The organism is Marinospirillum perlucidum (assembly GCF_003336805.1).
GTDB lineage: Bacteria > Pseudomonadota > Gammaproteobacteria > Pseudomonadales > Halomonadaceae > Marinospirillum > Marinospirillum perlucidum.
Genome location: NZ_QFWJ01000012.1, coordinates 1 through 57,217, shown reverse-complemented (window position 1 = coordinate 57,217; position 57,217 = coordinate 1). Strand labels below are relative to the sequence as shown.

Annotated in this window: 51 protein-coding genes (1 of these 51 cut by a window edge); 38 read left to right on the top strand and 13 right to left on the bottom strand. The window is 54.3% G+C overall.

Features of this window, described 5'->3' with window-relative positions:
- Both DFK18_RS13135 and DFK18_RS13130 read right to left on the bottom strand, forming a co-directional pair.
- Nucleotide 1: a 1-nt sliver of an EscU/YscU/HrcU family type III secretion system export apparatus switch protein gene (locus DFK18_RS13135; RefSeq protein ID WP_114418734.1), read on the bottom strand. 290 nt of this gene lie to the left of the window's left edge; just 1 of its 291 coding nucleotides falls inside the window; only part of the start codon is in view: it crosses the left edge, with 1 base visible at nt 1; its stop codon lies beyond the left edge, outside the window.
- Between the two features lies 1 nt (nt 2).
- Nucleotides 3-1,649: a flagellar hook-length control protein FliK gene (locus DFK18_RS13130; protein WP_114418733.1), complete on the bottom strand. Its 1,647-nt coding sequence runs from the start codon at nt 1,647-1,649 to the stop codon at nt 3-5.
- Nucleotides 1,650-1,761: 112 nt separating this feature from the next.
- Here DFK18_RS13130 and ccmA point away from each other — a divergent pair, with 112 nt between their 5' ends.
- The 12 genes from ccmA (at nt 1,762) to ligA (ending at nt 15,760) form a co-directional block, all read left to right on the top strand.
- Nucleotides 1,762-2,421, top strand: a complete 660-nt coding sequence (ccmA, locus tag DFK18_RS13125) for a cytochrome c biogenesis heme-transporting ATPase CcmA (RefSeq protein ID WP_114418732.1) — start codon at nt 1,762-1,764, stop codon at nt 2,419-2,421.
- Nucleotides 2,414-3,148, top strand: a complete 735-nt coding sequence (gene ccmB, locus DFK18_RS13120; protein ID WP_114418731.1) for a heme exporter protein CcmB — start codon at nt 2,414-2,416, stop codon at nt 3,146-3,148. Before ccmA ends, ccmB begins: the two co-directional genes overlap by 8 nt.
- Before the next feature lie 71 nt (nt 3,149-3,219).
- On the top strand, nt 3,220-3,969 hold the full coding sequence (locus DFK18_RS13115; protein WP_114418730.1) for a heme ABC transporter permease: 750 nt from the start codon (nt 3,220-3,222) through the stop codon (nt 3,967-3,969).
- 3 nt (nt 3,970-3,972) lie between these two features.
- Complete coding sequence (ccmD, locus tag DFK18_RS13110; protein ID WP_114418729.1) at nt 3,973-4,164, top strand: heme exporter protein CcmD; 192 nt, start codon at nt 3,973-3,975, stop codon at nt 4,162-4,164.
- Nucleotides 4,161-4,637, top strand: a complete 477-nt coding sequence (ccmE, locus tag DFK18_RS13105; protein WP_114418728.1) for a cytochrome c maturation protein CcmE — start codon at nt 4,161-4,163, stop codon at nt 4,635-4,637. Before ccmD ends, ccmE begins: the two co-directional genes overlap by 4 nt.
- Before the next feature lie 21 nt (nt 4,638-4,658).
- On the top strand, nt 4,659-6,641 hold the full coding sequence (locus tag DFK18_RS13100; RefSeq protein ID WP_114418727.1) for a heme lyase CcmF/NrfE family subunit: 1,983 nt from the start codon (nt 4,659-4,661) through the stop codon (nt 6,639-6,641).
- A gap of 15 nt (nt 6,642-6,656) precedes the next feature.
- Entirely contained in the window at nt 6,657-7,196 is a 540-nt protein-coding gene (locus DFK18_RS13095; RefSeq protein ID WP_114418726.1) for a DsbE family thiol:disulfide interchange protein, read from the top strand.
- Nucleotides 7,178-7,690 (top strand): cytochrome c-type biogenesis protein, encoded by a 513-nt coding sequence (locus DFK18_RS13090; RefSeq protein ID WP_114418725.1) that lies wholly within the window; start codon nt 7,178-7,180, stop codon nt 7,688-7,690. Before DFK18_RS13095 ends, DFK18_RS13090 begins: the two co-directional genes overlap by 19 nt.
- Entirely contained in the window at nt 7,687-8,910 is a 1,224-nt protein-coding gene (ccmI, locus tag DFK18_RS13085; protein WP_114418724.1) for a c-type cytochrome biogenesis protein CcmI, read from the top strand. Before DFK18_RS13090 ends, ccmI begins: the two co-directional genes overlap by 4 nt.
- 29 nt (nt 8,911-8,939) lie before the next feature.
- The gene (smc, locus tag DFK18_RS13080) at nt 8,940-12,467 is read left to right on the top strand and encodes a chromosome segregation protein SMC (RefSeq protein WP_114418723.1); all 3,528 of its coding nucleotides are present in this window, start codon (nt 8,940-8,942) and stop codon (nt 12,465-12,467) included.
- Nucleotides 12,468-12,563: 96 nt separating this feature from the next.
- A complete protein-coding gene (locus DFK18_RS13075) occupies nt 12,564-13,700 on the top strand; it encodes a cell division protein ZipA (RefSeq protein WP_114418722.1) in 1,137 nt (378 codons plus the stop codon).
- A gap of 20 nt (nt 13,701-13,720) precedes the next feature.
- A complete protein-coding gene (gene ligA / locus DFK18_RS13070) occupies nt 13,721-15,760 on the top strand; it encodes an NAD-dependent DNA ligase LigA (protein WP_114418721.1) in 2,040 nt (679 codons plus the stop codon).
- Between the two features lie 44 nt (nt 15,761-15,804).
- Here ligA and DFK18_RS13065 read toward each other — a convergent pair whose 3' ends face one another.
- Entirely contained in the window at nt 15,805-16,323 is a 519-nt protein-coding gene (locus tag DFK18_RS13065; protein ID WP_114418720.1) for a DUF2628 domain-containing protein, read from the bottom strand.
- A 213-nt stretch (nt 16,324-16,536) separates the two neighbouring features.
- Between DFK18_RS13065 and DFK18_RS13060 the strand changes: the two genes are divergently transcribed.
- Together DFK18_RS13060 and DFK18_RS13055 are read left to right on the top strand one after the other, a co-directional pair.
- Nucleotides 16,537-16,788 carry a YheU family protein gene (locus tag DFK18_RS13060; RefSeq protein WP_114418719.1) on the top strand — a complete coding sequence of 84 codons (252 nt, stop codon included), beginning with the start codon at nt 16,537-16,539 and terminating at the stop codon, nt 16,786-16,788.
- Nucleotides 16,785-18,056: a valine--pyruvate transaminase gene (locus DFK18_RS13055; RefSeq protein ID WP_114418718.1), complete on the top strand. Its 1,272-nt coding sequence runs from the start codon at nt 16,785-16,787 to the stop codon at nt 18,054-18,056. Before DFK18_RS13060 ends, DFK18_RS13055 begins: the two co-directional genes overlap by 4 nt.
- Here DFK18_RS13055 and DFK18_RS13050 read toward each other — a convergent pair.
- Nucleotides 18,010-19,356, bottom strand: coding sequence for an MATE family efflux transporter (locus DFK18_RS13050; protein WP_218563963.1), 1,347 nt, complete (start codon nt 19,354-19,356; stop codon nt 18,010-18,012). The genes DFK18_RS13055 and DFK18_RS13050 overlap by 47 nt on opposite strands.
- A 122-nt stretch (nt 19,357-19,478) precedes the next feature.
- On the opposite strand from DFK18_RS13050, the gene DFK18_RS13045 reads away from it, so the two are divergent.
- Nucleotides 19,479-19,820: a hypothetical protein gene (locus tag DFK18_RS13045; RefSeq protein WP_114418717.1), complete on the top strand. Its 342-nt coding sequence runs from the start codon at nt 19,479-19,481 to the stop codon at nt 19,818-19,820.
- A gap of 28 nt (nt 19,821-19,848) precedes the next feature.
- Nucleotides 19,849-20,319 (top strand): hypothetical protein, encoded by a 471-nt coding sequence (locus DFK18_RS13040; protein ID WP_178006190.1) that lies wholly within the window; start codon nt 19,849-19,851, stop codon nt 20,317-20,319.
- A 45-nt stretch (nt 20,320-20,364) separates the two neighbouring features.
- Here DFK18_RS13040 and DFK18_RS13035 read toward each other — a convergent pair whose 3' ends face one another.
- Nucleotides 20,365-21,141: an alpha/beta fold hydrolase gene (locus DFK18_RS13035; RefSeq protein WP_114418716.1), complete on the bottom strand. Its 777-nt coding sequence runs from the start codon at nt 21,139-21,141 to the stop codon at nt 20,365-20,367.
- On the bottom strand, nt 21,119-23,161 hold the full coding sequence (gene prlC, locus DFK18_RS13030; RefSeq protein ID WP_114418715.1) for an oligopeptidase A: 2,043 nt from the start codon (nt 23,159-23,161) through the stop codon (nt 21,119-21,121). Before prlC ends, DFK18_RS13035 begins: the two co-directional genes overlap by 23 nt.
- 199 nt (nt 23,162-23,360) lie before the next feature.
- On the opposite strand from prlC, the gene DFK18_RS13025 reads away from it, so the two are divergent.
- Nucleotides 23,361-23,903, top strand: coding sequence for a gamma carbonic anhydrase family protein (locus DFK18_RS13025; protein ID WP_114418714.1), 543 nt, complete (start codon nt 23,361-23,363; stop codon nt 23,901-23,903).
- 1 nt (nt 23,904) lies between these two features.
- Complete coding sequence (locus tag DFK18_RS13020) at nt 23,905-24,522, top strand: YjaG family protein (RefSeq protein WP_114418713.1); 618 nt, start codon at nt 23,905-23,907, stop codon at nt 24,520-24,522.
- 22 nt (nt 24,523-24,544) lie between these two features.
- On the opposite strand, the gene rsd is transcribed toward DFK18_RS13020, so the two are convergent.
- A complete protein-coding gene (rsd, locus tag DFK18_RS13015) occupies nt 24,545-25,012 on the bottom strand; it encodes a sigma D regulator (RefSeq protein WP_114418712.1) in 468 nt (155 codons plus the stop codon).
- A 400-nt stretch (nt 25,013-25,412) separates the two neighbouring features.
- On the opposite strand from rsd, the gene DFK18_RS13010 reads away from it, so the two are divergent.
- Nucleotides 25,413-25,826: a flagellar basal body-associated FliL family protein gene (locus DFK18_RS13010; protein WP_114418711.1), complete on the top strand. Its 414-nt coding sequence runs from the start codon at nt 25,413-25,415 to the stop codon at nt 25,824-25,826.
- On the opposite strand, the gene DFK18_RS13005 is transcribed toward DFK18_RS13010, so the two are convergent.
- The 3 genes from DFK18_RS13005 to nadC are packed head-to-tail and all read right to left on the bottom strand — an operon-like array spanning nt 25,810 to nt 28,152.
- Entirely contained in the window at nt 25,810-26,631 is an 822-nt protein-coding gene (locus DFK18_RS13005) for a hypothetical protein (protein WP_114418710.1), read from the bottom strand. The genes DFK18_RS13010 and DFK18_RS13005 overlap by 17 nt on opposite strands.
- Nucleotides 26,632-26,674: 43 nt before the next feature.
- Complete coding sequence (locus tag DFK18_RS13000; protein WP_114418709.1) at nt 26,675-27,307, bottom strand: class II aldolase/adducin family protein; 633 nt, start codon at nt 27,305-27,307, stop codon at nt 26,675-26,677.
- The gene (nadC, locus tag DFK18_RS12995; protein WP_114418708.1) at nt 27,304-28,152 is read right to left on the bottom strand and encodes a carboxylating nicotinate-nucleotide diphosphorylase; all 849 of its coding nucleotides are present in this window, start codon (nt 28,150-28,152) and stop codon (nt 27,304-27,306) included. The genes DFK18_RS13000 and nadC overlap by 4 nt, the downstream gene beginning before the upstream one ends.
- 103 nt (nt 28,153-28,255) lie before the next feature.
- Between nadC and ampD the strand changes: the two genes are divergently transcribed.
- The 10 genes from ampD to DFK18_RS12945 all read left to right on the top strand — a co-directional run bounded on the left by ampD (nt 28,256) and on the right by DFK18_RS12945 (nt 39,934).
- Complete coding sequence (gene ampD, locus DFK18_RS12990; RefSeq protein WP_114418707.1) at nt 28,256-28,792, top strand: 1,6-anhydro-N-acetylmuramyl-L-alanine amidase AmpD; 537 nt, start codon at nt 28,256-28,258, stop codon at nt 28,790-28,792.
- A 1-nt stretch (nt 28,793) separates the two neighbouring features.
- Nucleotides 28,794-29,693 (top strand): regulatory signaling modulator protein AmpE, encoded by a 900-nt coding sequence (gene ampE / locus DFK18_RS12985; protein WP_114418706.1) that lies wholly within the window; start codon nt 28,794-28,796, stop codon nt 29,691-29,693.
- Nucleotides 29,694-30,053: 360 nt separating this feature from the next.
- Nucleotides 30,054-32,726 (top strand): pyruvate dehydrogenase (acetyl-transferring), homodimeric type, encoded by a 2,673-nt coding sequence (aceE, locus tag DFK18_RS12980; protein WP_114418705.1) that lies wholly within the window; start codon nt 30,054-30,056, stop codon nt 32,724-32,726.
- A gap of 66 nt (nt 32,727-32,792) precedes the next feature.
- Nucleotides 32,793-34,436, top strand: coding sequence for a dihydrolipoyllysine-residue acetyltransferase (gene aceF, locus DFK18_RS12975; RefSeq protein ID WP_114418704.1), 1,644 nt, complete (start codon nt 32,793-32,795; stop codon nt 34,434-34,436).
- A gap of 232 nt (nt 34,437-34,668) precedes the next feature.
- On the top strand, nt 34,669-36,705 hold the full coding sequence (locus tag DFK18_RS12970; protein ID WP_114418703.1) for a methyl-accepting chemotaxis protein: 2,037 nt from the start codon (nt 34,669-34,671) through the stop codon (nt 36,703-36,705).
- 135 nt (nt 36,706-36,840) lie between these two features.
- Entirely contained in the window at nt 36,841-37,497 is a 657-nt protein-coding gene (adk, locus tag DFK18_RS12965; protein ID WP_114418702.1) for an adenylate kinase, read from the top strand.
- Between the two features lie 108 nt (nt 37,498-37,605).
- On the top strand, nt 37,606-38,295 hold the full coding sequence (tsaB, locus tag DFK18_RS12960) for a tRNA (adenosine(37)-N6)-threonylcarbamoyltransferase complex dimerization subunit type 1 TsaB (RefSeq protein ID WP_114418701.1): 690 nt from the start codon (nt 37,606-37,608) through the stop codon (nt 38,293-38,295).
- A 28-nt stretch (nt 38,296-38,323) separates the two neighbouring features.
- Nucleotides 38,324-38,785, top strand: a complete 462-nt coding sequence (locus tag DFK18_RS12955; protein WP_114418700.1) for a methyltransferase family protein — start codon at nt 38,324-38,326, stop codon at nt 38,783-38,785.
- 103 nt (nt 38,786-38,888) lie between these two features.
- Nucleotides 38,889-39,167, top strand: coding sequence for a hypothetical protein (locus DFK18_RS12950; RefSeq protein ID WP_114418699.1), 279 nt, complete (start codon nt 38,889-38,891; stop codon nt 39,165-39,167).
- Entirely contained in the window at nt 39,167-39,934 is a 768-nt protein-coding gene (locus tag DFK18_RS12945) for a class I SAM-dependent methyltransferase (RefSeq protein WP_114418698.1), read from the top strand. The genes DFK18_RS12950 and DFK18_RS12945 overlap by 1 nt, the downstream gene beginning before the upstream one ends.
- On the opposite strand, the gene plsB is transcribed toward DFK18_RS12945, so the two are convergent.
- A complete protein-coding gene (plsB, locus tag DFK18_RS12940) occupies nt 39,909-42,323 on the bottom strand; it encodes a glycerol-3-phosphate 1-O-acyltransferase PlsB (RefSeq protein WP_114418697.1) in 2,415 nt (804 codons plus the stop codon). The two genes, DFK18_RS12945 and plsB, sit on opposite strands and share 26 nt — an antisense overlap.
- Nucleotides 42,324-42,438: 115 nt before the next feature.
- Between plsB and DFK18_RS12935 the strand changes: the two genes are divergently transcribed.
- Nucleotides 42,439-43,494: a phospholipase D-like domain-containing protein gene (locus DFK18_RS12935; protein WP_245944395.1), complete on the top strand. Its 1,056-nt coding sequence runs from the start codon at nt 42,439-42,441 to the stop codon at nt 43,492-43,494.
- 3 nt (nt 43,495-43,497) lie between these two features.
- On the opposite strand, the gene DFK18_RS12930 is transcribed toward DFK18_RS12935, so the two are convergent.
- Nucleotides 43,498-44,127 carry a YecA/YgfB family protein gene (locus DFK18_RS12930; protein ID WP_114418695.1) on the bottom strand — a complete coding sequence of 210 codons (630 nt, stop codon included), beginning with the start codon at nt 44,125-44,127 and terminating at the stop codon, nt 43,498-43,500.
- Between the two features lie 100 nt (nt 44,128-44,227).
- On the opposite strand from DFK18_RS12930, the gene DFK18_RS12925 reads away from it, so the two are divergent.
- The 3 genes from DFK18_RS12925 (at nt 44,228) to DFK18_RS12915 (ending at nt 47,627) form a co-directional block, all read left to right on the top strand.
- The gene (locus tag DFK18_RS12925) at nt 44,228-44,725 is read left to right on the top strand and encodes a SprT family zinc-dependent metalloprotease (RefSeq protein ID WP_114418694.1); all 498 of its coding nucleotides are present in this window, start codon (nt 44,228-44,230) and stop codon (nt 44,723-44,725) included.
- Nucleotides 44,726-44,874: 149 nt separating this feature from the next.
- Complete coding sequence (gene acs, locus DFK18_RS12920) at nt 44,875-46,824, top strand: acetate--CoA ligase (protein ID WP_114418693.1); 1,950 nt, start codon at nt 44,875-44,877, stop codon at nt 46,822-46,824.
- Nucleotides 46,825-46,964: 140 nt separating this feature from the next.
- Entirely contained in the window at nt 46,965-47,627 is a 663-nt protein-coding gene (locus tag DFK18_RS12915; protein ID WP_114418692.1) for a LuxR C-terminal-related transcriptional regulator, read from the top strand.
- Nucleotides 47,628-47,681: 54 nt separating this feature from the next.
- Here the strand turns inward: DFK18_RS12915 and DFK18_RS12910 are convergent, their stop codons facing one another.
- Nucleotides 47,682-51,641 carry a hybrid sensor histidine kinase/response regulator gene (locus tag DFK18_RS12910; RefSeq protein WP_114418691.1) on the bottom strand — a complete coding sequence of 1,320 codons (3,960 nt, stop codon included), beginning with the start codon at nt 51,639-51,641 and terminating at the stop codon, nt 47,682-47,684.
- A 297-nt stretch (nt 51,642-51,938) separates the two neighbouring features.
- On the opposite strand from DFK18_RS12910, the gene DFK18_RS12905 reads away from it, so the two are divergent.
- From DFK18_RS12905 to DFK18_RS12885, 5 genes are all read left to right on the top strand, one after another.
- The gene (locus DFK18_RS12905; RefSeq protein ID WP_114418690.1) at nt 51,939-52,199 is read left to right on the top strand and encodes a DUF4212 domain-containing protein; all 261 of its coding nucleotides are present in this window, start codon (nt 51,939-51,941) and stop codon (nt 52,197-52,199) included.
- Nucleotides 52,200-52,205: 6 nt separating this feature from the next.
- Nucleotides 52,206-54,002: a sodium:solute symporter family protein gene (locus DFK18_RS12900; RefSeq protein ID WP_114418689.1), complete on the top strand. Its 1,797-nt coding sequence runs from the start codon at nt 52,206-52,208 to the stop codon at nt 54,000-54,002.
- A gap of 94 nt (nt 54,003-54,096) precedes the next feature.
- Nucleotides 54,097-54,615, top strand: coding sequence for a hypothetical protein (locus tag DFK18_RS12895; protein ID WP_114418688.1), 519 nt, complete (start codon nt 54,097-54,099; stop codon nt 54,613-54,615).
- Nucleotides 54,616-54,766: 151 nt separating this feature from the next.
- The gene (locus DFK18_RS12890) at nt 54,767-56,599 is read left to right on the top strand and encodes a DUF294 nucleotidyltransferase-like domain-containing protein (RefSeq protein ID WP_114418687.1); all 1,833 of its coding nucleotides are present in this window, start codon (nt 54,767-54,769) and stop codon (nt 56,597-56,599) included.
- A gap of 25 nt (nt 56,600-56,624) precedes the next feature.
- Nucleotides 56,625-57,107, top strand: a complete 483-nt coding sequence (locus tag DFK18_RS12885; protein ID WP_114418686.1) for a 3'-5' exonuclease — start codon at nt 56,625-56,627, stop codon at nt 57,105-57,107.
- The last annotated feature ends 110 nt before the right edge of the window (nt 57,108-57,217 follow it).

Sequence of the window (57,217 nt, the reverse complement as noted above, 5' to 3'; positions counted from 1 at the left end):
TGCTATATCTCCGTATCGATAATCTGTTGAGGGTGGCGATTGCTGACTAATTGAGGCGGGCGGCCCTGGTGGCAGTCTACCCGCTCAACCTCGGCACCCAGGCGCCTTAACCGGGCTTCCAGAACACCGACTTCCTTCTGCATGGGTGCCCAGGCTTCAGCCGTTTCTACCCAGATATCTGCTTTCAAATTCTTGTCTTTAAGCTTTAGCAGCGTATGTACTCGGCCCCAGTGTTGCAGGTCAAAACTCAGCTGGACCTCCCAACTGCGGGTGCGGCGTCCGGCTTCTTCAGCTTGGGCTTCGGCATCCTTTTCTTCGATCCAGCGGCGTATTTCCATCTGCGCCTGGAACCAATCCCCGCGGACACTATAGGGCAGATCCATCTGGATCACCTGGGCTGGCTGGCCGCGCTCATGACTGGTCTGGGTTGCCTGGAGGCTGTTCTGCTGGAGCACTTGAATACGAGCCTGGGCTGCCTGTACTTGCTGGGCGACCTGCTGCAAGACCTGTTGGTTAGAGGTTGCCTGCCCGCCACCGGCCTGACCGCGTAACTGGGCGCTGGCCTGTTGCAGTAGCAGTTTGAGATCTCCTTGGGCTCCAGTTTGCAGCCCACGAACCACATTGGCTTCCAGCAAGAGTCCGCTAAAAGGAATAAAAGCCTGGAGTTGTTGGGCGCTGGGTGGTTTGCTGCCCTGGGGAATCAGATTTAACAGACTGGAGATATGCTCCTTGAGACTGGCTGCTGGCGAGCTGGGTGGCGCGGTGCTGGAGGTGGTTGCGGTCTGAGCCTGAGTGGCAGGTGTCTGCACTGAAGGGGTTGGCGTCTGCCCGGGCAGCTGGCGAACCAATTGGGTCAACTGCTGCAAGGGTTGCTGTAGAGGCGCCTGGCGTGGTAGAGCCTGGCGTAGCTGGGCGCCTGCAGCCTGTAAGAGTGTTTGCACGCTGGCAGTCTGACTGCTATTGCTTTGAATGGTTGTAGCTGAAGGTAGTGGATTGTTTAAAATACCAAGCAGTTGCAAGGCTTCGTTGGTCAAAGGCCGTAATTGCAGTTGTTGTGTGTTTCCCGCAGGATTGCCCGTGGTTTGAATCTGTACCTGCTGGCCGCTGGGTAAAGACTGTTGGCTAGTGACCTGTAGGACTTGACCGCCAGCCAGTTGCAGTTGGATCTGGTAGCTACCTGAGCCTGCAGGGCCCTGGCCGGGATTCAATGCCTGGCTGCTGATTACCTGGCCAACTTGAATGGAGCCACCACTACTGGGTAGTGACTGACCGGATGCCAGGCGTGCAGGCAGGGTAGGGAGCTGGTTAAGCAGTTGATTGAGCTGCTGGGCCGCCTTGGCCTGGCCGGGTACCTGGGGAAGCAGGCGTACATCCACCAGCCCGTCTTGACGCCCGGTGATCTGCAGCGCCTGGCCCTGGGCCAATGGGCGGTCGCTCCGCAGGGTGACTTGCTCCCCATTGCTGAGTTGAACCTGAACCCTGTAGCCCTGGCCTTCTCGGGCCGGTTCACTGGCGACTACCTGGCCGCTACGAGTCTGCCCGGCTTCCACACGGACCGAACCCTCAGTGGGCAGAGCACGTAGCTGGGTGCCGGAAGAACTGCTGCCGCTATCGGAGCGGTTTGAAGTCGTTACTTGCAGACCCTGCATGGTCTTTTCCTCTTGCTGCGAGCCGGTGGCTTGTCTGGCAGATTTATCAGGATCATAGTAAAGTGTGCAGCTAATTTGAACTGTACATTTTTAGTAAGGCCTTGCCATCCCGATGTCTGAGTCTGCCTCCAAACCGCCCCTGTTAACTGTCAGGCAGCTTGACTGTGAACGTGATGAGCGTCAGCTCTTTTCTTCCCTGGATCTGGATATTTACCCCGGTGATCTGCTGCAGCTGGAAGGCCCCAATGGGGCCGGCAAAACCAGCCTCTTGCGAGTCCTGGCCGGTCTGCTTCCAGCTAGTAGTGGTGAGGTTTTTTGGCAGGGTGAACCGGTCAAGCAAGTCAGTGATGACTACTACCGCTCACTGGTTTTTATCGGCCATTTGGCTGGCATCAAACCGGAACTGACCCCCCTGGAAAACCTGCGCTGGTATGCCGCTCTGGAGGGATTTACCCAGGAAGAAGATCTGGAGAAGGCCCTTGTCGGTGTGGGTCTGTCCGGCTTTGAGGATCAGCCCTGTCACCAGTTATCCGCCGGGCAGAAACGACGTGTGGCTCTGGCGCGACTGCTCTTTACCCAGCGCCCCTTATGGTTGCTGGATGAACCCTTTACCGCCTTGGATAAGGAAGGCGTGGCCGCGATGGAAGCCTTGTTAGTGGCTCATGTCGCCGATGGAGGAGCTATTATTCTGACCAGTCACCATGCTTTGGAAAACCTGCCGGGTTTGAAAAAGCTGCGCCTGGGCAAGCTGGCGGGAGACAATCATGAATAAAACGGCTGCGACCTTTTGTCGCCTAAAGGCAAAAAAGTCGAACTTACCCAGTCAAGGCAGTGTCTTTTTAGCAGCCCTGGCCCGAGAAGGTCGGCTGCAGGTGCGTAGACGGGGTGATTTGCTTAACCCTCTGGTATTTTTTGCCCTGGTCGTGGTGCTTTTTCCTTTGGGGATATCGCCGACAGAAGAAATACTGGCGCCGGTAGCACCAGGAGTGCTTTGGGTAGCCGCGCTGCTGGCCGTCCTCATGTCACTGGATGCCCTTTTTCGCCCTGATTTGATGGATGGCTCTCTGGAGCAGCAGCAGTTAAGTGGTTATTCCCTGGCAGCCCTGGCCATGGCCAAGTTGGCGGTTCACTGGCTGTTAACCAGCTTGCCTTTGATACTGCTGTCCCCTTTTCTGGGCATTATGCTGTATCTGCCCTGGGAAGCTCAGGGGGTTCTTTTGCTTTCGCTACTGCTGGGTAGCCTGGCCTTGAGTCTGGTCGGGGGGATAGGGGCCGCCCTAACTGCCGGCCTGGGTAAATCGGGGGTTTTGATGACGCTGTTGGTACTGCCCTTCTATATACCCGTATTGATTTTTGGTACCGGTGCCATGCAAACAGCCATCAGTGGGGGCAATGCCTTACCCCATTTGGCCTTGCTGGGGGCTTTGGCTGCTCTGGCTTTAACCCTGGCTCCCTGGGCAATCGCTGCAGGTTTGAGAATTACCCTCTCGGGTGAATAGACGATCCGATAATTGCAAGAGGTTGAGGATGCCCGTTTATCCTGAGCCTGAGTTAGATTGAGGTGTTTAACGTGTGGAAATGGTTAACAACCCTGTATCACCGCTTGGCTTCGCCTAAGTGGTTTTACCAGATTAGTGGTCTCTGGCTGCCCTGGTTTGCAGTGGTATCGCTGCTTTTTATCGGGGCCGGGTTAATCTGGGGACTGGCGTATGCGCCCATGGATTACCAGCAGGGCAATAGCTTTCGGATTATCTATGTGCACGTACCTGCCGCCTTCCTGGCCCAGTCCATCTACGTGATGATGGCACTGGCCGGTGTTGTCCTCCTGGTCTGGAAGATCAAGATGGCGGATGTGGTGGCCCAATCCTTGGCCCCGGTGGGGGCCAGCATGACCTTTATTGCCCTGGTGACTGGTGCCATCTGGGGGGTGCCCACCTGGGGAACCTGGTGGATGTGGGATGCCCGTCTGACTTCCATGCTGATCCTCTTCTTTCTCTACCTGGGCGTCATTGCCCTGCGAGAGGCCCTCAAGCCCCAGGATACAGCGGCCAAGGCCTGTGCTCTGATGGCCATCGTGGGGGTGATCAACATTCCCATTATCAAATACTCGGTTGACTGGTGGTATACCCTGCACCAGCCAGCTACCTTCACCCTGACCGAAAAACCGGCCATGCCAGCTTCCATGTGGGTACCTCTGCTGCTGATGGTGATCGGTTTTTATGCGTTTCTGGGCTGGTCGCTACTCTTGCGGGCCCGGGCCGAAGTCTTGAGGCGTGAGCACAAATCCGGTTGGGTTAAAGATTTATTGCAACGGAAGTGAACCATGTATTTCGATAGCTTGTCCGAGTTCATCAATATGGGGGGGCAGGGGCTCTATGTCTGGAGTTCCTTTGCTCTCAGTTTGCTGTTGATGGCCTTCAATATTCTTCTGCCCTGGTTGAAGTTGAAGGCAACCCGCAAACAACTGGCACGTCAGCTGCGGCGTGAGGTCAATCAACAAGGTGAACAGGCATGACACCAAAAAGAAAGAAAAAACTCTGGATACTGGGCCTGATGCTGGCAGGGGTTTCCGTCACGGTAGGGCTGACTCTCTTTGCTCTGAGTAGCAATATCAACCTTTTCTTTACTCCCACCCAAATTCAGGCCGGTGAGGCTCCCGAGAACCGTCAGATCCGGGCCGGCGGCATGGTCGTTGAGGGCAGTGTCAAACGGGACCCGGATAGTCTGCGGGTCCGCTTTGCCGTAACCGATAGCAATGCCCAGGTGTGGATCAATTACGACAAGATCCTGCCGGATCTTTTCCGCGAGGGTCAGGGTATTGTTGCTGTCGGTGAACTCAATGCAGACCGGGAGCTGATCGCCAGTGAAGTCCTGGCCAAGCATGACGAAAACTACATGCCTCCTGAAGTAGCCGAGGCCCTGGAAGCGGCTGGCAAACTCCCTTCAGGCTCACAAGAAAGCAGCGAAGCAACTGAAGCAACCTACTAATCAACCCGGGTGTTTTATTTGATGGATATTCTCTATTTGCCGGAACTGGGGCATTTTGCGCTGATTCTGGCTTTGGTGATGGCCTCTGTACAAGCAATTTTTCCTCTGGCCGGCAGTTTGACCCGGCAGCCCCTCTGGCTGGCTTATGCCCAGCCAGCGGCCTGGGCCCAGTTTGTTTTCCTGGGAATCAGCTTTCTTCTCCTGGCATCCAGTTTCCTGCTGGATGATTTCAGTGTCGTCTATGTGGCCAACAACTCCAACTCGGCTCTGCCCTGGTTTTACAAACTGAGTGCGGTTTGGGGTGCTCATGAAGGTTCGCTGCTCTTGTGGTTGCTGCTGCTGGCCGGCTGGACCTTTGCCGTGAGTCTGTCCAAGGGCCTGCCTGCTGATGTTCTGGGCCGGGCCCTGTCGGTGTTGGGCTTTGTCAGTGTCGGTATGCTGCTTTTCGTGATCCTGACGTCCAACCCCTTTGATCGCTACTTGCCTCGTATCCCGACCGATGGCGCAGACTTGAATCCACTGCTTCAGGATCCGGGTCTGGCTTTCCATCCGCCGCTTCTTTACATGGGTTATGTGGGTTTTGCCGTTACCTTTGCCTTTGCCCTGGCAGCGCTCTGGAGCGGCAAGCTGGATACCGCCTGGGCACGCTGGAGCCGCCCCTGGACTTCAGTCGCCTGGGCCTTTTTGACCGCTGGTATTGCCCTGGGCTCCTGGTGGGCTTATTACGAGCTGGGCTGGGGTGGCTGGTGGTTCTGGGACCCGGTGGAAAATGCCTCCCTCTTGCCCTGGTTGCTGGGCACCGCCCTGATGCATTCTCTGGCAGTTACGGAAAAACGCGGCCTCTTCAAAAGCTGGACGCTGTTGTTGGCCATTGCCACCTTCTCGACCAGTCTGCTCGGTTTCTTCCTGGTTCGCTCGGGGGTTCTCAACTCGGTGCACGCTTTTGCCAATGATCCTGACCGGGGCCTCTTCTTGCTGTTGCTCCTGGGGCTGACCATCGGTCTGTCACTGCTGATCTATGCGCTGCGGGTTCCTAACCTCAAAGCCAAGGCTGCCTATTCTCTCTTGTCGCGCGATGTCTTTCTGCTGGCCAATAATGTTCTGCTGGTGGTGGCGACCCTGACGGTCTTGCTGGGTACCATCTATCCCCTGCTGATGGATGCGCTCAACCAGGGCAAGATTTCCGTGGGGCCTCCCTATTTCAACGCGCTCTTTGTTCCCCAGATGCTGCTGTTGGGTATCTTCATGGGACTGGGGCCGCTGAGTGATTGGAAGTCGATGCAGTGGAGCAAGTTGAAGCGCAAGATCTGGCTGGCGGGTCTGCTCAGTCTGCTGCTGGGTTTTGCCATCCTGCCCTGGATTTACGATGGAAGCTGGAGTTTGGCAGTGGCTCTGGGCTTGACTCTCTTTTTATGGATCGCCACCACCAGTATCCGCGATATTTGGGAAGCTTCCCGCGGCAAGAAGGGCTGGAAGGGAATTTCCCGCAGCCGCTGGGGCATGATGGGTGGCCATCTGGGTGCTGCCCTGATCGTTCTGGGTGTCACCATGGTGTCTAACTATGGCGAAGAAAGGGATGTACGCATGGCCGTGGGTGAGCCAGTCAGCGTCAAGGGTTATGAGTTTACCCTGGTTTCCTTGGGGCAGCGCCAAGGCCCCAACTTTACGGCAGATACTGCCGTGGTGGAAATGCGTTCCGACGAGGGCAAGCTTTTGAAAACCTTTACACCTGAAAAGCGTCTCTATCAGGTGAGAGGCATGCCCATGACCCAGGTTTCCATTGATTGGGGGCCGCTGCGCGATGTTTATGTAGCCATGGGTGAATCCCTGGATGACCAGGCCTATGCCATGCGTATTCACTACAAGCCTTTTGTCCGCTGGATCTGGTGGGGCGGCTTTATTGCAGCCTTTTCGGCACTCCTGGCGGTGACTGACCGACGCTATCGTATTCGTGTCCCCGAGACGGCCCCAGCGGAGGCTGGAACCTCCCGGCAACAGGGATAACTGGAGATCATCAAGATGAAGCGCTTTTTGCTTTTTTTACCCCTGATTATTTTTATTATTCTGGGTGTTTTTCTTTACAAGGGCTTGAGTCTGGACCCGGCAGCGAGAGATTCGGCACTTTTGGGCAAGCCCCTGCCCGAGTTCACCCTGCCGCGCCTGGATAACCCGGAACTTCAGGTGACCCGCGATGATTTGCTGGGTGAGGTCTTCCTGCTGAATATCTGGGGTAGCTGGTGTCCGACCTGTTACGAAGAACATGATGACATCCAGCGCCTGGCTGCTGCCGGTATCCCCGTAATCGGTCTGAATTACAAGGATGAACGTGACAAGGCGTTTACCTACCTGCAGGAACAGGGCAACCCCTACCAGTTGAACCTGTTCGAGCCGGAAGGGGTGAGAGCCCTGGCTTTTGACCTGGGTGTTTATGGCGCGCCGGAAACCTTCCTGGTGGATCAGGAAGGTATCGTGCGTTACCACCTGGCGGGTGAAATTACCCCGGAACTGGTTAACCAAGTTATTCTGCCGGAGGTGGAAAAATGGCAAGACGCCTACTGATACTTTTGCTGCTGCTCAGTCTGGTGCCGGTATCCCAGGCAGCCATAGAGCTCTATGATTTCAGCAGCGAGGAACAAAGAGCCAGATTTCACGAGCTGGGTGGCATTCTTCGCTGCCCTAAGTGCCAGAATCAAAGCATTATCGATTCCGATTCGGCCAGTGCCGGGGATATGCGCGAAGAGCTCTTCCAGCTATTGCAGCAGGGCTATAGCGATGAAGAGGTACTGGAATACCTGAAAGCCCGCTTTGGCGAATATATCGTTTATCGACCACCGGTAAGGGACGATACCCTGGTCCTCTGGTTTCTGCCCCCTGCCATGATTCTGGTGGGTTTGCTGGTGCTGGTTTTCCTGGCCCGTTCGCGAAAGAAACAGATAGCAGGTCAGGACAGGGAATCTCTGTCCGAACGCCAATTAAGACTTAAGCAGATTCTTGAACTGGACAAGGAATCTCCTGCTTCCTCTTCAAAAACCGATTCTAAGGATGACTCATGACCGGAATGTGGTTTGGATTTGTACTGCTGGCGCTACTGGCTTGCCTGTTTCTGGTCTGGCCACTGGTTCGTCGCCACAGCCTGACACTTCGTCTGGAAGCGCAGCAGCATGCACGTCAACTGGCTAATATCGATATCTACAAGCAAAAGCTGGCGCAGCTGGAAAAGGATTATCAGGACGGTCTGGTGGACGAGGAAGACTACCCGGCCAGCAAAAAGGAAATCGAAGACCTGCTGCTGGATGATGCTGGTGATCTGAGTGGCCAGCAGTGGCAGCCGGCCACTCGCGCGCTGGCGGTCGGAGGCAGCTTTTTTGCTCTGGCTCTGTGTCTTGCCGCCTCCTGGTGGCTCTACACCCAGTTGGGTGCGGCTCCGGGCTTGCAAACCTACTATTCCCAGCAGCAGCTGATCGAGGAAGGCCAGCAGGATTTTGGCAACCTGCTAAGACGCCTGGAAGAAACCCTGGAAGAGCATCCCGATGATGTTGAGGGCTGGTCCCTGCTGGCGCGTATCTACATGGATATGGGCCGCATGGAAGATGCCGCTGCGGCTTTACAGGAACTGATACGTATCCAGGGCCCCAATCCACGTCTGCTGGCCCAGCAGGCACAGGCACTCTATTTTGCGGATGGCAACACCCTGACGGCACGAGTCCAGAGTCTGATCGATCAGGCACGACAAATTGATCCGGGTGAGCCAGCCATTCTCAGTCTTCTGGGTATGGCTGCCTACCAGCGACAGCAATGGGATGAGGCCCGCGGTTATTGGGAAGAAGCCCTAAAACGGGCGGAATCCAGTGAAGCCCGTCAGTCCCTGCGTGAAGGCATCAATGATACACGCCAGCGTCTGGGGCTTCCTCTGTTGGCAGCAAGTGGACCCAGCTTCCAGGTGCAACTGAGCCTTTCCGAAGAAGCCCAGGCACAAGTGGACCCCCAGGCCACGGTCTTTGTGTTTGCTCGTCGCCCTGAAGGTGCCGGACCTCCCTTGGCAGCAACCCGTTTGCGGGTCGCAGACCTGCCTGCAAGGGTCGAGTTGACCGATGCTTTGGCCATGTCTGCCAATAACAATCTGTCTTCAGCCGATCAGGTAGTGATCCAGGCGCGGATTTCCCTGTCGGGACAACCTCAGGCTGCAGCCGGTGACTGGCAGGGCAGTAGCCAGCCGCTGGAAGTGGCTGGTCAGCGGGAGGTTGTGGTGGAAATCAACCAGCAGCTACAATAAGCGGTTGGTCACCACTCACACGGACAGGCATGCGGCTTAAATCCATCAAACTGGCGGGGTTCAAATCCTTCGTGGACCCCACCACCGTCACCTTCAAAAGCAACATGACCGGCATAGTCGGACCCAACGGGTGCGGCAAGTCGAACGTCATTGATGCTGTACGCTGGGTGATGGGGGAATCATCGGCAAAATACCTGCGCGGTGAATCCATGACCGATGTGATTTTCAATGGCTCGCGCAACCGCAAACCGGTGGGGCAGGCCTCCATCGAACTGATTTTTGACAACTCCGAAGGCAAGCTGGGCGGGGCCTACGCCCAGTATGCCGAAATTTCTGTCAAGCGGGTGGTCACCCGTGATGCCCAATCCAGTTACCTGATGAACGGCAGTAAATGCCGCCGCCGGGATATTACTGATCTCTTTCTGGGAACCGGCCTGGGGGCGCGCAGCTATGCCATTATCGAACAGGGCATGATCTCGCGCCTGATTGAAGCCAAGCCCGAGGAGCTCAGGGTTTACCTCGAAGAAGCAGCAGGCATCTCCAAGTACAAGGAAAGACGCCGCGAAACCGAAAACCGTATTCGTCGCACCCAGGATAATCTGGAACGCTTGGAGGATGTGCGTGAAGAACTGGGCCGCCAGCTGGAGCGCCTGGGGCGACAAGCAGAAGCCGCCCGCCGTTTTCAGCAGTTGAAAGCGGCCGAGCGCCAGTACAAGTCCGAGTTGGCCGTGCTTCGCTGGCGAGAAGCCGATCAACAACTGGTCAGCATTCTGGAACAGATTTCCCAGTATGAACTCCAGCAGGAAGCCTGTCTGGTGGAATTGCGCCAGGGTGAAAGCCGCCTGGAAACCAGCCGCGAAACCCAGGCCCAGGCCAACGATCTTTTGGAAACGGCGCAGAAGGAACTGACGGCCATCAGCCTTAAAATCGCCCGCCTGGAACAGGGGCTGGAACACCGCCAGCAAAGAGAGCGCGATCTGGCACTGGAACTGGAACAGCTGGAGCAGGAAGAGCAGCAGTCGCGACAAGCCCTGCAGGCTGACCAGGAAGAAAGGCAGACCCTGCAGGAAGAACTGGAACTGCTCCTGCCGCAACTGGAAGAAAGAGAAGAAGCGGAACTTCTCGAGCAGGAAGGGCTGGACCAGCTTGAACACCAGTTGGAAGAAGCGGATGCACGCTGGGAAGCTTTTTTGAGTCGTGCTGAACAGGATCAAAGTCAGGTAACCCTGGCACGTGCCCGCATTCAGCAGCAGGAAAGCAGTCTTCAGCGATTGCGCCAGTCCCTTCACAAGCAGACCGAACAGCTGCATCAGTTGCAGGAAGACGAAGAAGGTGAAGCGGCTCTGGAAGCCCTGGCACTGGAGCGTGAAAGCCTGGAGGAACAACTGCAACAGCTGGATGCAGCAGAAGCTCAACTGACCCGGCAAAAGGAAACGGCTCAGGAAGAGCTGCAGCAGCTGCGCCCCCAGATTCACCAGAATTCCACCCGCCTACAGCAGCAGCAGGGGCGTTTGGCTTCACTCCAGGCTTTGCAGCAGGCCGAACTGGAAGGTCAGGATGCTGAGCTGGACACCTGGCTAAAAGAAAGAGAACTCAATGCCTGGCCGCGTCTGGGCGAGCAGCTGGATGTCGCTCCTGGCTGGGAAAAGGCCGTGGAAACCTGCCTGCAGACCGAGTTGGCCGCTCTGATTTCCCCGGTTCCCCTGGATGCCGATCTAACCCAACAGCTGATGGATCTGCCCTCGGGAGAATTAAAACTTTATCAACACCCTGCCGGAACCCGGACCGAAGAGGTTGTCGGGGATAGCCTTCTCGACAAGATCCAGCAACAAGACGAGTTGCCGTTATCCCTGCAACAACAGCTGGGGAGTATCCGCACCCAGGATAACTTCTCCCAGGCCTGGTCGCGCCGAAATGAATTGCAGGCCGGACAAAGCTGGATCACGCCAGCCGGTGAAAGAGTCTTTGCTGATGGTCTTCTGGTACAGGCTCGTCAGGAAAAGACAACCGGGGTTCTGGCCCGCCAGCAGGAAATTCGTGATCTTCATGAAGCCACTGAACTGCTCGAAAACGAACTGGACGAGCAACTGGAGCGGGAGACCCTGTTGACTGAGCAGCTGCAGGAAACAGAAGCGGCCCTCCAGGCGCGAGCCGGAGAGCGTAAGCCCCTGCAGGAAACCCTCAACCAGCTCTCCAGCCGTCAGGCCAGCCTCAGTGCCCGCCTGGAGCACCAGTTACAGCGCCGGGAGCAGTTGCAAGAAGAAAAGCACCAGCTACAAAGCGAAGAAGAAGAGCTGCTGGCCAGTCTGGAAGAAGAGCAGGAAAGCTGGCAGGAGGCTCTGCTGCAGGTAGAAGCCAATAGTGAGGCTCGTGAAAGCATCCAAGCCAAGCGTGAAGACCTGCGTCGCCAGCGCGAAGAGAAGCGCCATCAACTCAAGGGCCGGCAGGCAGCTTTACAGGATCTGAAAATCCGTCAACAGCAGCTGGTCACCCGTGAAGCTGCTGCCACCCAGGCTTTGCAGCGTTTGGAGCAGCAACTGCAGGGTTTTCGCAGCAAGCGTGAACAGCTGCAAAAGGATCTGGAAAACGCACGTGAGCCGGGTGATGAGCAACTGGAAGAACTTGAAGAACTGCTGGAAATTCACCAACAGCAGGATGAAAAAGTCCAGCAGCTGCGTCAGCAACAGCAGCAGGCTCAGGAAGAACAACGACTGCTGGAACAGGCTCGCAGTCACCAGGACCGCGAACTGGAGAGGCTGCGCAATCTGCTGGAGCAGGAGCGGCTGCAACAGCAGCGCCTGATGGTCAAGCGCGACAGCCATCTGGAAACCCTGGCCGAGCTGGAACTGAGTCTCAAGCAGGTGATGGAAAGCCTGCCAGAAGATGCCCTGGAATCCCGCTGGCAGCATGAACTGGAAGCCACCCAGGCTCGTATCAAGCGCCTGGGAGCAATTAATCTGGCCGCCATCGAAGAATACGACCAGCAATATGAGCGTAAGACCTACCTGGATGCCCAGTATGGTGAACTCATGACCGCGCTGGAGACGCTGGATCAGGCGATTCGTCGAATTGATCGGGAAACCCGTCAGCGCTTCAAGGCTACCTTTGAACAGGTCAACCAGGGCCTGCAGGATCTCTTTCCGCGGGTTTTTGGTGGTGGTACGGCCTGGTTACAGTTAACCGGCGATGATCTGCTGGAAACCGGGGTTGCGATTATGGCGCGCCCACCGGGTAAGAAAAATGCCACCATTCATCTGCTCTCGGGTGGTGAAAAAGCCCTCACAGCCCTGGCGCTGGTATTTTCCATCTTCGAGCTGAATCCAGCCCCCTTTTGTATGCTGGATGAGGTGGATGCGCCGCTGGATGACGCCAATGTGGGGCGCTATGCCAAGCTGGTGCGGGAAATGTCAGAGCGCATCCAGTTTATCTATATCACCCACAATAAGCAGGCCATGGAGAGCGCAGATCAACTTATGGGGGTCACCATGCAGGAACCCGGGGTGTCGCGCCTGGTCACCGTTGACCTTGACGAGGCATCTGCTATGGTCGCAAGCTAGTTTTTTGCTGTAAGGAAGGGCCGAGAATTGCTAATATAATAGAATAATTTAATTTGTAACTAAGCGTTTACATTTTTTCAGGGGCTGATTTTCTATATGGGTTTGCAAGAAGGGTTGCTACTGTTGGGTGCAGCAGTTTTCCTGCTGATATTGCTTGATGCTCTTCGTCGCAAACGTGCCGCTGCTCGCCGGGCCGAAACACAAGACGATGAAGATCCGGACGAACAGCGCAAGCGGGAAGAACTGGCGCGTGAACTGCCAGGGCTAAACGACCCGGAAGTGGCCCGGGCACGTGAGGATCTCGACCCCCTGTTTGATGATATCGACGTCTTTGATGACGATCCTATTCCTGTACTGCGCAAAAGCGTCCAGCTGGATCCCGGTGTGGCGGATCTGGATCCCGATCCTGCGGAAACCACGCCCATGTCCGTGGAAGAAGTGCGCATGCTGTTTGAGCGCGACCCTGAATTTGATGCCGAGGCCAAGCGCTCCGCCCAGGCCTATCAGCAGGAAATCGAAGAATACCAGGAAGCCCTGCCCGAGGTGGAAGAGGCGGCCAATGAGGCTCTGGATCCAGCTGATGTGGATGATTTGGTCGATATCGAACCACCTTTCACGACTGCCGCTCCCAGCCAGGCTTCATCCTCTGGCGAAGAGGACGAACTTGTCCAGGCTGCCCAGCCGACTGAAGAAGATACCTCTCCAGTGGCAACCAGTGATCCCAAAGAGGAAAGCCTGCGTTCTTCCCTGCTCGTGAACCTGGAACAACTGGCCTGGGGCAAGGCCGAAGAATTTCTGACCATCAATATCAATGCGCCGCAAAATCATGCTTTTGAAGGTCCCAAGCTGGCCTATGTGATGGATGCCATCGGTATGCAGCTGAGTTCGTCCGGTTTCTTTCATTATGTGGAAGAAAGCCAGGGTAAACCGGTATTGGGTTACTCTTTGGTGAATATGTTTAGTCCGGGTACTTTTGATAAAGACAAGATGGATGAATTCTCTTCACTGGGAATCGTGCTGGTGATGGCACTGCCCTCCACAGATCATCCCCAGCTGATTTTTAACCGCATGCTGGAAACCGCCCGGGTGTTTGAGCGTAACTGGGGGGCTGAACTCCAGGATGAACAGCGCAGTAACCTGACCCAGCAGACCATTGAACACTATCGCCAGCGGATTCAGGATTTCGAACGTAAAACCCGCCTGAAGGCCATCAAGGCTCGCAAGGAAGCCTGAACACCTGCCAAGAGTTGACCATGACTTCGCCAACAGCCTATGAGCGTCTGCAGCAGCTGCACCAACAGCTGCATGAGCACAACTATCGCTATTATGTGCTGGATGATCCCAGCATTCCTGATGCCGAGTACGATCGTCTTTTTCGCGAACTACAGCAGTTGGAAGCCGAGCACCCCGACTGGGTGACGCCTTCTTCGCCTACCCAACGCGTGGGCGCTGCACCGCTCAGTAGCTTTCCTGAAGTCACTCATGAACTGCCCATGTTGTCCCTGGGCAATGTCTTTGATGATTCCAGTCTGGAAGCTTTTGTGCGCAGAATCCAGGATAATCTGGCTGACCTGGGGCAGGCCACAGCTACTCCCGAATTCTGCTGTGAACCCAAGCTGGATGGTCTGGCGGTCAGCCTGATCTACCATCAGGGCCAGCTGGTTCAGGGGGTGACGCGTGGTGATGGTCAGACAGGCGAAGGAATTACAGAAAACCTGCGAACCGTGGGTTCCATTCCTCTGACATTGAGAGGCGAGCGCCAGGACTGGCCGGAAACCCTGGAGGTGCGTGGAGAAGTCTATATGCCACGACAGGCTTTTGAAGCCATGAACGACTGGGCTCGGGAAGAAGGTGGCAAGGTGTTTGCCAATCCTCGCAATGCGGCGGCAGGCAGCCTGCGCCAGCTGGACCCGCGGATTACCGCCCGACGACCCCTGGAATTTACCGCCTATCAGCTGGCCAGAAACTCCTCGGATCAACAGCCTTCCAGTCATTACCAGGCCATGCAGCAGCTGGCCACCTGGGGCTTTAAAATCAGCCCCCAGCTTCAGCGGGTTCAGGGTTTCACTGAACTGAAAAACTACTGCGATCAGTTGGCGGATCAGCGCGACGAACTGCCTTATGACATTGATGGTGCGGTGATCAAGCTGAATGATCTGCGCCTTCAGGCCGAACTGGGATTTCGTGCCCGCGAGCCGCGCTGGGCAACGGCCTACAAGTATCCGGCCCAGGAGGAGATTACCCGCCTGGTGGATGTCGAATTTCAGGTAGGGCGGACCGGAGCCGTTACCCCGGTTGCCCGCCTGGAGCCTGTTCAGGTGGCGGGAGTGACCGTATCCAACGCCACCCTGCATAACATGGATGAAGTTGAGCGTCTGGACGTGCGTGTCGGTGACCGGGTGATCGTTCGGCGTGCCGGGGATGTTATTCCCCAGATCGTCAAGGCGGTCCTGGATGATCGACCCGAACAGACGGCCGCTATTCGAATGCCCGAACACTGCCCTGTCTGCGCGTCTCATGTGGAAAGAGCCGAGGGCGAAGCGGTTTATCGTTGTACTGGGGGGCTCTATTGTCCGGCCCAGCGCAAGGAAGCTCTCAAACACTTTGCAAGCCGCAAGGCCCTGGATATTGAGGGTCTGGGTGAGAAGCTGCTGGATCAACTGGTCGAACGGGAACTGGTGAAAACTCCGGCTGATCTCTATCGCTTAACCGCGGATGAGCTGGCCGAATTGGACAGAATGGCTGCCAAATCAGCGAACAACCTGGTCGAAGCGCTCAACAAGAGCAAGCAAACCAGCCTGCCGCGGTTTATCTATGCCCTGGGTATTCGCGAGGTTGGTGAGGCTACGGCCAAGGGACTGGCGCAGTATTTTGGTAGTTTGCAGGCCCTGATGCAGGCCAGTGAAGAGCAGTTGCTGGAGGTGGATGATGTCGGCCCGATAGTGGCCCAGCATCTGCATGCTTTTTTCCAGGAAGAACATAACCAGACCAGTATTCAGGATTTACTTGATCAGGGTATTCACTGGCCAGAAACCCAGACCCGCCGCGAAGATTTGCCTCTGGCCGGGCAAACCTGGGTGCTGACGGGTAGTCTGGAAAGCTTTACCCGCGATCAGGCCAAAGAACGCTTGGAGGCCCTGGGCGCCAAGGTCAGTGGCAGTGTTTCCAAAAAGACCAGTTGTCTGGTCGCTGGCGCAGCTGCAGGCTCCAAGCTGACCAAGGCAGAATCCCTGGGGATTACGGTAATCAGTGAAGAGGAATTGATTGCTGAGCTGACTCGGCTAGAAGAATAAAAAAGGCAGGCCCGGGGCCTGCCTGTAGCGGTTATTGATAGATTTTAATAACCGGAATAAGCGGAGCCACCCATCAGGGCACCGCCGGTCATGATGACAGTAAACAGGATGCTGATGATAGCCAGACTATAGAGGATGGCACCGACCCAAATTACCCAGGTGTGATAACCGCCAAAAGAATGCATGGCATTGATTCTCTGTTCTTCAGTGCCCTGAAGAGTATTTTTCAGATCGTTATAACGCTTGAGGATAAAATAGCTTGAGCTGCCACCCAGAACAATCATGGCAATAATAAAACCAAAGGGAATCAGGCTCACGATTGCGCCAAAAACAAAGGCACCCAGGGCGGGTAGATAGGCTTTGCGGTAGAGTAAGAAGGCCCAGCCAAAAAAGAAGGCCCACCAGCTCCAGTGCCAGCGGAAACCAAAGGCTCCAGCCTGCTGCATTTTTTCCAAGCCACTCTGGTAAAAATGAATTTTCTCGGGTTTTTGAATATAAGCTTCCAGCAACTTAGCTTCATCCAGCGTATCCGTTTGCTTTGCATCTGCTGCAATATCAGTCATGCTATTTTCCTCTAAAATAGATTGAAGGCGGGATTCTTTCCCCCTACTTTTTTTAACTGATTTTCAGTTATTTGTCAGCAAGTATCCGATAACAGGATGTTTTTTTATTGACAGGAATTTATTTTCCAGTGTTTTTTGGCCGGGTTATGCATTCTTTATAACAAAACCTCCTGTTAAACTGATTTTTTTATTTTGAAAAGAAGTCTTGTCGCCATGCATCAACGATTTGTGGAAATTCCTCCCAGTCTTTTGGAAAAAACAACCCTGGAAGCTCTACTGGAAACCTTCGTGACTCGCCAGGGGTATGATACGACCAGTGAAGCTTCCACCCTCCAGTGGGTTGAAGAATTGCAACAGCAACTGGGACGGGGTGAATTGGTGATACTCCACGACGTGGAAACCGAAACCACCGAAGTGATGACCCTGACTGCAGCACGTTCATTTTTGGGAGGCCTGGAAGAATGAAAATGACCCGATTTGCAGATAAGTTCTCGGATCAGGCTGGTATTAATACCCTGATGGATGATTTGGGCAAGGCCATGGCCGGTGATCAACCCATGATCATGATGGGGGGTGGGAATCCCGGTCATTTTTCCCCGGTACAGGAAAGGCTGCGCCAGGAATTGCTGAAGCTGGCAGAAGACCCCCAGGCTTTTTCCCGCCTGATAGGCAACTATGATGCCCCCCAGGGGGAAGCCGGTTTTATTCGTGCCCTGGTAGAGCTGCTCAATGACACCTATGGCTGGTCCCTGACCGAGAAGAATATTGCCCTGACCAATGGCAGTCAGGCGGCTTTTTTCATGTTGTTCAACCTTTTTGCCGGTCAGACCAGCGAGGGTGAACAACGCCAGATTCTTCTGCCCCTGGCCCCCGAGTACCTGGGCTATGCCGATGCCGGGGTGGGGCCGGATACTTTTCGCAGCCTGAAACCCAAAATTGACTATCTGGATGAACATCGCTTCAAGTACCGGGTGGACTTCGATCAGCTGGAGGTGGATGAAAGCGTGGGGGCACTTTGTGTATCCCGGCCGACTAACCCCACGGGCAATCTGCTGACTGATGAAGAAATTGACCGTCTGCATGCCCTGGCCAAAGAAAAGGATATTCCCCTGATTATCGATGGTGCCTACGGCAGCCCTTTCCCTGAGCTGGTGTATACCCCAATCAATCCCATCTGGGATGAGCAGGTGATTCTTTGTCTCAGTCTGTCCAAACTGGGCTTGCCTGCTGCACGTACGGGGATTGTTATTGCCGCGCCGGAGATCATTCGCACCCTGAGCGGTACCAATGCCATCCTCAATCTGGCAACCGGCAGCTTTGGTCCCCAGTTAATGGAGCCTCTGGTGCGCTCGGGAGAATTGATCTCCATGAGTCGTGATCTGGTTCGGCCCTGGTATGAGGCCAAGATGCATAAGGCGGTGGAAACTCTGGATACCGCCCTGGGCGATCGTTGTCCCTGGTATCTTCACCAGCCGGAAGGGGCTATGTTCCTGTGGCTGTGGTTTCCTGATTTGCCCATTAGCAGCCAGACACTCTATGAACGCCTCAAGGCACGAGGGGTGCTGGTGGTTTCCGGTCATCATTTCTTTCCCGGTATGCCTGAAGAAGAGCCCTGGCAGCACCGGCAAGAGTGCATCCGGGTGACCTACTCCCAGGATGATGAGCAGGTTGCCCGGGGGCTGGAGATTATTGCTGAGGAAGTTGTTCAAGCCTATGCTGGCGCAGTCTCCTGAGGCCCTGGCGGTAAACCAGCCAGGCCAGGGTGCCGGCCAGCAGGTTACCCACCAGAGCTCCTGTTAGCAGACCGGACATCTCACCCAGTTGGGCACCCAGCCAAAGGCAGGGCAGATAGCAGATAAACAGTCTGGCAATGGAGGTGGCCAGGCCGCGCATCGGCATTCCCAGGGCATTGTTAGCTGAGACCATCAGCATGCAAACGCCTAGGGCTGCGTAGCTGACCGGCAGTTTGAAAAGGTATTCCTCCACGCGGGTGGCGACCAGTGCCTCTTCAGTGATCAAACCCACCAAGGGCTGACTGAGCAGCAACCAGATCAAGGCCACGCCCAGCTGCCAGAAGATGACAAAGCCTGCAGCCATTTTCAGCAGTCGCTCCACTGAATCCCAGTCTCTGGCCCCGGCAAAGCGCCCCAATAAGGGGGGCAGAGACATGGTCAGGGCCAGTACCACTACGATAGAGAAGAATTCCAGGCGGGTGCCCAGCCCCCAGGCGGCCACGGCAGAATTACCAAACCCCGCCACCAGACTGGTCGCAAGGATAGCCGAAGCTGCTGGCATTAATTGGCTGAGCATGGCGGGTAAGGCTGTACCAAAAAGGCGCTGGAGTTCTCGTCCGATCGCCAGCCCTTGCAGGCTCTGGTTAATCCAGCCCTGGCGCCAGATGCGTGGATAGGTGAGCAGGCAACTGATGCCAAAGGCCACAGCCGTGGCCCAGGCCGCTCCGGGCAGGCCCCAGCCAAAGGTAAAAATAAACAGGGGGTCCAGCAGCATATTGATCAGGCTGACCACCAGCATCATTAGTCCGGGGAACTTGGTGTCGCCATTGGCCCGATGTTGACTGTAACCCAGATAGGCAACCGCACCCAGCCAGGCACTCAGCAGCCACACTGACCAGTAGTCCCTGATCAGGTCACGCAGGGCTTCTTCAGCCCCCAGAAAATTCAGAATCACAGGGCGCAGCCACCAGAGAAGAATGACCAGTAAAGCCAGTAGAGCGGAGCCGGTCAGAAGAATCAGGCGGCCCTGCTGCTTGGCCTTGCCGGTTTCACCCCCACCGAGAGTTCTGGAAATCAGGGCTGTAGTGGCTATGCCCAACCCCACCTGAAAGCCGATAATCAATTGCTGAACCGGCAGAGTAAAGCCCAGGGCGGCCAGGGGGTCCACCCCCAGCAGGGCGATCCAGGCGGCATCCACCAGCTGATAGCTCATCAAGGCCAGCACCCCGAAGAGCATCGGCCAGGTCATCTGGTAGAGGGTTCGGGCGAATCCCTGTTGTTTGATTTCTTCAGTATTCATCAGTCAGGTCGGTATAAATGGCGGGCCAGCTTAGCAGATGCCTTGGGTAGCTGCGACCCCTTGTCCTCTGGCTCTTTGCGCAGCTTGCAGTAAACTGGAAAAAGTTATATCAGGAGTTGCTCATGAAGATTTGTCGTCTTGTCTGTTTGGTGTTACTGGCCGGCTTTGCAAGCTGGATCTTTTTTTCCTCTTCTTCCTTGCCTCCCAATAGCCTGGAAGTTGAGTTTATCAATAGCAGCGAAGTGATGATTGATCGTATCCAGCTGGATTTCGGCTATGCTCAGGGCCAATCACAAATCCAGACCTTAAGACTGGCGCCGGGGGAAGCAAGAAGACTGCTCCTCAATCATCAGCCGGGGGCTGGCTTCAATGTTCAGGTGAATTTTGCCGATGGTGTGAAACAGGATTTTTGCGCCAATCGCGGTGAGCAGGGAAGCCATCAGAAGGTTATACTGCAAAGATAACTTTTGGAACTGAATCAAGGAGAAGCGGATGCTGACCAATCTTTACTGGCTGGTGGTAGTGGCACTATTACTGGGAATTTTCTATCTGATCAGCGTACGTCTGGGCCGGGTCAGAGTGGCCCTGGTGGTAGCGCTGGTCCTGGGCGTACTCAGCCATTCTTTTTATTACTTTTATCTCGAACAGCTTCTGGTTAAGCGTTACGGTGGCTCCATGAGTCTGCAGGTTCCTGAGGGTCAATACCACCTGGGCGTTACCTGGAAAGGCGATAATCTCTGGATTCAAAATTATGATCCGGATAATAACAACTGCATCTTCCGCGAATTCTCCCGGGGCAGCATGCTGGAAGGCCAGGTTGTGATTAAAAACTGCAATCCCTTGCATTTGCTGGGCAGTGATCGCCTGGAAACCCTGATGCAAAACCAGCAAATACGCCAGGAGCAGCAGGCTCCACAGCCAGCCGGGAATTCGGCATCAACAGCAGCGCCTAGCGCTGAATAGGCGGGAGTGGTCCCGGTAGCCGGTCTGATGCCTGCCCGGCTGCTGCTACTCGGGGCATTCCAAAAACTGCAGAAGGGTCTGATTGACCTGGCGTGCCTGGGTCAAGGGTGCCATATGTCCTCCAGAAAACTCGATACTTGAGCTCCTGGGCAGGTGCTTGGCCAATTGCTTGATGACTTCATGGGCCGTGGAGCGGCTTTCTCGCCCCTGCATCAGAAGACAGGGCTGGTGGAGTCGCTCTGCCAGTTCATCCAGTGACCAGTCCAGCGTCATCAGCGCATGAAAATCCGCCATCACCTTGTGGACTCCCAGGGTGAAGGCTGCGCGTACTTCTGCAGGTAGCTGGCTGAAATGACCCGGTTGGTTCCAGTAATCGATAAAGCCTTCGGCGGCTCTGTCATCCTGCCCACGATCCAGGTGAGCGTTCAATTCTTCCACCAGCTGCAGAACCTCCTGTTTTTCCCGACCTTCAGGCAGCAGTGAGAAGGCAACCGGCTCGAAAAGAGCCAGGCTTTGAAACTGCTCGGGAAAGCTGTAGGCCAGTTGCAAAGCATTGACGGCACCATAGGAATGCCCGATCAAGTGCCAGGGGGTTTCCTGCCAGTCTTCGGGCAGCTGTTTAATGATGGCAGCCATCTCTTCTTCCAGGCTGACCTGGCGCGGTGTCCAGATTATCTGCATGGCCGCGCCATAACCGAGAAGATCGGGAGTATGGCTACGGCCTTCAGGCAGTTGGCTGGTCAGGGCCTGCCATTGCCTGCCACTAGACAGGGACGAGTGGAGCAGCAGGTAGCGGGTTTCACTCACCGGCTTCAATTCCATTGTGTCTCAAGAGGGCATCAACCTGGGGTTCACGGCCACGGAAGTTGATGAACAGGGTCATGGCGTCATCCGACCCGCCTTTCTCCAGAATTTCCTCACGGAAACGGCGTCCTGTCTCCGGATTGAAAATCCCTTCTTCCTCAAAAGCACTGAAGGCATCGGCTGAAAGCACCTCGGCCCATTTGTAGCTGTAGTAGCCCGCAGCATAGCCACCGGCAAAAATGTGGGCAAAACCATTCTGGAAGCGGTTGAAATCGGCTGTGGGTACAACGCTGACCTGGCTGCGCACCTCATCCAGCAATGCCTGGATTTCATCGGCAGAAGGCTTTTCCTTTTCCAGATGCAGGCGGAAATCAAACAGGGAGAATTCCAGCTGGCGCAGCATTCCCATGGCGGACTGGAAGTTTTTCGCCGCCAGCATCTTTTCAAACAACGCCTGCGGCAGGGCTTCCCCGGTTTGATAATGGCCGGTCATCAGATCCAGACCTTCTCTTTCCCAGCAGAAGTTTTCCATAAATTGGCTGGGCAGTTCGACAGCATCCCAGGCGACTCCGTTGATACCGGCTACCTCGGGCACTTCGACCTGGGTCAGCATGTGATGCAGACCATGGCCAAATTCATGGAAGAGGGTGGTGACTTCATTATGGGTCAGCAGGCTGGGCTGATTATCCACAGGGGGAGTGAAGTTGCAGGTCAGAAAGGCCACGGGCAATTGCGGCTGCTGGCCTGCTTGCAGGCGGCGATTACGGCAATCAGCCATCCAGGCACCACCCCGCTTGCCTTCACGAGCGTAGAGGTCCAGATAAAAACCGGCCAGGGGCTGTCCCTGACGAGTCACCCGGTAATAGCGTGCATCCGGATGCCAGGTGGTTACTTCGGGATCAGCCTCAAAACTGACATCAAACAGCTTGCCAGCTACGGTGAAAAGGCCGTCCAGCACCCGGTCGACCGGGAACCAGGGGCGTAATTCTTCCTGACTGATGGCATAGCGTTGCTGACGCATTTTTTCCGAAAAGTAGTTGATGTCCCAGGGCTCTAATTTATCCACACCCTCCTCAGCGGCAAAAGCCTGGAGTTCCTGAAAATCCTTTTGTGCCTGGGGATAGGCTTTGTGGGCCAGGTCTTTGAGGAAATCCATGACCGCTTGTGGGGAAGGGGCCATCTTGCGCGCCACGGACAGGTGAGCATAGGAAGAAAAGCCCAGCAGTTGCGCCTTTTCCTGTCGCAAGGCCAGAATTTCTTCCATCAGCGGAGCGTTGTCCCAGTGACCGGCATCAGGGCCCTGGTCGGAAGCGCGAGTCACAAAGGCGGTGTAGATTTCCCGGCGGAGTTCACGGTTGTCGGCGTAGGCCATCACCGGCTGAAAGCTGGGGAAGTTGAGAGTGAACAACCAGCCTTCCTGATCCTTTGCCTTGGCTTCGGCAGCGGCGGAATCCTTTGCGGTCTGGGGCAGGCCTGCCAGCTCTGCCTCGTCGGTAACCAGCTTGCTCCAGTTTTGGGTGGCATCCAGCAGGTTGTTGGAAAACTGATTGGATAGCTCTGACAGGCGCTTTTGTATCTCGGCAAAGCGTTCCTGATCTTCTTTGGGCAGTTCTATCCCGCTGAGACGAAAATCCCTGAGGCTGTTTTCCAGCATTTTTTTCTGGGCCTGGGTCAGCGGCTCACGGGTTTGTTCATCCAACTGCTTGTAGAGCTGATAGAGACCCGGATGCTGGCTGAACCAGGTGGAAAACTCAGACAGCTTGGGCAAACACTTTTCATAGGCTGCGCGCAGTTCCGGGCTGTTCTTGACTGAATTCAGGTGGGATACCGGGGACCAGGCTCTTTCCAGTTGATCTCCGGCTTCTTCCAGAGGGCCCAGGCTGTTTTTCCAGGAGACATCTGAAAGAGCGAGAACCTGTTCAACCGCTTCGCGGTTTTTCTGCAGGAGCTGGTCCAGGGCCGGCTCCACCTGGTCGGGGGTGATCTCATCAAAAGCGGGAAGGTCGGTGATGTTCACTAGGGGATTACTGGCGCTCATGAAAACTCCTGGTCAGGCAGACAGGTTTTCCGGGTTATAAAGGCCTGTCTGCAGTCATAATTACTCACTATTCTATCAGAAGATATGCGGTGCTCCTGGCAGGGTTTCAAGCCACTGGGTAGAATGCTGGCAAGCTGGATTACCCGAATTACTGATTCCGAGGGTGATCAACAATGAATCGTAAGGGGAAGGTTGTTTTATGACCATTAGAAAATATCAGGGCTATACGCCTCAACTGGGTGCCAGGGTTTTTGTTGACCCCACGGCTGTCGTTCTGGGGGATGTCGAGCTGGGTGATGATGTTTCCGTCTGGCCTCAGGCGGTGATTCGCGGTGACATGCACCGGATTCGTATCGGCCGCGGTACCAGTGTGCAGGATGGCAGTGTGCTGCATATTACGCATGCCAGTGATTTTAATCCCGGCGGCTATCCACTCATTATTGGTGAAGAGGTCACCATCGGCCATAAGGCGGTTTTGCATGGCTGTACTCTTGGCAATCGTATTCTGGTCGGTATGAGCGCCACCATCATGGATGGCGTCACGGTGGAAGACGAAGTGATCATTGCCGCCGGAGCCCTGGTGACCCCCGGCAAGACGCTGAAATCCGGTTATGTCTATGCAGGTAGCCCGGCCCGCCAGGTGCGCGAAATCTCTGGCAAGGAAAGACGTTTTTTCAGCTACTCGGCTGCCAATTATGTGGCTCTGAAGGATAAGCATCTGGCTGAAGGCTGGGAGGCTTGATATGGCAGGTAAGAAACCGCCTTCTTTCAATCAGCGGCTGAGGCGTTTGCAGCCTTGGCAACAGCTGGCTTTTGTCGCGGCTCTGGCACAAAGGGCAGCTCCCAATTACCTGTTGTTTTGCGAGGCGACGGGGTTCGGTGATCCTCGGGAATATCAGAAACTTCTGGGGCTCTTGTGGGAGAGCCTTCTGGCCAAGGATGCCCGGATTAACTGGGCGGTTCATCAGGAGAAGCTGGCCGAACTGGAACCCGAGCCGGATGATTTTGATGTTTACGGGGTCTATCCGGCACTGGATGCCATGATGGCTCTGGAGCTGGCGATTGATCAGGCCCTCAAGCATGACGAGGACAATGCCATCAGGGCCAGCAAGCTATCCCGCTCCAGTGTGCGCCAGTATCTATTGTTGCTGGCTCCCGAGGATGTTGACGAAGAAGCCCAGTCCCAATGGATTCGCGAGCAAGAGCTGATGGCAGATGAAAATGATTTTCAGGATGAGCTGCTGAGCCAGGTTTCAGCACAATTTCAGCCTCATCCTGAGGTCTTGAGAGGCATCAGGCAGTTGGCTCGAAACGAAGGTGTCAGCAACCTGGGGATCAGCCTGGACGAAGACCGGGAATGATGGGGCCAGAAGGCCTGAAGTATCAGGCCTTTTCGGGTTGCTGAGGGGCATGGATGGCATGCAGCTTGGCAATCAGCAGGTCTTCCTGCTCAAAGCGTTCAGCCAGCAGTTCTCCGGTATGATTGAGAGTTTTTTCCAGACTCGACAGTGACAGAGGAATCAGCTGATCTTCATCCAGCATCAGTTGCTGGGTGGATTCATGCAGCCAGGGCAGGGTGATCTCCAGGTGTTTGAGGGCATCCTGGTCCTGAAAGGCTTCGGCTTCATGCATCAGCTGTTCAAAGATTTCAAAATGGCCCGCGCTCAGATAATCGACCAACCGCTCACGAAATTCCTCAATTTTGGCGCTGGTAATCCGCCCCTGATCATGTAATCCCTGATTCAGGCGGTTATAGCTCACCAGAAGTGCACGCCTTTCACCCAGCCAGCGATCAATCAACTGATGCACTCCGCCCCAGCGTTCCTGGGCATTCTTGCAGGACTCCAGCATGGCGTTACTCCTGATGTTGTTATGTAATGGGCAGCGTTAGGACAGCTCTGATTAACGGCTGCGCTTGCTAATACTGCGTTGGAACTGGCCTCAAAATGCTCATTTACTTGGGGTAAATTCCGCTTTTTCGTTCAATTCCGCTGGCGACCTACACGGAAGTAGGAAGTGCTGGAATTCATCAGGAATGAATTCAGCCCTAACTGGCGCTCGTCACGTTAATCAGATGTTTCCTAGTTTTACGTATTTATGAAGTTCTGTGCAAGCCTCCCGGATCAGTGAATGGCAAAAATATGACGGATCTGAATAAGATCAATAAGAGGTCGAGGGTTGGACTAGCCTAGCGCGCAGGAAATCAATAAACTTGGGTCAGAGATATCATCCAGTTCTTAGGGAGAACACCATGCGTTTAACCCCGGTCTATGTGTTACTGCTGGCCTGCCTGGCTTGGCTGCCTGTCCAGTCTTTTGCTGAAGATGCTGAAGGCGGCGAAGGCGGTGTTTACTATTTCGAGCTGAGTCCGGGTTTTGTCACCAATTATGGTGGTCCAGGGCGGCTCAAATATTTGAAAGCCGATGTCACCCTGGAAATGAGTGACCCTCGCGCTTTTCAGGCCGTCGAACAACACGAGCCCCTGATTCGTAATACCATTGTTATGAACCTGTCACGCCAGACAGAAAACAATGTGATTACTGCCAGAGGCCAGGAGCGGATCCGTAAGGAGCTGCTGGAAGTGGTCAATCGGACCCTGCGTGCGGAAGTAGGCTCCGATGTGGTTGAGGATGTTCTGATTACCGATTTTATTTATCAGAACTGATTGTTTCTTCAGTTGGATTTCCGGCTCCGGCTTCCTCTTCTTGAAGTGAGGCTGGGGCCGCAAAGATAAAGCTCAGCCTGGGGTTGGGTTGCAGACGTACTTCTTCGCTGACCACTTCGCCTGTTTTGGTCTCCACCAACCAGTATTCCCTGGCCAGAGGACCTTGGTAATCAAGTTCCGCGACTGGGGACTGGCCCACCATCTTTTTCGCTCGACGGCTCAAAAGCCAGGAACGCAGCCCCGGAAGCTGGCGCAGACAGCTGGCTAGTAACAGCTGGCGCAGAGTGCGGGATTGCAGCCATTTCCAGCTGGCCAGCGGATGGGCATGCAGGCGTAGCAGTTGGCAGCGGCTTCCCAGAGGCTTGCTGCCAGCGCCCGTTTTGAGACGCCCTATAAACTGGATGGTCAGGCTCTCTTGTGAACGGGTGTAGACCCAGCCACTGACCGGCAAGAGTTGATAATCAAGGCCGTAACCCATGCGGTGGGCCAGAAACAGATTGCTGGCACCGGCTGTAAGGGTCACCGCCTTGGCGTAAAAGCACTTGCCGTCAGGGTTTCTGGCTTCCAGAAGACCATCCTGAGTGAAACGCAAATCGGTGATATTGGTACCAGCCAGCAGTTGCCAAGCTACCTGCTGATCGGCTTCCAGCTGTTTTGCTGCACTAACCCCGGCTTGAGGAAAAACCAGCTGGCGGTCGGCTACAGCCAATCGCAGGGAAGCTTCTGTGGAAAGCTCCTGCATAAGCCGGGCGCCCTGGGTACTTCCACCGATAATCAGGTGATCGTAAACACTTGTTGCTGTCATGAGTTTATCCTTTTCGCCGGAAAGAAGCTGGGTTGTTTTCTGGCTATTGTTGCTGCACCAGCCTCGACTGTAAAGCGTAGAGACTTTCCGCAGCTTCTTCCAGATTTCGTCCCCAGCTCAAGAGGCCGTCCTGATGTCCAAGCAGTGCCACTAGTCCCTGGGGCTGGGTGATTTCCCTGGCAATTGCCCTGGCCAAAGCCGGAGTGCCATAACTCAGCGCTGCGTCTGTACAAGGGCAACCCAGAGCTGGAGCGGCCTGCCACAAGGCCGGGGAATGAATGTGAATGACTGCCTCGACCTCCTCGGCAGCCTGATAAATAACCGCATGACTGAGAGATTCTGAGGAAGGGGGCTGCCAGCCTTCAGCCACCACCTGATTGTTTTCTGTTAGGGCCTGGAGCACTCGGGGCCAGGCTTCTGCTGGCAGCTGGCCCAGTTTTCCGGTCTGGCTGGCGGATATCAGAAAAGCAGCGGGCTGGCCGTGTGCAGGCCAGCGATGACTGATGTTGCCAAAGCCCAGCCCCTGGTAGCGGCCAGGCTCCTGTCCTAACCAGCCTTGTTTGATCATCTGCCGGCGCCAGTGGTTGAGTGCTTCCAACAGGTGTGCCGGGGGCTCCTGGGAGGGTGTCAGGAGTTCATAGTGGTACTGGATAACACCTTCCTGTTCGCTGCTCATGACAGCAGTCTCATGGATAAATCCAGGCTTTGGATATCCTTGGTCAGCGTGCCCAGAGAAATAAAGTCCACGCCGGTTTCAGCCACCTGAACCAGATTTTTGCGGGTAATGCTGCCGCTGGCCTCCAGTTTGGCCTGGCCCTGGTTAAGGTTCACGGCTTCGCGCGTGCTTGCCAGGCTGAATTCATCCAGCATGATCAAGTCGCTACCGGCAGCCAGTGCCTGCTGGAGTTCATCCAGGTTTTCAACTTCCACCTCGACCGGTTTGCCCGGGGCCAGTCGGCGGGCAGCAGTCACAGCTGCCTGGATACTTCCGGCTGCAGCTATGTGATTTTCTTTAATCAAAAAGGCATCAAACAGCCCGATGCGGTGATTGTGGCAGCCACCGCAGGTAACTGCGTATTTCTGCGCCAGGCGTAAACTGGGCAGAGTCTTGCGTGTATCCAACAGGCGTACGCCGGTGTGGGCCACCAGATCTGCTAATTCCCGGCAATGGGAAGCCGTGGCGGCCAGGGTCTGAACAAAATTCAGGGCCGTGCGCTCGCCAGTCAGCAAAGCTCTGGCAGGTCCCTGCAGGCGAAAAAGGGTCTGCCCGGCCACCAGTCGCTCCCCCTCTTTGGCAAGCAGGCTAACCTGAACCCGTGAATCCAACTGGCGGAAGACCTCCCTGACCCAGGGGCCGCCACAAAAAACCCCTTCCTGGCGGGTAATGACCCGCGCCTGGCTGAAGCGATCCTCGGGGATCAGTTGAGCGGTGATATCACCCGACCCGACGTCTTCCTGCAAGGCTAGAGACACCTGATGTGCTAGGCTAGAAGCATCGGGGGCTTGGATAGAGGGCTGCATTTCCTGGCTCCATAGATTGAAAAAAAGATTCAAGGCTGTGCATTATAGGCTGACTGGCCTGACTTGGCTCTAGATCCAACAAAAAACCGGACTGTCCTGATCAATGACCCTGGATAACCACTGGCTAAAGGAAGCAAGGGCCTGTCCTTCGCCCTTCTACAATGAACGTCCGCATCAGGAGATCAGTCTTCTGGTCATTCACAATATTGCTTTGCCACCCAAAACCTATGGCGGTCGGGCAATAGAGCAGCTCTTTACCGGCTGTCTGTCACCGGAAGAACATCCCTATTTTGCTGAAATAGCCCATCTTGAGGTTTCTGCGCATCTGTTGATTACCCGAACAGGTGAGCTGGTGCAGTTTGTCGGTTTTGACCGACGCGCCTGGCATGCGGGCCAGTCAAGCTTTCAGGGGCGGGAGAATTGTAATGATTTTGCCTTGGGGATTGAAATGGAAGGCTCGGATGATCAGCCTTATACTCCCATTCAGTATTTGCAATTACAAAGGGTCACCCGGCAACTGATGCAGGCTTACCCGGCAATTACCCGGGATCGGATTTGCGGCCACTCCACCCTTGCGCCAGGCCGTAAGACGGACCCGGGTCCGGCCTTTGATTGGGATGCCTATTTAACGGAGTTATAAGATGAAATTTTTCGTGATGCTGGCAGTGCTTTTACTGAGAAGTCTGCCCGGACAGGCCTTGACCCTTCCTCTGGATCGTCTCTATGCCCGCTGGCAACTGGGTCTGGCCCGTTATCTAAAAAAGGCTCCGGGTAGTATTCCCGTTTTTCTGGCCAGCCTCCTGCCCTGGATACTGCTTCTCTGGTTACTTTTGTGGCTGCTGGAGGACTGGCTCTGGTCCTTGCCCACTTTAGCGGTCCATCTACTGGTGGTTTTTTATGCCCTGGGACGGCGAAGCGAATTGCTCTGGATCGATCGCTATATGGTGGCCTGGCGTCAGGGCGATCATCAGGCAGCCAGTTATTATGCTGAAGAAATCCTCGAGGAACCGGGTGTCGACCAGGAGCCTTGCCGCTTGCATGCCCGCTTGATTTCCCGTCTGATTTATTTCGCCTTTGATCGACTCTTTCTCGTACTTTTCTGGTACCTATTGCTGGGCCCAGTGGGGGCGCTACTGGTGCGTTTGAGTGAGCAGGCCCTGAAGACCGCTCAACGACATAATCCCGAGACAGCGCCTGCCTGTGATGAACAGGTAGAGCTCTTTCACCGGGTGCTGGAGTGGCCGGCAGCCCGCCTGATGGGGCTGACGCTGGCCCTACTCAGTCATCCCTGGCGGGGACTCAAGCAGTTTAGCCGGGATCTTTTATCCTGGAAGCTCTCTTCGGAAGCTTTTCTCGAGCGTCAGTTGGTAGCTGGTTACGGCCAGGTTGCCAGCCAGCGTTGCCTGGATATTCGGGAACAGAGACCGGAATTGATGAGTGAGGAGGCGGATCGGGAATTGTCTTTGATGAATGAATGGATCTGGCGTTCCCTGGCGATCTGGGTGGCTGCCTCCGCCCTGGGGGTTATCTTCTGGAGTTAAGTGGCGGCGACTTGAAGACTGGCGGTCAAGGCTGCTGAGGTTGTGACTGACAGGTCTCAAAAGCCTGCTTTTAAGTAACTGTTTTACATGCACTTCCCCATTTTGTCGACAAAAGGGCTTTAATTTGAATTTTTTTGTAGTAAAATTACAAAATCAGATACCCCGGCTGCACCGCCTGCAAATACTGAATTTGTTGGTGCGCTGCAGCATGAATCTTGGGTTGTTATCTGCTTTCCTTAGGGGTAAATGACAGGCCGGTGGGTCCCACCCCCTAGGATTACCGAATTTTTTCTGGTCTGACTGGCCGAGGCTGTAGTCAGGCTACATTGATATTTTCTCAATCTTAAGCGGAGATGTTCTATGAATCAGGAGGTAAAAGACCTGGATCCGGTAGAAACCCAGGAATGGCTGGAGTCCCTGGACTCGGTGCTCACTCACGAAGGCGAAGAAAGAGCCAAGTTTTTGCTGACCCAGCTGGCTGATCGCATGCGTCGCGATGGTTCCCAGCTGCCTTTCTCCATTACCACCCCGCACCGCAATACTATTCCTGTGCATCGGGAAGCGCGGATGCCCGGCGATCTGTTTATGGAACGCCGTATTCGTTCTCTGGTACGTTGGAATGCCATGGCCATGGTCATGCGTGCCAATAAGGCCAAGCCAGGCATCGGTGGTCATATTTCCAGTTTCATGTCCAGCGCCACCCTCTACGACGTGGGCTTTAACTATTTCTTCCGCGCGCCCAAGGATGATTTTGAAGGCGATCTGATTTATTTCCAGGGTCACGGTGCACCCGGTGTCTACTCGCGTGCCTTCCTGGAAGGGCGTTTGAGCGAAGACCAACTGAATAACTTCCGTGCCGAAGTCGATGGTGAAGGCCTGTCTTCCTATCCTCACCCCTGGTTGATGCCTGACTTCTGGCAGTTCCCCACGGTTTCCATGGGTCTGGGCCCTATTCAGGCCATCTATCAGGCTCACGTGATGAAGTATCTGGATTCGCGTGAACAAAAACCGATGAAAGATCGCAAGGTCTGGTGCTTTATGGGTGACGGCGAGTGTGATGAGCCGGAATCCCTGGGTGCCATTTCTCTGGCCGGGCGTGAAAAACTGGACAACCTGATTTTCGTCATCAACTGTAACCTCCAGCGTCTGGATGGTCCGGTGCGTGGTAACGGCCGTATCATGGATGAGCTGGAAGGCGTTTTCCGCGGTGCAGGTTGGAACGTCGTCAAGGTGGTCTGGGGACGTCATTGGGACCCCCTGTTTGAAAAAGACACCAAGGGTCTGATGCAAAAACGCATGGATGAAGTGGTTGATGGTGAATACCAGAACTACAAGGCCAGCGGTGGTGCTTATACCCGTGAAAACTTCTTCGGTGCCGATCCCGAACTGAAGGAGATGGTCAAGGATCTCTCCGATGAAGATATCTATTCCCTGAATCGTGGCGGCCACGACCCCTACAAGGTTTATGCGGCTTATCACGAGGCTGTCAACAATTCCAACGGTCGTCCCACCGTGGTTCTGGCGCATACCGTCAAGGGCTATGGTACCGGTGATGACGGTGAAGCCAAGAATGACACCCACTCGGTCAAATCCCTGCAGATGGAAACCCTGAAGAAATTCCGGGACCGTTTCGGTATTCCTCTGAATGACGATCAACTGGAAGATGTGCCCTTCTACAAGCCGGCTGATGACAGCCCGGAAATGAAGTACATGCACCGTACCCGCGAAGAGCTGAATGGTTATCTGCCAGCCCGCCGCAGTGATTTTGAATCCCTGAAAACACCGGCACTGGACGATAAAGCCTTTGACGCCATGCTGCAGGGCTCCAAGGGGCGGGAAATTTCTTCCACCATGGCATTTGTCCGCATCCTGACCGGCCTGTCCAAAGACAAGCAGGTGGGTGAGCGCATCGTGCCCATCGTTCCTGATGAAGCCCGTACCTTTGGTATGGAAGGCATGTTCCGCCAGCTGGGTATCTACACCTCCGAAGGCCAGAAGTACAAGCCTGAAGATGCTGGCCAGATCATGTACTACAAAGAAGACAAGAAGGGTCAGATCCTGGAAGAAGGCATCACCGAAGCCGGTGCCATGTCAGCGTGGATTGCTGCTGCAACCAGTTACAGCAACAACAACTACCCGCTGGTGCCCTTTTATGTTTACTACTCCATGTTCGGTTTCCAGCGTATTGGCGATCTGGCCTGGGCCGCTGGTGACATGCAGGCACGTGGTTTCCTGATCGGCGGTACCGCAGGTCGTACTACCCTGAACGGTGAAGGTCTGCAGCACCAGGATGGGCATAGCCACCTGATGTCCGGCACCATCCCAAACTGCCGCAGCTATGACCCCACCTACAGCTATGAGCTGGCGGTCATCATTCAGGATGGTCTCAAGCGGATGTATGAAGACAAGGAAAACTGCTTCTACTACCTGACCATCATGAATGAAAACTACGAGCACCCTGAACTGCCTGACCGCAAGGGTGTTGTTGATGAAATCATCAAGGGGATGTACCTGCTTAAGGAAGGTGGCAAGGCCAAGCAGAAAGTACAGCTGCTGGGTTCAGGCACCATCCTGCGTGAAGTCGAGGCGGCAGCCGAGCTGCTTAAAAACGACTTTGGCGTTGAAGCCGATATCTGGAGTGCAACCAGCTTTAACGAACTGCGTCGCGAAGCTCTGGCTGTTGAGCGTTATAACTTCCTCAATCCCGAAGCGGAGCAGAAGAAGCCCTTTATTACCCAGCAGCTGGAAGGCCGCCAGGGTCCTGCCATTGCTGCAACCGACTATATGAAACTCTTTGCTGATCAGGTTCGCGCCTGGGTTCCCACGGACTACAAGGTTCTGGGTACCGATGGTTACGGTCGTTCCGATACCCGCGAGAAGCTGCGTTACTTCTTTGAAGTGGATCGTCACTTTGTCGTTGTGGCTGCACTGAAGGCCTTGGCTGATCGCGGTGAAATCGAAGCGAAAAAGGTATCCGAAGCCATCAAGAAATACGGTATCGATCCTGAGAAATGCGACCCTCTGTTCTGCTAGGGCCAGCCGGGTAAGAAATGACTGGCCGCAAGGCCAGTCGCGACCGAATTTTTAAGGAGCAAAGCCTTGAGTAACGAAATCATTAAAGTACCCGATATCGGTGGTAACGATGACGTTGAAGTCATTGAAGTTAGTGTTCAGGTTGGCGACCGTATCGAGGCAGAAGACACTCTCATCGTGCTGGAATCCGACAAGGCCAGCATGGATGTGCCCAGCCCCAAGGCGGGCGTGGTTAAAAAACTGCTGATCAAAGAAGGCGATCAGGTGAACGAAGGTTCGGATATTCTCGAGCTGGAAGTGGAAGGCGAAGCCTCGGCTTCCGAAGACCAGCCAGCCGAACCTGAAGCCAAGGAAGAAGCTGCCCCGGCAGCGTCTGAAAAAGAGGAGGCCGCTCCGGCTCCGCAGCAGGCTTCCAGCAGCAAAGAAGAAATTCGTGTGCCTGACCTGGGCGGTCACGATGAAGTGGAAATCATCGAAGTGGCCGTAGCTGCCGGAGATAGCCTGCAAGAAGAAGATCCGCTGATCACTCTGGAAACCGACAAGGCGACCATGGATGTGCCCAGCCCCTTCACCGGCAAGCTGCTGGAGCTGCTGGTCAAGGAAGGTGACAAGGTTTCCGAAGGCGACCTGATCGGTTATATGCAGGCTGAAGGTGCTGGCCAGGAAGCCGAACCGGCTGCAGCAGCCCGGCCTGAGAAAACATCTCAGTCAGCACCGCAGAAGAAAGAAGAACCTGCAGCGGCCAAACCCGCACCTGCTGCACCTCAAGCTTCGACGGTGGCTGAAAAGCCGAATAAAAATGTTCACGCTGGTCCTGCAGTGCGTCTGTTGGGGCGCGAGCTGGGCGTTGATCTGAGTCTGGTCAAGGGTAGTGGTCCCAAGGGTCGCATCCTTAAGGAAGATCTTCAGAATTATGTGAAGGAAGTCATGCAGCAGGCCAGCAAACCTGGCGGCGGTGCGGCTGCTTCCGGTGCCGGAATCCCACCGATTCCCGCTCAGGACTTCAGCCAGTTTGGTGAAGTGGAAGAGAAGCCCATGGGTCGTCTGCTCAAGGCCGGTGCCGTTAACCTGCATCGCTCCTGGCTGAATGTGCCTCACGTCACCCAGTTTGAACAGGCTGATATCACCGAGCTGGAGAGTTTCCGCAAGTCGATGAAAGCGGAAGCGGAAAAACAGGGTGCCAAGCTGACGCCTCTGCCTTTTATCATCAAGGCCTGTGCTCTGGCGCTGCGTGCTTATCCCCAGTTCAATGTCTCCCTGGGTGCTGAAGGCGATACCCTGATCTGGAAGCAGTACGTCAACATCGGTTTTGCGGTGGATACGCCGGATGGTCTGCTGGTTGCCGTGGTCAAGGATGCTGACAAGAAGAGCATCTATGAGCTGGCGCGTGAAACTGCTGATCTGGGTGCACGTGCCCAGAAGAAACAGCTGAAGAGCGAAGACATGAAAGGCAGCTGCTTTACTGTTTCTTCCTTGGGCTCCATTGGTGGTACAGCCTTTACGCCTATCGTCAATGCGCCGGAAGTGGCTATTCTGGGTGTCTCCAAGGCCAGCATGCAGCCGGTCTGGGATGGCAGTAGCTTCCAGCCACGCCTGATGCTGCCGCTGTCTCTATCCTATGATCACCGTGCGATTAATGGTGCTGATGCAGCGCGCTTTGCCAGCTTCCTGTCGCAACAGCTGGGTGATATCCGCAAGATGCTGATGTAACCCCTGGCGCTGACTAGCCTGATAACGGCCTCCTGTTTTCGGACAGGAGGCCGTTTTTTTATGTTAATCAGGGTGCAGTAAAGCTGTTTCGTTTACACTTTTTTTAGTAAACGATCAAAAAACTATTAAACGATAGTTTGATTTTGCTTCGGCTTTCGATAAAGTAAAGCCAGTATCCCGAGTCAAGTGCTGTCACCAATAACAACAAAGGGCCTACCTTGAGGGTTAAGCAATGCTGAAACTATTTCTCCGGCCGGGCATGGCGCTAATGAACCGCCTGGCTTATTTCTCCAAATTCTCCCTGGTTGCCATTCTCTTTCTGCTGCCCATGCTAATCTTGAGTGGCATCCAGATTCAGCAGTTATGGCAGGATTTGGCCCAGCTGCAAAAAGAGCGGGCAGGCCTTTTGATCCAGGATAAAACCCTGGATCTGGTGGCTGCCGCCGAAGACTATCGTGATCTGACTGCCCTGCAGGAAACTCGCAACCTGCCGGCGGCTCAGGAGATGGCAACAGCTGCCAGAGAGGCCTGGCTGGAAGACTATCAGGCTGTTTATGCGCTGAGTCAGGAGCGTCTGGAAGACAGCCACCTGGAAGCCAAGCTGGCCGCTCTCAAAGAGACCGCCGAAGGCTATTTTGCCCAGACCGATTATCTGGGCAATATGAGTCTGGCCCTGTCGCATTATCAGCCGCTGGTTTCCGAAAGCCTGGGTGTACTCCAGGAACTCCGGCAAAGCAGTGATCTGATGCGTGATTCCCGCGCGGAAATCCAGTTGTTACAGATCCTCTTGAATTCCGAATTGCCCCCTTTATTGCAAAGCATCAGCCAGGGCCGTAGCTACGGTAGTCGCATTCTGGTTCAGGGGTATATGGATTCACGCAGTAGTAAAGAACTAGAGGATGTGCTCGACCTTCTCGGACGCCAGACAGACAACTGGCAGGCCGTACTGGAAAGCCTGGCATTTCGTTCGCCGCAGCTGGCCGGGGATTTACAGCATCTGGGCGAACAGGTCGGAGAAGTCCTGGCTGAATTCCAGACGCTATTGGAAGACCAGGTGGTTTTTGCGATAGGCCTGGATGCTGCCTGGCAGGACTTCTATCAGCAAGCCAAACAGCCTCGAGACCTCCTGCTTGATGTCGGGGCTCAGCTGCTGGATGAATCCGATCAACTGCTGGCTGCTGCCGAAGCACGTCAAACCCGTAATCTGGTGATCATGACCGGGTTACTGGCATTACAACTGCTGGTTGTTGCTTATCTTTATACCTGCTTTTATGTCTCCATGCACAGCAATATGCGTAGCCTTCTGGCAAGCGTCAAAACGCTGGCAGAAGGGGATTTGCGGGTAACGCCCAGGGCGACCACCAAGGATGAAATGGGAACGCTAACCGAAGCCTTTGCCAGCATGTCACGGCGTATGCGCGAGCTGGTCAGCATGGTGGGTGAAACCGTGGAGCAGGTCAGCCAGCAGGCTGGTCAGGTGGAGCAAAATGCTCAGACGGCCACTCAAACCAGCGAACAGCAGCAGGGGGAAACCCAACAGGTGGCCACGTCAATGAATGAAATGACCGCTACTGCCAGTGAAGTGGCCGAACATGCGGCCGAAGCGGCCGGGGCCGCCGTGACAGCTCGTGAAGAAGCTGAGCAGGGTCAGCAACTGGTGGGTGAAATGAGCGCACGTATGCAGCGCTTGGCTAAAGCCTTGCAGGATGCCGGTCATGCCGGACACCAGCTGGTTGAACGCAGTGACCGCATCGGAGACGCTCTGGAAGTGATTCGCGGCATTGCCGAGCAAACCAACCTGCTAGCCTTGAATGCGGCCATAGAAGCGGCCCGGGCGGGTGATGCAGGCCGAGGCTTTGCCGTGGTGGCCGATGAAGTCCGCTCACTGGCCAGTCGCACCCAGAACTCTACCCATGAAATCGCGGAAATCATCGATGCCCTGCACCAGGGCGTGGATGGTGTCGTTGGCCATATCGAAAAAAGCCGGGAAAGGGCTGAACAGACGGCCGAGCAGTCGGCTCAGGTGGATGCAGCCCTGGCCACGATTCTTCAGGGGGTGCAGGACATCGATTCCAAGAGCCAGCAGATAGCGGCAGCAGCAGAGCAGCAATCGGCCGTGGCCAGTGAAATCGATGCCAACCTGGAACGAATTCGCGATGGAAGCGAAGCTTCTTCTCAGGGCGCTCAGGCCACTTCTCAGTCCAGTCAGGCCCTCACCGGCACCACACGCAAGCTGAAGGAGGCCATTAGCGCCTTTCGGGTTGATTGACCCTACTCGCCTTTTGTCTTAGTCCCCGAAGCTTGTCAGCTGCGGGGACTCCCTGTATTTTGTCCTCTAATCCATAAAATACCCGCTAGATTCATATCCATTTTTATAAAAATTGCAAAGACAAAGGAGACAAGCATGCGCTTAATTCTGTTGGGCCCACCCGGAGCCGGTAAAGGGACCCAAGCCCAGTTTATTTGTGAAGCCTTTGACATCCCCCAGATCTCCACGGGCGACATGTTGCGTGCTGCCGTTAAAGAAGGTACCGAGCTGGGTCTTAAGGCCAAAGAAATCATGAATGCTGGTGGCCTGGTTTCCGACGATATTATTATCGGTCTGGTCAAGGATCGCATTGCCCAACCGGATTGCGCCAACGGCTTCCTGTTTGATGGCTTTCCCCGCACCATTCCTCAGGCAGATGCCATGAAGGATGCCGGTGTTAAGCTGGATCACGTGGTTGAAATCTCCGTGGATGACGAAGAAATCGTTCAGCGCATGTCCGGTCGTCGTGTCCACCCAGCTTCCGGTCGCACCTACCACATCATCCACAACCCACCCAAGGTGGAAGGCAAGGATGATGTCACCGGTGAAGATCTCATTCAGCGTGAAGACGACAACGAAGACACTGTTCGTCATCGCCTGGCGGTTTATCACGAACAGACTGCCCCGCTGGTTGAGTACTACCAGGCCTGGGCCAAGCAGGACCCTGAACTGGCTCCTGTATACACCTGCGTTAAGGGTGTGGGCAGTGTTGAAGACATCCGTGGTCAGGTTCTGAAAGCTCTGGGCAAATAAACGCCCTCAGCCGGTGAATCTCTCCTCCGAGGCCTGATTCTTCAGGCCTCTTTTTTTACATCCTGCTATACTCCCAGCCCTGTATTGTCGATAAGTGATTCTCCCGTTATGAGCAAAATTCTGGCTCTGGATACCTCTTCCGAGGCCTGTTCCGTTGCCCTCTGGAAAGAGGGTGAAATTTTGGAAGATTTTCGTATCCTGCCACGTCAACATGCCCAGGCATTACTGCCGCAGATCAAGCAGCTGCTGGCCGAGGCCGGAGTTTCCCTTTCCCAGCTGGATGCTCTGGCTTTTGGTCGGGGGCCGGGTTCTTTTACCGGGTTACGTATTGCTGCCTCTACTGCTCAGGGACTGGCACTGGCTCAGGATCTGCCCCTGTTGCCCATTTCTACGCTGCAAGCCCTGGCCTGGACGGCGCAAAAACACTACTACGCCCGTAAAATCTTGACCCTGCTGGATGCGCGCATGGATGAGGTCTACTGGTGTGCCTGGCAGGGACAGGAAGAGACCCCTCAGGCCTTGATGGCAGAAGCCCTCAATCGCCCCGAAGAAGTAGAGCCGCCCCTGACTGATGACCAGGACTGGTTGCTGATTGGCTCGGGTGCTGCTTTTCGAGACCGGCTGCCTCCTTGGGTTCAGGGACATATTCAGCAGGAAATTATCGATGTCCATCCGCGCGCCGGTGCCATGGCGGCCTTGGCACACCTGGCTTGGGAAAAAGGTGAAGCCGTGGATGCGGCCGAAGCCCAGCCAGTGTATCTGCGTGATCAGGTTACCCATCAAAAGAAGGCAAACTAGTCAGCCAGCCTAATAAGGAGTTGTCACCGTGACTTTTCTGGAAAAAAGAATTCCGCCACTGTTGGTAACCGCTTTTTTTATCTTGTTACTGGGTCTGCTTGATCAGGTCACCCCTGAATTTGCAGTGTATAACCTGGTGCGCTGGCTGGTGGCGGGCTTGCTATTGGCCTTGGGTGGCTATTTTGCTCTGGCTGGAGTCCTCTGCTTTCGCCGGGCACAAACCACTTTTGACCCCTGCAATCCCGAAAAGACTTCTTGTTTGGTGACGACCGGTGTTTATCGGATTACCCGCAATCCCATGTATTTGGGTTTTGCCTGTATTCTGGCTGCCTGGGGAGTCTACCTGGCATCCCCCTGGTTGCTGCTAGTTCTGCCTCTATTTCTGGTTTATATCCATCGCTTTCAGATCCAGCCGGAAGAGCGCCTTTTACAGACCAGGTTTTCAGAAGAGTTTCAGGCATATCGTGAGCGGGTGCCGCCCTGGTTGTGAGGTGATTCGCCTCGGCGTGTAAATTCAGGTAAAGTTACCTAAAATCAAGCCGATAGTTTGACCTCATCCAACGATTAACCAGTGCCACCTTGAAGGAGTGAGCATGCGTATCCAGGGTAGTTTACAGGCTCCTCATCTGCCGCGGCCGTTAAAGCAGCCCAAGAAGGCGGCAACTCCCGCCGAGGAGACACCCCGGAAAGCCGAAGAAGTGATCCGTCTCGCCCCTCAGGTGGATGTTGACTATATCTCGGCTGAAGAAGCGCGTGAATGGGACCAGGCAGGCTTGTCATTGAATACCCGCAAGGCTTTGCAGGGCTATTGGTCTGTGGCTCACCAGGCACACCTGTGGAGTGACTGGCAACGCGTTGATCTCTACGTTTAATGCTACTTTTATCCTCACCTGAATATCAAGCCTCCGCTCAGTGCTGGGCCGAACGCCTGCAACTCCCCCTCAGTGATCTGCCACCACAAGACGGTTATTACCTGCTCTATGATGCCCAGGGGTTGGCCCTGGCCAAAGCGGACGAACCTCGGGTTAAACCTGTACGAATCGATTTTCTGGGTGGCGCTACCGCTCACCGGCGTCTCTATGGTGGTGGCCGGGGTCAGGCCCTGGCCAAAGCCTGTGGACTTAAACCGGGCATTAGTCCCAGAATCCTGGATGCCACTGCCGGTCTACTGGGCGATAGCTTTGTATTGGCTTCGCTGGGTTGTGAGGTTCTGGCTGTAGAACGCCACCCCTGGGTGTTTGCTCTGGGCCAGGATGCTTTGGATAGAGCCGCCGCCAGTGATGAGCTGGCTGAAGTGACAGCCAGGCTGAAATTGGCGCAGGGGGAGGCCACTCGGGATATGCCTGCTCTGGCCGCTGATTTCAGACCGGAGGTGGTCTACCTGGACCCCATGTTCCCGCATCAGGAAAAATCGGCCCAGGTTAAAAAGGAAATGCAGTTTTTCCGCGAACTGGTTGGCAAGGATGAGGATGCTGATGCCTTGCTGGAGGTGGCCCTAAAGTTGGCCAGCCATCGTGTGGTGGTTAAAAGGCCGCGCAAGGCACCCTGTCTGGCCGGAAGCGAACCCTCCCTGACCCTGGCGGGCAAGGCCAACCGTTTCGATATTTATACTCTCAAATCTCTGAGTCGCAGCGGCTGAATCCTCCCCGCGTCAGGCTGACCAGATGCTGGCGCAATTGCGGGTCAAAGAGTTGACGCCCCCTGTGCATGACTTCCAGTAGCTGCTCATCAAAAGTGATCTTTTCTTCCTGATTTTCTCCCAGCCAACCCAGTTCAACCAGGCTGCCCAGTGCCTGATCAAACAGACGGCTGTCCGAAAATTCCGGTGAGTCCAATCCCTGAAGCAGGGTGAGCCTTTCCGCCAGATGCTTGGTTGAGCCGACCAGTTCGCTGCGATTGATCTGGCCGCTACCTTCGCGTTCCAGCAAGGCCAAGAGCAGGTAGATGCGTTCGAGACTGGGTTGCACCAGCTGAGCTAGCAATCTCAGACGTAGATGACTGGGCAGATGTTCTGCCGGTTTTTGCCAGGAATCCGGCGATTGTTTTTCCAGCAGGCCCAGCTCGGTGAGTTGATCCAGGCTGGCCTGCAGGTGTCCATCCAGAGTGTCTTCTTTCCAGGGCAGAAAGAATTCTGAAGCCAAAAGCGGATAGACGGTTTCTGCCTGCTGCTTGACCTGGGCAAAGGTGACTGTCCGCTGGTTGATAAATAGAAAGGCCACCAGTCCGGGCAAAGCAAAAAGATGCAGTAGGTTGTTGCGATAGTAGGTGAGCAAAATGCCCTGGCGTTCATTGCAACGATAGATGGGACCCAGAGGATGATCCAGTTTTTCGATAAAACCCAGTTTTTCGCTGGTAGTAATCCAGTCCTGGGGATCACCTTCGGGCTGACGGGCAACCTGGCTCTTGGCCGCCAGAGTGGCGAGGGTTTCCAACTGGGCCAGGAGATTTTCAGCCTCCAGAGCCCGGTGCTGGGTGGCAAGCAACGCCAGGGCCACCAGATTGACCCGGTTCAGGGTAGCCGCCTGGTTGATGCCGCTGGCAAGCAGACGGCCGAGGTAGGGGACTGCATCAAAAGTATCCCTACTAGTCAGTTGCTGCAGGAGTTCACCTTCCAGAGGGAGGGGTTCACCAAAACTGAGATCGACCTGGCCAAAATCCTGTTTGAGATTACGCAGCACGCGAAACAGATCCAGCGGTGATTCCTTTTTCTTGCTCTGCCCCTTGAGTTCACTTAGATAGGTGGAGCCTTCAAGCACCTTTTCATAGCCGAGATAGACAGGCACCAGAAGCAAGGGTTTCTGGGTGCCCCGCTGGGCGGCCTTGAGGGTCATGGACAGGAGTCCCGGCTTGGGTGGCAGGGTGCGTCCGGTGCGTGAGCGTCCGCCTTCGATAAAAAATTCTACCGGATGCCCCTGATTGAAAAGCTGGTAAACATATTCGTTAAAAACCCGGGCATAGAGCGGATTGTCGCGAAAGCTGCGGCGCATGAAAAAAGCGCCACCGCGACGCAGCAGGGGGCCGATAACCGGCATGTTGAGGTTGATGCCCGCGGCAATGTGCGGGGGCATCAATCCTTGCTGGAAGAGGACATAGGACAACAGCAGATAGTCGATGTGGCTGCGATGGCAGGGCAGGTAAACCAGGGTGTAGTGGCCAGCCTTGTCTCTCAGGCGTTCCAGTCCACTGATTCTGACGCCATCGTAGAGGCGGTTCCAGAGGCTGGACAAGAGGCGGTCCAAAACCAGTAAAACCGGATAGGAGACATTGGAGGCAATTTCGTTGATGTAACGCAGAGCCTTGTCTCTTGCTTTCTTTTCGGAAGACTGCTCGGCTTCCTCCTGGATTGCTGAACGTACCTGGGGACTGGCCATGATGCGATTACGTTGGGTGCGTCTGTGGGAAAGATCCGGTCCCAGTACCCGGGTGCGAACCCGGTGAAAATAGAGGCGCAGCAGGCGCTGACTTTTCTGGGCTGCATATTCAGGGCCCTTGTCCAGCAGTTGCTCTGGATTCATGACTCTTTGGGTCGCAACCGGGTTGCCCATTTCTACCCAGAGTTGGCGGCCGTGAAGAATGACCGTGAGAAGTCGGCGTAACCCGCCCATAAAAGCCCAGGTGTCTGCTGTCAGTAGCTTAAGTAATGATTGCTGGCGTCTGGGAGCTCTACCCCAGAAAAAGCTGACTGGAATCACCTCGACCTGGGTATCAGGGTTCTCCTGCAGGTGTTGCCAGAGTCTATGCAGATCGCCCGTGGGTTGGGGGCCGAGATGGGGTTTAAACCAGGGGGGTGCCTCTTCCAGAAAAAGAAGTCGGTTTTTGCTGGCTGGTGGTAATCCCTGTTTTTTGGTCAACTTTTTTAAAACCAGAGGGTCTGTTAGATTGCGTCTGGCCAGCAGATAATAAACTTCTGCTTCCGCATCCACTGGCTGTCCCGGATGTTTCAAATGAGGGCGAACCCAAAACAGCAGTGGCCAGCTGAGCAGGCGCTGCAGCGGATAGACAAGAGTGCGGAAGAAGGAAGTAGGCATGGTTTTTATTATCGCAATAAATACAAGGAAATGAGCATCGATGTCGAGGCCCTATCCATGGCGGCCCGGTAATAGGGTGGAATTACTGGCGCCAGGCCAGCAGTTTTTTCCAGCTATGTTAGCCGAGATAGATCGGGCACAAGAATATGTTTTGCTGGAAGTGTATCTGGTCGCCAGCGGAGAGCAAAGCCGCTTATGGATAAAACATCTGGTGGCAGCCGTTCAGCGGGGGGTACAGGTGGTGGTACTGTTCGATGACTTTGGAGCCGCCGAGTTACTCCCTGAGGACTTGCAACGCCTGCAAACCGCGGGAATTCGTCTCAAGCGTTTCAATCCTCTGCACTGGCGCAAGGTCAGTCGTAATCTGATGCGCGATCATCGCAAGCTTCTCTTGGTGGATGGTCGTACCGCCTTTACCGGTGGTTTTGGTTTGACCGATGAATTCTGTGCCAGCAGCAATGCCTGGTATGAGCTGGTTATTCGTCTTCAAGGTCCCTGTGTTGCTGATTGGGAAAGACTTTTTTGGCAGACCTGGCGGCAGGCTCATGGCCGCCCTCGTCTTAAAGCATCCTCCCGAAAACCGCGTCCTGTGACCACTGGACCCCAAGCAGGTACTTCCGAGGGGCGTCTAGTGACCGGGCAGGGGGTGTATTTGCATGGCATCAAGCTGTCCCTGTTGCGGCAAATCCATCGGGCCCGCCAGCGTATCTGGCTGACCACTCCCTATTTCGTGCCCAGCTACCGGCTGCGTCAGGCCTTGATTGCCGCTGCTCGGCGCGGTGTTGAAGTTCACCTGCTGCTACCCGGGCCGCGCACGGATCATCCTCCCGTTCGCTTTGCAGGCCAGCGTTTCTACTCGCGCCTCCTCAAGGCGGGTGTGCATATTTACGAGTATCAGCCCAGTTTTATTCACGCCAAGGTCAGCCTTTGCGATGACTGGATTTCGATAGGCTCGTGCAATTTTGATCACTGGGGTATTCGCTGGAATCTGGAAGCCAATCAGGAAATCCTCGATCCGGCAGTGGCCGGTCAAGTTTTGGAGTGGTTTGAAACCACCCGCCTGGACTGCCTTTGGCTGGATCCTCAGCTTTGGGAAGAGCGTTCCCGCTGGCAGAGAATCCGCGAGTATTTGTGGGGGCTGGTGGATGCCCTGGCTCAGCGCCTGCGTTAAGGATCAGCGCCGACGTTTTTTCTTTTTTCCACCGGGGAAGGAGGCGGGTGGTGCTTTCTTTTCTTCCGGGGCATTAAGTTGACAGTAGATGTCCAGGAGCAGCTCCGGCAGTTGGCTGGCAAAGGCCTGGAGTAATTCCGGGTTGTCTTCGATCTCGGCAAACTCTTCTTCTTCTGCAAAAAGACCGGAGAGTGCCATGATCGGCAATAGCAGTTCGGCGACTTCCTGTTCCTGTTGGTTGAACCAGATTTCTTCCTGCTCAAAGGCAGCCTGCATAAAGCCGGTACACCAGTCGGCGATAAACTCCTCGGTTTCCTCATTCCATTGGCTGGCAAAAGGCAGTTCAATGCCTGCTCCCTGGTAAAATCCCTGGGCGGCAAGTCGGTAGGCCTGGCTTAGCAGTGCTTGAAGATCAGCAGTTGCCCGCTGGTCGTTGCCCAGGAGCGCATCCACCCAATCTTCAGCAGGTGTTGCTTGAGGGCTGATGGCCTGGGCCGTAACATAGCCCAAGGCCAGAAAGAGATTTACTTCTTCCTCTTCCTCGGCATCAGTTTCAGGTGACAGAAGTGCATCCAGCTGGTCGAGTTCCTGTTCGTTGAGAGGGACGAGGGGATCAGGCTGATGGTCTTGCATGGGCTAGGGCTCAAGTAAGTGGAAATGACGACGAAAGGTTAACAGGGTTTTGAACAGACAGCAGTCACTTTTTGCTTCCCAGGAGCAGAGCCGCAGGTTAATGCAGGTGCGTAAAGAAGTGCTTAGGTGCTATGCCCTGGCAGAGCAGTTCTATCTTAAATCCTTTCCGCGTCCTGAAGTCAGTCTCAAGCTCAGGGGTAAAAGTGCCGGCGTCGCTGAATTGGGACGTAACCGTCTGCGTTTTAATCAGGTGTTGCTGGAGGAGAATGCTGAAGCCTTCCTGGCCGAGGTCGTTCCTCATGAAGTAGCTCATTTGCTCGCTTGGCAGCTACATGGCCGTAAAATTCGGCCCCATGGCAGGGAATGGCAACAAATCATGCATCAGGTTTTCGGCGTTGAGCCCCGCACGCGCCACCAGTTTGATGTCACCCGCTCTGCGCATCAGGGGTATATTTATGCTTGTGCCTGCCCAGATCAGCAGCATGCTTTGACATTAAGGCGGCATAATAAAATTATGGCTGGCCAGATCTATATTTGTCGTCGTTGTCAGGCAAATTTAACCTTCCTTCACGTTGATGAAAGCGTGACCGCATCCTGACCCATCAGTCACGCGTTTTTAAGCAATTGATTTTTAAGAAAAAAAAGCTGCTACCAAGGTCTAATGTTGTTACCCCGCGTTGGGCATGTATAACTTTGCGCAGTAAGTCGACACAAAAACAATCCATTTAGACACAGAGGCTGAGTCTGATGAGTGAACAACAGAAGGTTTATCCTGTACCTACTGAAATGGCAAAAAATGCCTGGATCGATAAAGAAAAATATCTGTCCATGTACAAGGAATCAGTGGAAAACCCCGAAGGTTTCTGGGCAGAGCAGGGTAAGCGCATTGACTGGATGAAACCCTACACCAAGGTTAAAAACACCAGTTTTGACGCCCACAATGTCGATATCCGCTGGTTTGAAGATGGCACCCTGAATGCTTCCGTCAACTGTCTTGACCGCCACCTGGAAAAGCGTGGTGATGAAGTGGCCATCGTTTGGGAAGGCGACGATCCCAACGAAGACAAGAAAATCACCTACCGTGAGCTTTACCACGAAGTCTGCCGTTTCGCCAATGGTCTGAAAAAACTGGGCGTCAAAAAAGGCGAAGTTGTAACTCTTTATATGCCCATGGTTCCTGAAGCAGCGGTAGCCATGCTGGCCTGTGCGCGTATTGGTGCGATCCACTCCGTCGTTTTTGGTGGCTTCTCTCCCGATGCCATTGCCAGCCGCGTGATCAGTGCTGACTCCCGCGTTATCATCACTTCCGATGAAGGTCTGCGTGGTGGCAAGCAGGTTCCTCTGAAAGAAAATGTCGATGAAGGCCTCACTAACCCCAATGTTAAAACGGTTGAGCATGTCGTAGTACTCAAGCGTACCGGTGGCGATATTGCCTGGCATGATCACCGTGATATCTGGTGGCATGATCTGGTTAAAGATTGCGCCGATGAGTGTGCTCCCGAAGAAATGAACGCTGAAGATCCTCTGTTCATTCTGTTTACTTCCGGTTCCACTGGTGCGCCCAAGGGCCTGAAGCACACTACTGGCGGTTACATGGTTTATGCCTCCATGACTCACCAGTATGTGTTTGATTATCAGCCTGGTGATGTTTACTGGTGTACTGCTGACGTAGGCTGGGTTACCGGTCACACCTACATTGTCTATGGCCCTCTGGCCAATGGTGCGACCACTCTGATGTTTGAAGGTGTACCTTCCTATCCTTCACACAGCCGCTTTGGTGATGTAATCGATAAGCATCAGGTCACTACTCTCTACACGGCGCCAACTGCGGTACGTGCTCTGATGGCCCAGGGTGACGATGTCATGGGCTCCACCAAGCGTACTTCCCTGCGTCTGCTGGGTTCCGTGGGTGAGCCCATCAACCCTGAAGCCTGGCAGTGGTACTACGACAAGATTGGTAACAGCGAGTGCCCCATTGTTGATACCTGGTGGCAAACTGAAACCGGCGGCATCCTGATTGCTCCGCTGCCCGGTGCAACCGATCTGAAGCCTGGTTCTGCCACCCTGCCGTTCTTCGGTGTTCAGCCTGCGCTGGTTGACCCTGAAGGCAATATCAAGGAAGGCGCAACCGAAGGTAATCTGGTGATTCTGGATTCCTGGCCAGGTCAGGGTCGTTCCATCTGGGGTGATCATGAGCGCTTTGTCCAGACCTACTTCTCCACCTACCAGGGCATGTACTTTACTGGTGACGGCTGCCGCCGTGATGAAGATGGTTACTACTGGATTACCGGCCGTGTTGATGATGTTATCAACGTTTCTGGTCACCGCATGGGTACTGCTGAAGTTGAGTCTGCCATGGTTGCTCACGAAGCTGTTGCTGAAGCAGCGGTTGTTGGCTATCCGCACGACATCAAGGGTCAGGGTATCTATGTCTACGTGACCTTGGCTGATGGCTACGAAGGCAGTGATGATCTGAAGAAAGAACTGGTCAAGTGGGTGCGCAAGGAAATTGGTCCTATCGCTTCTCCTGACGTGGTTCAGTTCTCGCCTGGTCTGCCCAAGACACGTTCCGGCAAGATCATGCGTCGCATTCTGCGCAAGATTGCTGCAAATGAGACCGACGGTCTGGGGGATACCTCCACACTGGCCGATCCATCTGTAGTGGATGATCTGATCAGCAATCGCGCGAACAAGTAAGTATCATCTGCAATCCCTACCTTTTGGCATTGCTTTTGCCCCGCTTTATGCGGGGCTTTCTTTTTTCTGTCACCTTGATAAATGATGTCAGGAATATAATAATGCTAGTCGTGTGACTGTTTATCACCGGAGGAAACTGAATGGCTTTACGCCACAAAATAATTGTTGCCGATGATCACCCTCTGTTTCGGGCTGCGCTCCAGCAAGCCGTACGTCAGGCACTCAGTGATGTCGAAATTGTCGAAGCTGATACCCTGGATGGCGTTCACAAGGCTGTAGCGGAAAATCCGGATGCTGACCTGATCCTTCTGGATCTGCATATGCCCGGTGCTCATGGTTTTTCTGGGTTGGTCTTCCTGCGTGGTGTAAATCCTGGTATTCCGGTGGTGGTTATTTCCGGCAGTGAGGATAACCACGTCATACGTCGGGCCATGGATTACGGTGCCTCCGGTTTTATTCCCAAATCTTCCCCCTTGGATCGTATTGCTGAGGCCATTACCCAGGTGATTGAAGGCGAGGTCTGGATTCCGCCTGAGATCGCTGACAGTCTTGACGAAATCAGCGAAGATGAAGCCCGTTTTGCTGAAGCCTTGGCTTCACTGACTCCGCAGCAGTTCCGTGTACTCAACATGCTGACAGAAGGCCTACTGAACAAGCAGATTGCCTATGAGTTGGATGTTTCCGAAGCGACGATCAAAGCTCACGTGACAGCCATCCTGCGCAAGCTGGGTGTTCATTCAAGAACCCAGGCCGTTATTGCTGCCAAGCGTCTTGAAGTTGAACCACCCAAGGTGGCTGACTAGTTCTTGCGGGTGGCCGACTTCCCTGCCCGTTTCGAGGGGAAGCCAGCCACCTGGTTAGCTCTGACGCCTGCGACTCTGTAATAGACGGGTGATCATGGCCCTGAGTGCAGCAGGTTTGACCGGTTTGTGCAGCAGTAGGTATCCGGCTTCATTGACTTCATCCGCAATTTCATCCGTCCTGTCTGCGGTGATCACGATCCCGCTGAGTGACTTGTCCGCATCCTCTTCCAACGCCTTGAGCGCTTCTACACCGGTTTTACCATCATTGAGATGGTAGTCCGCCAGATAGATATCGATTTCCGGTGCCTGCTCGTCCTTCAACAGCTCCTTGGCAGCCCCCAGGCTGGTGGCCGTGTGGGGTGAACACTTCCAGCCTTTGAGCATGGCTTCCATGCCTTCCAGAATCAGGGGCTCGTTATCAATACACAGAATTTCCAGGCCATCAAGCTTGTTGAAGCTACGCCGCCCCGGTGCAAAGCTGGAACTCACCTGTTGCGGCTGAACACTGGCCAGCTGCACAGAAAAGACAGTGCCCTTGCCTTGCCAGCTACGCACGCCGATTTGATGCTGAAGCACCCGGGACATTCTTTCCGCAATGGAAAGTCCTAGCCCCAGACCTTTTTCATTGCGTTTGTCGGGAGTATCCAGGCGTCGGAATTCCTGGAAAATCTCACCGATACGGCTATCGGGAATACCGGGGCCGGTATCCCAGACTTCCAGGCGGATTTCCTGGCCGCTACGCCGACAACCCAGCAAGACCCGGCCTTCACCGGTATAGCGCAGGGCATTGGAGAGGAAGTTCTGGAGGATGCGCCTGAGCATTTGTGGATCACTACGCACCCAGGCGCGGGTTTTGACCTGCTCCAGCTGTAGGCCACGGTCATTGGCCATGACCTGGAATTCAGCCATCAGGGGGTCGAGAATCTCGCTCAGGGCGAAGTCGCTGATTTTAGGCTGTAGGGCCCCGGCATCCAGTTTGGAGATATCCAGGAGAGTGCTCAGCAGCTCTTCCGCAGCTTTCAAGGAATTATCAATATGCCGGGTGGTTTTGATGTGCTCCTGATCCTCAACCTGCTGGGACAGGGCTGAGGTAAAGAGGCGTGCAGCATTCAAGGGTTGCAGCAGGTCGTGACTGGCAGCAGCCAGGAAGCGGGTTTTGGAAGCGTTGGCTTCTTCTGCCTGAAGTTTGGCCAGACGCATGTTTTCCTCGGCCTTGGCCCGGACCTGGTTTTCCTTGAAGAGCGCCGAGTTGAGTTCGGACAAGGCCAGAGTTCTTTCCCGCACCCTTTCTTCCAGGTGCTCGTTGGTTTCCTGCAGGGCAATTTCCACCAGGCGCCTTTCGGTAATGTCCTGGTAGAGGGCGAAAAAGCCAAGCAGTTCGCCATTTTCAGCAATGTGGGGAGTATAGGTTACCAGGGCATAGCGAACACTATGATTGCGGCTGGGGAGTTCCAGCTCGAAAGTCTGTCGCCGCCCTTCCAGGGCTGCACGCATAAAGGAGCTACGCGCTTCGTATTCTTCCTGGGGCAGGACTTCGTAAACAGGACGACCGATGACCTGGTTGCGGTCGATGTTCATGGCCTCTTCATAGGCGCGGTTGGTAAAGAGATAGCGGCGTTCGGTATCGAAGTAGGCAATTAATGCCGGGACATTGTCGGTATAAATGCGGATATTGTTTTCCGACTGGATGAGGGCTTCTTCGATTTGTTTCTGCTGGGTGATGTCCTGGTAGCTGTAGACAAAACCACCGCCGGGCATGGGGTTGCCCTGGATTTCGATCACAGTGCCATCCTGGCGATAGCGAATATAGCGATGTGGTTCGCCATCCTGGATATTATCCATCAACTGCTGCACATGGGTTTCCGGGTCACCGGGGCCATATTCTCCGCGTTCAGCGTTGTAGCGGAAAATCTCTATGGCCGGACGCCCGACCCGGATGAAGTTATCGGGAAAACTGAACAGCTCTAGATAGCGCTGATTCCAGATCACCAGATTCAGGTGCTGGTCAATTACGCTGATGCCCTGGGACAGGTTCTCGATGGTGGACTGCAACAGGCCACGGTTGAATTCCAGTACCTGAGAAGCTTCATCAACGATGGAGATAACATCGGAAATCTTGATTTCCTTGCCCTGCAGGGCCGAGCTCATCACGATCCTGGCTGAAGACGCGCCCAGTACTCCAGCCAGTAGTCTTTCCGTGTACTGGATCAATTCGATGCTGGCCGGGTCTTCATCACGCAAGGGAGGCTGGTGGCGCTTAAGTGCATAGTCTCGAAAAGCGCGGGTCACTGCGGCTTCGCCGACAAAGCGTTCGGCCAGCAGGCGCAGATCACCCAGGTTGGTCGAACCCTTCCACAGGCGAGAACTCTTGACCGGCTTGCTTTCCAGGTTATCCACAAAGGCAGAGGCCTGGATGCGGTCAATCACGCGTTGATGAGTCAGGCGGGAGACAGTCACATAAACCAGCACGTTGGCACTCAGGCTCCAGAGTACTCCCTGGGAAAAGAAGTCCAGACCGGTGGGGATAAAGAGGGCGGTAGGACGCAGCCATTCGATACCCCAGGGGCCCATTGCCAAAAGCTGGTTATGTACCAGTCCAGCTGCTTCAAGACTGGGCAGCAGCAGGGTGTAGCACCAGAAAATACCGCCCACGATCAAGCCGCTTAGCGCCCCCCAGCGATTGCCTCTTTTCCAGAGAATACCGCCGATGACTGCCGGGGCCAGTTGGCCGATGGCGGCAAATGCAAGAAAACCCGTTGCTGCCAGAGAGTTGAATTCGGCAATGATACGGTAGGTCAGATAGCCCAGAAGCAGTACCAGCAGAATAGTGATGCGGCGAATTCGTAGAACCAGACGCCCAAAATCCTGGTGGGAGGTACTGCTGACCCAACGGGTTTTCAGCAAAAAGGGAATGACGATTTCATTGGAAACCATGATGCTAACAGCCACAGTGGCCATGATGGCCATACTGGTGGCTGCTGAAAAACCGCCTACATAGGCCACCAGAGCCAGCCAGTCGAGATCATAAGCCAGGGGTAGGGTAAGGACGAAGGTGTCGGCTTCAACATTGCCATCGGGGAAGGTCACCAGACCTGCAGCAGCGACTGGCAAGACAAAGATGGCAAAGATGGCCAAGTAGGCCGGCAGAAACCAGCGCGCATGGCGGGCATCATCACGATGCGCATTTTCTACCACGGTGACGTGAAACATCCGCGGTAGCAGGATAATCGCCATCATTGAAAGCAATGTCTGGGCTACAAATCCCTGGGTCAGGGCTTCGGCATTCAGTTGGCGTTCCAAGGGCCGGAAAAATTCGGCTTTTCCGGCCAGATCAGCAAAGCCGTCAAAAAGTCCCCAGGTAATCACCCCGCCGACCAAGAGAAAAGCAAACAGCTTGACCAGGGATTCAAAAGCGATGGCCTGGATCAGGCCTTCGTGATGTTCGGTGGCATCGATATGACGCGTCCCGAAAAGAATCGCAAAAATACCCAGAATTAGGGCAACGTAAAGGGCTGAATCCGCCAGCAGGGGAATTTGGGTGAAATTGGTGGTGGCACTAAGGTCGGGGTAGCCGGTCAGGATTTCATAAGCCATGACGATGGCTTTCAGTTGCAAGGCAATATAGGGCAGGGTGCCCAAGAGAGCAAAGCTGGTGACCACAACTGCCAGTATTTGCCACTTGCCATAGCGTGAAGCAATAAAGTCGGCAATGGAGGTAATGTTCTGGGCTTTACTGACCCGGAAGATTTTGCGCAGCCAGGGCCAGGCAAAGAAATAAGTCAGTATGGGACCTAGGAAGATGCTGAGATAGAGTAGGCCGCCACCTGCTGCCTGCCCCACAGCACCATAAAAAGTCCAGGAGGTGCAATAGACCGTCAGGGCCAGGCTGTAAATCCAGGGCCGACTGGTGACCTGCTGTTGGCGCCTGGCAGCCCTGTCACCCTGCCAGGCCAGGGCAAAAAGGATCAACAGGTAGGTAAAGGAGATAAGAATGAGTTGCCAGCCTGCAAACATGGTGTTTCCCATAGATCGGTAAAAATAAATCGGCATTATGCGGATTAAAATAGAAGCCCGCCAATAAAAGGGGGCTGCCTATTAGACTATTGTCCTGTTAATAGCGGTTTCCTTATGTCACAAAACTGCATAAAAACAGGCTAACCTACTGAAAAAAAAGAGCTATTGATGAATTTGAGGCCTTTTTCTTCGGGGGATACTACTAATGTCGGGGATTACATACACCCTTATATTTTTGCAGAATCGCTCAGGCAGTTTCCCCAAAACTCTCAATAACAATAAATGGAGAGCGTAACTATGGCAGATGATAAATCCAATGCTGCTGCATACTGGTCGGCGAACCTTCGCCTGATCTTCGGAAGCCTGATTGTTTGGGCTTTGGTATCCTATGGCTTCGCCATTCTATTGCGTCCGCTGCTTGCTGGTATCCCAGTTGGCGGTACGGATCTTGGCTTCTGGTTTGCCCAACAGGGTTCAATTCTCACTTTCATCGCGATCATTTTCCACTATGCCTGGAGAATGAACAAGCTTGATGAAAAGTATGGCCTTGGGGAGTAAATCAGCATGAGTCAATTTGCAATCAACCTCTTGTTTGTCGGTGCATCCTTTGCACTCTACATCGGTATCGCCATCTGGGCCCGTGCCGGTTCGACGAAAGACTTCTACGTTGCTGGCGGTGGTGTTCACCCTGTCACCAACGGTATGGCTACCGCAGCTGACTGGATGTCTGCGGCTTCCTTTATCTCCATGGCCGGTCTGCTGGCTTCTGGTGGTTATTTCGCATCTTCCTTCCTGATGGGTTGGACTGGCGGCTACGTGCTGCTGGCAATGCTGCTGGCTCCTTACCTGCGTAAGTTCGGCAAGTTCACCGTTCCTGACTTCATCGGTGACCGCTTCTACAGTGGCGCTGCGCGTAACATCGCGGTTGTTTGTCTGATCGTTGCTTCTGTTACTTACGTAATCGGTCAGATGAGTGGTGCTGGTGTTGCCTTCTCCCGCTTCCTGGAGATCTCCAACACTGCCGGTATCTGGATTGCTGCTCTGATCGTATTCCTGTACGCCGTATTCGGTGGCATGAAAGGCATTACCTACACTCAGGTTGCTCAGTACGTGGTACTGATCATTGCCTACACCATTCCTGCCATCTTTATCGCCATGCAGCTGACTGGCAACCCCATTCCTATGTTTGGTCTGTTCAGCACTCATGAAGCTTCCGGCGTACCTCTGCTGGAAAAACTGAACACTGTTGTTAGCGAGCTGGGCTTCCGTGAATACACTGCCGACATCGACAACAAGCTGAACATGTTCCTGTTCACTCTGTCTCTGATGTTTGGTACTGCGGGTCTGCCTCACGTAATCATCCGCTTCTTCACCGTACCTAAGGTAGCTGACGCACGTTGGTCTGCTGGTTGGGCTCTGGTCTTTATCGCCCTGCTGTACCTGACTGCTCCTGCAGTAGGTTCCATGGCTCGTCTGAACCTGATCACCACTGTTTACCCTGAAGCAGCTGGCCAGGTTGAAGATTATGACGCGGCTATGCGCGATGCAATTGAGTACGAAGAGCGTCCTGACTGGGTTAAGACTTGGGAAGAAACCGGTCTGATCACCTTTGAAGACAAGAACAACGATGGTCGCATCCAGTTCTACAACGACAAGAGCGAAGAATTTGCTTCTATCGCTGAAGCTCGTGGCTGGAACGGTAGCGAACTGAGCGTTAACAACGACATCCTGGTGCTGGCTAACCCAGAAATTGCCAACCTGCCACCCTGGGTAATCGGTCTGATTGCGGCTGGTGGTATCGCTGCGGCCCTGTCTACTGCTGCGGGTCTGCTGCTGGCAATCTCTTCTGCGGTCAGTCACGACTTGATCAAGAAGACCTTCAAGCCTGACATCACTGAAAAAGGTGAGATGCTGGCTGCTCGTATCTCCATGGCTGCAGCTATCCTGGTAGCAACCTACCTGGGTCTTAACCCTCCCGGTTTTGCTGCCCAGACCGTAGCCCTGGCCTTTGGTATCGCTGCCGCTTCCATCTTCCCTGCACTGATGATGGGTATCTTCTCTGTAACGATGAACAACAAGGGTGCTGTTGCCGGCATGCTGGCTGGTCTGCTGACTACCCTGGTTTACATCTTTACTTACAAGGGCTGGCTGTTCATCCCAGGTACCAACACTCTGCCTGATAACGTAGATAACTGGATTCTGGGTGTATCACCTCTGTCCTTCGGTGCAATTGGTGCCGTCATCAACTTCGCGGTTGCCTTCATCGTGGCCAAGTCTACAGACGCGCCACCTGCAGAGATCCGTGAAATGGTTGAAAGTGTTCGCTATCCTAAGGGTGCGGGCGCTGCACAAGACCACTAAGTAGTCTTTAACCTGAAAAGCAGTTATAGTCTGCTGAGGTTAAAACAGTTCGGGCTTCCCTAGGGAAGCCCGACTTATTTCAGGAAGTGAAAATATGATGTGGCATTTAATAGCAGCAGGCATTTGCGGCCTGGCTGCTGCAGGTATCGCTCTTTTTCTGCGCAAGATCTCACGCAACCGGTTGCCCAAATGGATTATTCCTCTGTTTGTTGGCATCGGGATGCTGTCTTACCAGATCTATATCGAGTACAACTGGTATGCGATGAAAACCGAACAGCTGCCTGAAGAATCGGTGGTTGTTTCTACAAAAAACCAGGAGAACCTCTGGCGTCCCTGGACCTATGTCTTCCCTATGGTTGGTGCTTTTACTCTTTTGGATACTTCAAGCCTGCAGCTTCAGGATCTGGAAGGCCAGAAAACTGCCAAATTCACCCTTTACCGCTTTGAGCGTCAGCATGTTGACCGAGTTAAAAGCCAGGCGCATCTGCTCAATTGCACCACCCGTGAACTTCTGCCTCTGAAGGTTGAAGATGGTTCGCCGGATATTCAGGGTTTGGTTGCACTGCCTGAAGGTGATCGTCTTTACCAGGAAGTTTGTTCAGCTTCCGAGTGATGGATTTTGATACTAAAGTACGGCTTACAGTGATTAGGGGGGTTTGTTAAATTCATTGTTATGAGCCTGAATAGGCGTGCACGGACGGCTGCATCAAATGCCCTGACTTTTCCTGCTAAGGGCAATGGCTCCTATAATAAGGATAAAGAAAATGAGCAATGAATTTGATATTTCCCACCCGCCATTTGACCTGCTGACCGAGGAAGAGCAGCAGGAACTGCTCACTTGCCTAGATATCGGTTATTTTGGCAAGGACGAGACCATTATCGAAACGGGTCAGAGCAGTGATTATGTCTTTGTTGTCATGAAAGGTGCCGTTGTCGAGTTTGATGGGCAACGGGGCGAAGACAATGAAGAAAGCCTGATCCGCGAATACGCCCAGGAAGACCTTTTCGGAGCCATTAGTATTATCAATGGCTCGAGCCGCTATACCTTCCGGGCACTCGAAGAAACTATCGCCTGGTTGCTGCCCAAGGATATTTTCCTCAAGTTTATGGATGGCAACAGTGCTTTTGCCGCCTATTTCCAAAATACCCTCGCCGAAAAAGCACGCCTTTTAGAAAGCCGTCGTAGTAAGCAACAGGGCGGTGGTGATATGTCCGCCTTTATGCTGGCCAAGGTGGGGGCATCCGTTCTGCGCGAAGCAGTGGTGCTGGATTCCGGTACCAGTATTCTTGAAGCCACCCGTACCATGCGTGAGCAGCAGGCTGACTGCCTTCTGGTTCGCAAGGGCAGTCAATTCGGCATGGTTACCCGTACCGACCTGCTCGAAGGTGTGGTACTCAAAGAAATGACTCTGGAAGCAGATATCTGTGATCTGGCCAGTTATAACCTGCTGACCGTTCAGTCGGATGACTTTCTGTTTAATGCCCTGGTTTTGATGACCCGCCACAAGGTACAGCGGGTTGTTGTCTTTGATGGCCCTAAACTGGAAGGACTGGTCGAGCTGACGGATGTGCTCAGTTTCTTCTCCAGTCAATCCCACGTTATCGGCCTGCAGATTGAAAGAGCGAGTAATCTGGAGGAGTTGGCCCGTGCTGCCAAGGGAACAACGGATCTGGTTAGCGGCCTGGTCTCCCAGGGTGTCAAAATCCGCTTTGCTATGGACCTCTTGGCTGCACTGAATGGTCGAATCATTGCCAAGGCTTTCGAACACTTGGTTCCTGAAGAAATCCGGCAAAAATGTTGTCTATTGGTTATGGGCAGCGAAGGTCGGGGTGAACAGGTACTGAAAACCGACCAGGATAATGCCTTGATACTGGCCGATGATCTGGAATGGCCTGAATGCAGCAAGGTTATGGAGAAATTTACCAATACCCTGCTGGACTTTGGTTATCCACTGTGCCCGGGCAACATCATGGTTTCTAACTCTGAATGGGTGATGACCGAGTCAGAATGGAAGAAAAAGCTGGGGCAGTGGACCAGCTCGGTCGAGGGTACAGGGCTGATGAATCTGGCCATTTTTGTCGATGCTCACGCTGTCGCGGGCGATTCGCGTTTGTTCAATCGCTTGCGTGACAGCCTGTTTAGTACCCTGGAAGGCAATGATGTCTTCTATTCTTACTTCGGTATGCCATTGCGCCGTTTCAGTACGCCCTTGACCTTTTTTGGCGGCCTGAAAAGTTCGGATGGTATGGATATCAAGAAAGGAGGGATCTTCCCCATAGTGCACGGGGTAAGAACCATGGCCTTGCAATTCAAGATCAAGGAAACCAATACCTTTCAACGCCTAGAAGCCCTGGCGGAAAAAAGAGTGATCAAAAAGGATTTTGCTGATGACTTGGCAGAAGCTCTGGCTGTTATGAGTACCCTGAGGCTGCACCAGCAGTTGAAAGCTGAAACAGGGCAGGCAGCCATGGATGAAGCCAATCTGATCAGCGCGGTGGGCCTTAACAAGCTGGACAGGGATCTTTTGCGTGAAGCCCTGCATATGGTGAAAGAGTTTAAATCGCGAATGTCCCATCGCTATCATCTTGAACGGTAATTAATATAAAAAAGAGGTGAGCAACATGGTTCTTAAAACAATAAGAAGTGCCACAGATAAATGGACGCACAAGGACGGTGAATATGCGTTTATGTTTGAACCCTATGACGGCGATGAAGTAGTCGCTCTGGATTGCGAAATGACCGACCTGGATCCGCAAAAAGCGGAGCTGGTGTCTATCGCTGCGGTCAAAATCAAGGGGACCCAGGTTTTAACCAGTGACAAGCTGGATATCAAGCTGCAGAAACCGGAAAGCCTGACCGGTGATTCCATCAAGATTCACCGTATTCGTGGTGTGGATCTGCGTGGCGGTGAAGTTCTGGCCGATGCTCTCCAGCAGCTGCTGGAGTTCGTGGGTAATCGTCCGATTATGGGCTATTACATCAACTATGATATTACGGTCCTGAACCGTTTCATTCGTCCTCGTTTCGGTTTCAGCCTGCCCAATAAAACCATTGAACTCTCCAATAGTTACCTGGACAAGGTGAAAATGTTAATGGCCAACTAAACTGACCCGCTTCTGGCCATTAATTTTGACCCACCTCCAGGGTGGCTTTGGCCACCAGAACCAGTACCTTCCCTGAATCATTTTTCTCAAGGGGAAGGGTTTTGAAGGAG

Coding starts and splice junctions, on each gene's coding strand:
- DFK18_RS13130 (WP_114418733.1), bottom strand. CDS start 1,649: ATGCAGGGTCTGCAAGTAACGACTTCAAACCGCTCCGATAGCGGCAGC.
- ccmA (WP_114418732.1), top strand. CDS start 1,762: ATGTCTGAGTCTGCCTCCAAACCGCCCCTGTTAACTGTCAGGCAGCTT.
- ccmB (WP_114418731.1), top strand. CDS start 2,414: ATGAATAAAACGGCTGCGACCTTTTGTCGCCTAAAGGCAAAAAAGTCG.
- ccmD (WP_114418729.1), top strand. CDS start 3,973: ATGTATTTCGATAGCTTGTCCGAGTTCATCAATATGGGGGGGCAGGGG.
- ccmE (WP_114418728.1), top strand. CDS start 4,161: ATGACACCAAAAAGAAAGAAAAAACTCTGGATACTGGGCCTGATGCTG.
- DFK18_RS13100 (WP_114418727.1), top strand. CDS start 4,659: ATGGATATTCTCTATTTGCCGGAACTGGGGCATTTTGCGCTGATTCTG.
- DFK18_RS13095 (WP_114418726.1), top strand. CDS start 6,657: ATGAAGCGCTTTTTGCTTTTTTTACCCCTGATTATTTTTATTATTCTG.
- DFK18_RS13090 (WP_114418725.1), top strand. CDS start 7,178: ATGGCAAGACGCCTACTGATACTTTTGCTGCTGCTCAGTCTGGTGCCG.
- ccmI (WP_114418724.1), top strand. CDS start 7,687: ATGACCGGAATGTGGTTTGGATTTGTACTGCTGGCGCTACTGGCTTGC.
- smc (WP_114418723.1), top strand. CDS start 8,940: ATGCGGCTTAAATCCATCAAACTGGCGGGGTTCAAATCCTTCGTGGAC.
- DFK18_RS13075 (WP_114418722.1), top strand. CDS start 12,564: ATGGGTTTGCAAGAAGGGTTGCTACTGTTGGGTGCAGCAGTTTTCCTG.
- ligA (WP_114418721.1), top strand. CDS start 13,721: ATGACTTCGCCAACAGCCTATGAGCGTCTGCAGCAGCTGCACCAACAG.
- DFK18_RS13065 (WP_114418720.1), bottom strand. CDS start 16,323: ATGACTGATATTGCAGCAGATGCAAAGCAAACGGATACGCTGGATGAA.
- DFK18_RS13060 (WP_114418719.1), top strand. CDS start 16,537: ATGCATCAACGATTTGTGGAAATTCCTCCCAGTCTTTTGGAAAAAACA.
- DFK18_RS13055 (WP_114418718.1), top strand. CDS start 16,785: ATGAAAATGACCCGATTTGCAGATAAGTTCTCGGATCAGGCTGGTATT.
- DFK18_RS13050 (WP_218563963.1), bottom strand. CDS start 19,356: ATGAATACTGAAGAAATCAAACAACAGGGATTCGCCCGAACCCTCTAC.
- DFK18_RS13045 (WP_114418717.1), top strand. CDS start 19,479: ATGAAGATTTGTCGTCTTGTCTGTTTGGTGTTACTGGCCGGCTTTGCA.
- DFK18_RS13040 (WP_178006190.1), top strand. CDS start 19,849: ATGCTGACCAATCTTTACTGGCTGGTGGTAGTGGCACTATTACTGGGA.
- DFK18_RS13035 (WP_114418716.1), bottom strand. CDS start 21,141: ATGGAATTGAAGCCGGTGAGTGAAACCCGCTACCTGCTGCTCCACTCG.
- prlC (WP_114418715.1), bottom strand. CDS start 23,161: ATGAGCGCCAGTAATCCCCTAGTGAACATCACCGACCTTCCCGCTTTT.
- DFK18_RS13025 (WP_114418714.1), top strand. CDS start 23,361: ATGACCATTAGAAAATATCAGGGCTATACGCCTCAACTGGGTGCCAGG.
- DFK18_RS13020 (WP_114418713.1), top strand. CDS start 23,905: ATGGCAGGTAAGAAACCGCCTTCTTTCAATCAGCGGCTGAGGCGTTTG.
- rsd (WP_114418712.1), bottom strand. CDS start 25,012: ATGCTGGAGTCCTGCAAGAATGCCCAGGAACGCTGGGGCGGAGTGCAT.
- DFK18_RS13010 (WP_114418711.1), top strand. CDS start 25,413: ATGCGTTTAACCCCGGTCTATGTGTTACTGCTGGCCTGCCTGGCTTGG.
- DFK18_RS13005 (WP_114418710.1), bottom strand. CDS start 26,631: ATGACAGCAACAAGTGTTTACGATCACCTGATTATCGGTGGAAGTACC.
- DFK18_RS13000 (WP_114418709.1), bottom strand. CDS start 27,307: ATGAGCAGCGAACAGGAAGGTGTTATCCAGTACCACTATGAACTCCTG.
- nadC (WP_114418708.1), bottom strand. CDS start 28,152: ATGCAGCCCTCTATCCAAGCCCCCGATGCTTCTAGCCTAGCACATCAG.
- ampD (WP_114418707.1), top strand. CDS start 28,256: ATGACCCTGGATAACCACTGGCTAAAGGAAGCAAGGGCCTGTCCTTCG.
- ampE (WP_114418706.1), top strand. CDS start 28,794: ATGAAATTTTTCGTGATGCTGGCAGTGCTTTTACTGAGAAGTCTGCCC.
- aceE (WP_114418705.1), top strand. CDS start 30,054: ATGAATCAGGAGGTAAAAGACCTGGATCCGGTAGAAACCCAGGAATGG.
- DFK18_RS12970 (WP_114418703.1), top strand. CDS start 34,669: ATGCTGAAACTATTTCTCCGGCCGGGCATGGCGCTAATGAACCGCCTG.
- adk (WP_114418702.1), top strand. CDS start 36,841: ATGCGCTTAATTCTGTTGGGCCCACCCGGAGCCGGTAAAGGGACCCAA.
- tsaB (WP_114418701.1), top strand. CDS start 37,606: ATGAGCAAAATTCTGGCTCTGGATACCTCTTCCGAGGCCTGTTCCGTT.
- DFK18_RS12950 (WP_114418699.1), top strand. CDS start 38,889: ATGCGTATCCAGGGTAGTTTACAGGCTCCTCATCTGCCGCGGCCGTTA.
- DFK18_RS12945 (WP_114418698.1), top strand. CDS start 39,167: ATGCTACTTTTATCCTCACCTGAATATCAAGCCTCCGCTCAGTGCTGG.
- plsB (WP_114418697.1), bottom strand. CDS start 42,323: ATGCCTACTTCCTTCTTCCGCACTCTTGTCTATCCGCTGCAGCGCCTG.
- DFK18_RS12935 (WP_245944395.1), top strand. CDS start 42,439: ATGTTAGCCGAGATAGATCGGGCACAAGAATATGTTTTGCTGGAAGTG.
- DFK18_RS12930 (WP_114418695.1), bottom strand. CDS start 44,127: ATGCAAGACCATCAGCCTGATCCCCTCGTCCCTCTCAACGAACAGGAA.
- DFK18_RS12925 (WP_114418694.1), top strand. CDS start 44,228: ATGCAGGTGCGTAAAGAAGTGCTTAGGTGCTATGCCCTGGCAGAGCAG.
- acs (WP_114418693.1), top strand. CDS start 44,875: ATGAGTGAACAACAGAAGGTTTATCCTGTACCTACTGAAATGGCAAAA.
- DFK18_RS12915 (WP_114418692.1), top strand. CDS start 46,965: ATGGCTTTACGCCACAAAATAATTGTTGCCGATGATCACCCTCTGTTT.
- DFK18_RS12910 (WP_114418691.1), bottom strand. CDS start 51,641: ATGTTTGCAGGCTGGCAACTCATTCTTATCTCCTTTACCTACCTGTTG.
- DFK18_RS12905 (WP_114418690.1), top strand. CDS start 51,939: ATGGCAGATGATAAATCCAATGCTGCTGCATACTGGTCGGCGAACCTT.
- DFK18_RS12900 (WP_114418689.1), top strand. CDS start 52,206: ATGAGTCAATTTGCAATCAACCTCTTGTTTGTCGGTGCATCCTTTGCA.
- DFK18_RS12895 (WP_114418688.1), top strand. CDS start 54,097: ATGATGTGGCATTTAATAGCAGCAGGCATTTGCGGCCTGGCTGCTGCA.
- DFK18_RS12890 (WP_114418687.1), top strand. CDS start 54,767: ATGAGCAATGAATTTGATATTTCCCACCCGCCATTTGACCTGCTGACC.
- DFK18_RS12885 (WP_114418686.1), top strand. CDS start 56,625: ATGGTTCTTAAAACAATAAGAAGTGCCACAGATAAATGGACGCACAAG.